Annotated in this window: 41 protein-coding genes and 2 pseudogenes (1 of these 43 only partly in view); 20 read left to right on the forward strand and 23 right to left on the reverse strand. The window is 69.7% G+C overall.

Annotation, left to right across the window (positions count from 1 at the left end; genetic code table 11):
* Positions 1–152, reverse strand: partial view of a DsbA family protein gene (locus AC1RIF_RS02795; RefSeq protein ID WP_492599842.1) — the start only. Its footprint begins 580 nt before the window's first position; 152 of the gene's 732 nt are visible here — the first part of the coding sequence; its start codon is at positions 150–152; its stop codon lies beyond the left edge, outside the window.
* A gap of 116 nt (positions 153–268) precedes the next feature.
* On the opposite strand from AC1RIF_RS02795, the gene AC1RIF_RS02800 reads away from it, so the two are divergent.
* The gene (locus AC1RIF_RS02800) at positions 269–790 is read left to right on the forward strand and encodes a hypothetical protein (RefSeq protein WP_492599843.1); all 522 of its coding nucleotides are present in this window, start codon (positions 269–271) and stop codon (positions 788–790) included.
* Between the two features lie 42 nt (positions 791–832).
* On the opposite strand, the gene AC1RIF_RS02805 is transcribed toward AC1RIF_RS02800, so the two are convergent.
* Together AC1RIF_RS02805 and AC1RIF_RS02810 are read right to left on the reverse strand one after the other, a co-directional pair.
* Positions 833–1,207 (reverse strand): BlaI/MecI/CopY family transcriptional regulator, encoded by a 375-nt coding sequence (locus AC1RIF_RS02805; protein ID WP_492600124.1) that lies wholly within the window; start codon positions 1,205–1,207, stop codon positions 833–835.
* Positions 1,207–1,869: a GntR family transcriptional regulator gene (locus AC1RIF_RS02810; RefSeq protein WP_492599844.1), complete on the reverse strand. Its 663-nt coding sequence runs from the start codon at positions 1,867–1,869 to the stop codon at positions 1,207–1,209. Before AC1RIF_RS02810 ends, AC1RIF_RS02805 begins: the two co-directional genes overlap by 1 nt.
* 112 nt (positions 1,870–1,981) lie before the next feature.
* On the opposite strand from AC1RIF_RS02810, the gene AC1RIF_RS02815 reads away from it, so the two are divergent.
* From AC1RIF_RS02815 to AC1RIF_RS02845, 7 genes are all read left to right on the forward strand, one after another.
* Entirely contained in the window at positions 1,982–2,821 is an 840-nt protein-coding gene (locus AC1RIF_RS02815; protein ID WP_492600125.1) for a fumarylacetoacetate hydrolase family protein, read from the forward strand.
* A gap of 72 nt (positions 2,822–2,893) precedes the next feature.
* Positions 2,894–3,349, forward strand: coding sequence for a MarR family winged helix-turn-helix transcriptional regulator (locus AC1RIF_RS02820; RefSeq protein ID WP_492599845.1), 456 nt, complete (start codon positions 2,894–2,896; stop codon positions 3,347–3,349).
* On the forward strand, positions 3,346–4,023 hold the full coding sequence (locus tag AC1RIF_RS02825) for a class I SAM-dependent methyltransferase (protein ID WP_492599846.1): 678 nt from the start codon (positions 3,346–3,348) through the stop codon (positions 4,021–4,023). Before AC1RIF_RS02820 ends, AC1RIF_RS02825 begins: the two co-directional genes overlap by 4 nt.
* Positions 4,020–4,718, forward strand: coding sequence for a response regulator transcription factor (locus tag AC1RIF_RS02830; RefSeq protein ID WP_492599847.1), 699 nt, complete (start codon positions 4,020–4,022; stop codon positions 4,716–4,718). The genes AC1RIF_RS02825 and AC1RIF_RS02830 overlap by 4 nt, the downstream gene beginning before the upstream one ends.
* Complete coding sequence (locus AC1RIF_RS02835) at positions 4,715–6,031, forward strand: sensor histidine kinase (protein WP_492599848.1); 1,317 nt, start codon at positions 4,715–4,717, stop codon at positions 6,029–6,031. Before AC1RIF_RS02830 ends, AC1RIF_RS02835 begins: the two co-directional genes overlap by 4 nt.
* Positions 6,021–8,414, forward strand: a complete 2,394-nt coding sequence (locus AC1RIF_RS02840; RefSeq protein ID WP_492599849.1) for a flippase-like domain-containing protein — start codon at positions 6,021–6,023, stop codon at positions 8,412–8,414. The genes AC1RIF_RS02835 and AC1RIF_RS02840 overlap by 11 nt, the downstream gene beginning before the upstream one ends.
* Before the next feature lie 154 nt (positions 8,415–8,568).
* Positions 8,569–9,651 carry an alpha/beta hydrolase gene (locus AC1RIF_RS02845; protein ID WP_492599850.1) on the forward strand — a complete coding sequence of 361 codons (1,083 nt, stop codon included), beginning with the start codon at positions 8,569–8,571 and terminating at the stop codon, positions 9,649–9,651.
* 767 nt (positions 9,652–10,418) lie between these two features.
* Here the strand turns inward: AC1RIF_RS02845 and AC1RIF_RS02850 are convergent.
* From AC1RIF_RS02850 to pdxH, 6 genes and pseudogenes are all read right to left on the reverse strand, one after another.
* Complete coding sequence (locus AC1RIF_RS02850) at positions 10,419–10,799, reverse strand: FKBP-type peptidyl-prolyl cis-trans isomerase (protein ID WP_492600126.1); 381 nt, start codon at positions 10,797–10,799, stop codon at positions 10,419–10,421.
* A pseudogene (locus AC1RIF_RS02855) lies at positions 10,788–11,144 on the reverse strand (FKBP-type peptidyl-prolyl cis-trans isomerase); the annotation flags it as partial. The gene AC1RIF_RS02850 and the pseudogene AC1RIF_RS02855, both read right to left, overlap by 12 nt.
* Before the next feature lie 37 nt (positions 11,145–11,181).
* A complete protein-coding gene (locus AC1RIF_RS02860) occupies positions 11,182–12,480 on the reverse strand; it encodes a citrate synthase (protein ID WP_492599851.1) in 1,299 nt (432 codons plus the stop codon).
* Positions 12,481–12,537: 57 nt separating this feature from the next.
* A complete protein-coding gene (locus AC1RIF_RS02865; RefSeq protein ID WP_492599852.1) occupies positions 12,538–13,458 on the reverse strand; it encodes a carbohydrate kinase family protein in 921 nt (306 codons plus the stop codon).
* Positions 13,451–14,731, reverse strand: coding sequence for an MFS transporter (locus AC1RIF_RS02870; protein WP_492600127.1), 1,281 nt, complete (start codon positions 14,729–14,731; stop codon positions 13,451–13,453). Before AC1RIF_RS02870 ends, AC1RIF_RS02865 begins: the two co-directional genes overlap by 8 nt.
* Entirely contained in the window at positions 14,731–15,381 is a 651-nt protein-coding gene (gene pdxH, locus AC1RIF_RS02875; RefSeq protein WP_492600128.1) for a pyridoxamine 5'-phosphate oxidase, read from the reverse strand. Before pdxH ends, AC1RIF_RS02870 begins: the two co-directional genes overlap by 1 nt.
* Positions 15,382–15,620: 239 nt before the next feature.
* Between pdxH and AC1RIF_RS02880 the strand changes: the two genes are divergently transcribed.
* The 4 genes from AC1RIF_RS02880 to AC1RIF_RS02895 all read left to right on the forward strand — a co-directional run bounded on the left by AC1RIF_RS02880 (position 15,621) and on the right by AC1RIF_RS02895 (position 19,886).
* On the forward strand, positions 15,621–16,748 hold the full coding sequence (locus AC1RIF_RS02880) for a citrate synthase 2 (protein WP_492599853.1): 1,128 nt from the start codon (positions 15,621–15,623) through the stop codon (positions 16,746–16,748).
* 44 nt (positions 16,749–16,792) lie between these two features.
* Entirely contained in the window at positions 16,793–17,911 is a 1,119-nt protein-coding gene (gene serC, locus AC1RIF_RS02885; RefSeq protein ID WP_492599854.1) for a phosphoserine transaminase, read from the forward strand.
* A 254-nt stretch (positions 17,912–18,165) separates the two neighbouring features.
* Complete coding sequence (gene sepH, locus AC1RIF_RS02890) at positions 18,166–19,044, forward strand: septation protein SepH (protein WP_492599855.1); 879 nt, start codon at positions 18,166–18,168, stop codon at positions 19,042–19,044.
* Between the two features lie 5 nt (positions 19,045–19,049).
* On the forward strand, positions 19,050–19,886 hold the full coding sequence (locus AC1RIF_RS02895; RefSeq protein WP_492599856.1) for a DUF6928 family protein: 837 nt from the start codon (positions 19,050–19,052) through the stop codon (positions 19,884–19,886).
* Between the two features lie 6 nt (positions 19,887–19,892).
* Here the strand turns inward: AC1RIF_RS02895 and AC1RIF_RS02900 are convergent, their stop codons facing one another.
* The 3 genes from AC1RIF_RS02900 to AC1RIF_RS02910 are packed head-to-tail and all read right to left on the reverse strand — an operon-like array spanning position 19,893 to position 21,605.
* Positions 19,893–20,165, reverse strand: coding sequence for a DUF2537 domain-containing protein (locus tag AC1RIF_RS02900; RefSeq protein ID WP_492599857.1), 273 nt, complete (start codon positions 20,163–20,165; stop codon positions 19,893–19,895).
* Positions 20,162–20,968, reverse strand: a complete 807-nt coding sequence (locus tag AC1RIF_RS02905) for a TrmH family RNA methyltransferase (RefSeq protein WP_492599858.1) — start codon at positions 20,966–20,968, stop codon at positions 20,162–20,164. The genes AC1RIF_RS02900 and AC1RIF_RS02905 overlap by 4 nt, the downstream gene beginning before the upstream one ends.
* Positions 20,969–20,999: 31 nt before the next feature.
* Positions 21,000–21,605: a TetR/AcrR family transcriptional regulator gene (locus tag AC1RIF_RS02910; RefSeq protein ID WP_492599859.1), complete on the reverse strand. Its 606-nt coding sequence runs from the start codon at positions 21,603–21,605 to the stop codon at positions 21,000–21,002.
* A 70-nt stretch (positions 21,606–21,675) separates the two neighbouring features.
* On the opposite strand from AC1RIF_RS02910, the gene AC1RIF_RS02915 reads away from it, so the two are divergent.
* Entirely contained in the window at positions 21,676–22,227 is a 552-nt protein-coding gene (locus tag AC1RIF_RS02915) for a hypothetical protein (protein ID WP_492599860.1), read from the forward strand.
* On the opposite strand, the gene AC1RIF_RS02920 is transcribed toward AC1RIF_RS02915, so the two are convergent.
* From AC1RIF_RS02920 to AC1RIF_RS02935, 4 genes and pseudogenes are all read right to left on the reverse strand, one after another.
* Positions 22,179–23,396, reverse strand: a complete 1,218-nt coding sequence (locus tag AC1RIF_RS02920; RefSeq protein ID WP_492600129.1) for an MFS transporter — start codon at positions 23,394–23,396, stop codon at positions 22,179–22,181. The genes AC1RIF_RS02915 and AC1RIF_RS02920 overlap by 49 nt on opposite strands.
* 124 nt (positions 23,397–23,520) lie before the next feature.
* On the reverse strand, positions 23,521–25,275 hold the full coding sequence (locus AC1RIF_RS02925) for a class I adenylate-forming enzyme family protein (protein ID WP_492599861.1): 1,755 nt from the start codon (positions 25,273–25,275) through the stop codon (positions 23,521–23,523).
* Between the two features lie 230 nt (positions 25,276–25,505).
* Positions 25,506–26,549 (reverse strand): annotated as a pseudogene (locus tag AC1RIF_RS02930) (thiolase family protein); the annotation flags it as partial.
* Entirely contained in the window at positions 26,519–26,647 is a 129-nt protein-coding gene (locus tag AC1RIF_RS02935; protein WP_492599862.1) for a hypothetical protein, read from the reverse strand. The gene AC1RIF_RS02935 and the pseudogene AC1RIF_RS02930, both read right to left, overlap by 31 nt.
* Before the next feature lie 55 nt (positions 26,648–26,702).
* Here AC1RIF_RS02935 and AC1RIF_RS02940 point away from each other — a divergent pair, with 55 nt between their 5' ends.
* Genes AC1RIF_RS02940 through AC1RIF_RS02950 form a run of 3 tightly spaced genes read left to right on the forward strand, consistent with a single transcriptional unit; the run spans position 26,703 to position 30,491 of the window.
* Entirely contained in the window at positions 26,703–27,926 is a 1,224-nt protein-coding gene (locus AC1RIF_RS02940) for an acetyl-CoA acetyltransferase (RefSeq protein WP_492599863.1), read from the forward strand.
* Between the two features lie 10 nt (positions 27,927–27,936).
* Positions 27,937–29,469: a carotenoid oxygenase family protein gene (locus AC1RIF_RS02945; protein WP_492599864.1), complete on the forward strand. Its 1,533-nt coding sequence runs from the start codon at positions 27,937–27,939 to the stop codon at positions 29,467–29,469.
* 8 nt (positions 29,470–29,477) lie between these two features.
* Entirely contained in the window at positions 29,478–30,491 is a 1,014-nt protein-coding gene (locus AC1RIF_RS02950) for a winged helix-turn-helix transcriptional regulator (RefSeq protein ID WP_492599865.1), read from the forward strand.
* Positions 30,492–30,543: 52 nt separating this feature from the next.
* Here AC1RIF_RS02950 and AC1RIF_RS02955 read toward each other — a convergent pair whose 3' ends face one another.
* Positions 30,544–30,975, reverse strand: coding sequence for an Rv0880 family HTH-type transcriptional regulator (locus AC1RIF_RS02955; protein ID WP_492599866.1), 432 nt, complete (start codon positions 30,973–30,975; stop codon positions 30,544–30,546).
* Positions 30,976–31,010: 35 nt separating this feature from the next.
* Complete coding sequence (locus AC1RIF_RS02960) at positions 31,011–32,501, reverse strand: NCS2 family permease (protein WP_492599867.1); 1,491 nt, start codon at positions 32,499–32,501, stop codon at positions 31,011–31,013.
* An 81-nt stretch (positions 32,502–32,582) separates the two neighbouring features.
* On the opposite strand from AC1RIF_RS02960, the gene AC1RIF_RS02965 reads away from it, so the two are divergent.
* Positions 32,583–32,831: a DUF2530 domain-containing protein gene (locus AC1RIF_RS02965; protein ID WP_492599868.1), complete on the forward strand. Its 249-nt coding sequence runs from the start codon at positions 32,583–32,585 to the stop codon at positions 32,829–32,831.
* A gap of 45 nt (positions 32,832–32,876) precedes the next feature.
* Here the strand turns inward: AC1RIF_RS02965 and AC1RIF_RS02970 are convergent, their stop codons facing one another.
* From AC1RIF_RS02970 to AC1RIF_RS02980, 3 genes are read right to left on the reverse strand one after another with little or no spacing between them, the layout of a single operon-like run.
* On the reverse strand, positions 32,877–33,431 hold the full coding sequence (locus AC1RIF_RS02970; protein ID WP_492599869.1) for a phosphatase PAP2 family protein: 555 nt from the start codon (positions 33,429–33,431) through the stop codon (positions 32,877–32,879).
* Positions 33,432–33,441: 10 nt separating this feature from the next.
* Positions 33,442–36,204: a sacsin N-terminal ATP-binding-like domain-containing protein gene (locus AC1RIF_RS02975; RefSeq protein ID WP_492600130.1), complete on the reverse strand. Its 2,763-nt coding sequence runs from the start codon at positions 36,202–36,204 to the stop codon at positions 33,442–33,444.
* Complete coding sequence (locus tag AC1RIF_RS02980) at positions 36,201–37,061, reverse strand: DUF3027 domain-containing protein (protein ID WP_492599870.1); 861 nt, start codon at positions 37,059–37,061, stop codon at positions 36,201–36,203. Before AC1RIF_RS02980 ends, AC1RIF_RS02975 begins: the two co-directional genes overlap by 4 nt.
* Before the next feature lie 51 nt (positions 37,062–37,112).
* Between AC1RIF_RS02980 and AC1RIF_RS02985 the strand changes: the two genes are divergently transcribed.
* The 3 genes from AC1RIF_RS02985 (at position 37,113) to AC1RIF_RS02995 (ending at position 40,309) form a co-directional block, all read left to right on the forward strand.
* Positions 37,113–37,934, forward strand: coding sequence for a glutaminyl-peptide cyclotransferase (locus AC1RIF_RS02985; RefSeq protein ID WP_492599871.1), 822 nt, complete (start codon positions 37,113–37,115; stop codon positions 37,932–37,934).
* Positions 37,935–38,035: 101 nt separating this feature from the next.
* Positions 38,036–39,781, forward strand: coding sequence for an MFS transporter (locus tag AC1RIF_RS02990; protein WP_492599872.1), 1,746 nt, complete (start codon positions 38,036–38,038; stop codon positions 39,779–39,781).
* A 27-nt stretch (positions 39,782–39,808) separates the two neighbouring features.
* A complete protein-coding gene (locus tag AC1RIF_RS02995) occupies positions 39,809–40,309 on the forward strand; it encodes a DUF2771 family protein (protein ID WP_492599873.1) in 501 nt (166 codons plus the stop codon).
* Between the two features lie 91 nt (positions 40,310–40,400).
* Here AC1RIF_RS02995 and AC1RIF_RS03000 read toward each other — a convergent pair whose 3' ends face one another.
* Together AC1RIF_RS03000 and AC1RIF_RS03005 are read right to left on the reverse strand one after the other, a co-directional pair.
* The gene (locus tag AC1RIF_RS03000; protein ID WP_492600131.1) at positions 40,401–40,814 is read right to left on the reverse strand and encodes a cold-shock protein; all 414 of its coding nucleotides are present in this window, start codon (positions 40,812–40,814) and stop codon (positions 40,401–40,403) included.
* A 221-nt stretch (positions 40,815–41,035) separates the two neighbouring features.
* Positions 41,036–41,817: YncE family protein (locus tag AC1RIF_RS03005; RefSeq protein ID WP_492599874.1), on the reverse strand; the 782-nt coding region annotated here is incomplete at its 5' end.

Raw genomic sequence — 41,817 nt, forward strand, 5'->3', positions numbered from 1 at the left:
TCGGTGGCTGCGACCGCCGCCGAGGACGGTTCATCCGAGGTGCGCATCCGTTCCAGCACGAGAACCCCGGCCAGTACGAGCGCGACGACACCGAGAGCGCCGAGCAGCCACACGTCCCGTCTGACCCCGAACAGCTTGCTCCGCGATGCCATCCGTCCTCCGTTCCTTCTCGCACACACGTCCCACAACTACTATCGTTGATAGTACATCGAACTACTACATCCCTTAGTAGTTACGAGGTTCCGTAGACGAAGGGGTGCCGAGCACCGTGACCGAAAACTCCAGCAGTGGAACGTATTTGCTGCGCGCACTCGCCGCAGGCGTCGTGACCGTCATTGTAGTGGGCGTTCCGACGGACATCATCGACACCCCGCTGTTCGGGCGCGAGGTGCCCGTGCGCTGGTGGGAGTACCCAGTCCTCGCCGCCACCGCGATCCTGACCGCGCTGTGGTTCGGCATCCGTCCGGGAACCCGGGCGGCCCGCCCGACCGGCGCGATGGCCGGCGTGGCGCTCGCGGTGTTCGCTGTGGGCTGCCCGGTCTGCAACAAGATCGTCCTGCTCGCGATCGGCACGAGCGGTGCCCTCGGGTTCTGGGCGCCGCTGCAGCCGGTCCTGGCGGTGGTCTCGCTCGCCCTGCTGACGACCGCTGTCGTGCTGCGACGGCGTCAGAGCCTGTGCGGGCCCGCGTGCACCGTCCCTGCCGAGCGGCCCGGCACAGGTCAGCCGCCGAGGAGCGCGCAGGAGGCCGCGAGCACCGGCAGCGCAGACAGCGTGAGCGCAAGCGGATAGTGCAGGACCCGGGCGCCACGGCACGACGCGTTCAGCCCCGAGTCACCCGACACCACCCGGCCGGCGTGCCCGTGTCCGCCGGGCGGCCCGGCGCAGGATTCTCGACTCGTCCTCGGAGGCCGAGTTCGCGAAGTGCAGCATGACCTGTTCGGCGTCACCACTGGAATCGAGCACCTGACGAACCAGATCGGCCGCGGTCTCCTCCCGACTGCGCGCGGCTCGGTACCGATAGGCCCGACCGATGCGCTGCCGGGACGCCATGCCCTTGGTGTGCAGGTTGTCGAGGACCGTCATGACGGTGGTGTACGCGAGCGGCCGCGGCGACTGCAGTCGGTCCATCACGTCCCGCACCCGCACCGATTCGTCCGCACTCCACAGCACGTCCATCACGGCGGTCTCGAGCTCGCCGAGTCCGATCACGACTGCACCCCGGCGATCAGCAGTGCGGTCGTCGACTCGATGTGCCGGCGCAGTTCGTCCACCGCCCGATCGACGTCCCGATCGACGGCGGCCTCGGCGATCCGTCCGTGCTCGGCGTCGACGTCGCGCTGCTCGGACTCCGCGCTGCGAACACTCCAGCAGCGGTACACCTCCGAGATGTCGCGCAGCGATTCGGCGATGCGCACCAGCCGGCCGTTGGGGCACGCACGCAGGAGTGCACCGTGGAAGTTGCCGTGCGCCGACAGCCACGCCTCGGCGACCCGTCCGTCCGCGTCGGCGGGCGCCGTCCGAGCCAGGGTGTGCCGCGCCGCGAGCACCGCCGACTCCCACTCGATGTCGCCGTGCGCGATCGACTGCCGCAGCGCTTCGGATTCGATGAACACGCGGGTCTCGGTGAGCTCCAACAGATCCGGAACGGAAACCGGCACCACCCGGAAGCCGAGCTGCGCCTCGGAGACCACGAGCCCCTGCTCGACGAGTCGGGGCAGGACTTCCCGAAGGACACCGGTGCTCGCGTCGTAGCGGTCCTGCAACCGCCCGAACGCGAGCTTCTCCCCCGGCGCGAGTACACCGCCGAGGATGTCGGCTCGCAACCGCGCGTGGATCTCGTCTGCGCGGGTTCCGCTCGCTCGTGCCATGCCGCAAGTACAGGACGATGCGGATCCGGAGTCAAGTTTCGAAATTATATTGCTTTTCCGATATTTCTCGGCTGTACTGTCCCCACCCGACCACAGACAGGACGTGACGACCGTGCGCATCGCCAACCTCTCCGGACGAGCAGTTCTCACCGACGGGCAGCGGGCTGTCGACATCCACACCGCCAGCGCGGGACGCTTCGGCCCCGACCTGCCCGGCATCTACACCGAGTGGTCGGCGTTCACCGCGTGGGCCGCCACCGCCGACACCGCCACCGGTGACCCGTTCGAGGCCCGCGACCTCGGCGCGCCCTCGCCGGCACCGAGCCAGGTGTTCGCGATCGGCCTCAACTACCGCGACCACGCGGCCGAGACCGGGATGGACGCACCGGACGCGCCGCCCACCTTCACCAAGTTCGCGAGCTGCCTCACCGGCCCCGAGACCGACCTGCGGCTGCCCACCGACACCGTCGACTGGGAGGTGGAGCTGGTGGTCGTCATCGGCAGCGAGGCGACCGACGTGGCCGCGGCCGACGCGTGGGCCCATGTCGCCGGACTCACCGTCGGACAGGACTTCTCGGAACGGACCTCCCAGATGGCCGGTCCGGCACCGCAGTTCTCGCTGGCCAAGTCGCATCCCGGCTTCGGGCCGACCGGCCCGTGGCTGGTCACCCCGGACGAGTTCGCCGACCCGGACGACCTCGCGATCGAGTGCGAGATCGACGGCGAGTCGGTCCAGTCGGGCCGCACCTCGCAGATGATGCTCCCGGTCGCCGAGTTGATCGCGCACCTGTCGGCGGTGTGCACGCTGCGTCCGGGCGACATCGTGTTCACCGGCACCCCGGCCGGCGTGGGTGTGGGGCGCAGCCCGCAGCGCTTCCTGGCCCCCGGCGACGTCGTCACCACCCGGATCGAGGACATCGGCACCCTGGTGCAGCGCTGCGTCGCCCGCTGACGGCGCCTCGCGGAAGCACGCGCGTCCACCGAGAATGGTGAACAGAGTTCACAATGAACTAGCATCACTTCTGTGACCGAGACACCCGCCCGCCACGACGCGATCGACCGCGCGTTCGTCCTGGCCGATCACCTGTCGACCTCGATGGAGGACGGCGCGAGGCAGTTCGGGCTCACCACGGCCCGCACCCGGGCACTCTTCTGCATCTTCGAGCACCCACCCATGACGCAGCGCGATCTCGCGACCGCACTGCGGTGCAGCACCCGACAGGTGACCGCTCTGGTCGACGCCCTCGAGGCCTCCGGCCACCTGACACGCGAGCCTCACCCGAGCGACCGACGAGCCCACATCGTCACACTCACCGGCGAGGGGTGCGCCGTGGCGGAACGGATCCGCGAACTGCGGCACCTCACCGCCGAGGCCCTGCTCGAAGGCATTCCCGCACGAGACCTCGACGCCTTCGTGTCCGTGGCCGACATCTTCATCAGTCGCACCTCCGCCACCACGCGGGACGGGAGCCCGAGATGATCCGCCGACGCCTCGACGCGGCCTACGCCGCCTGGTACGACAGGGCCAACGCCGGCTCCGAACGCGTCTGGCTGGGCCCCCTCCGTGCTCGCCTGCTCGGCGACCTGGACGGCGACGTTCTCGAGATCGGCGCCGGCACCGGGGCCTCGCTCCCGCACTACGGATCGGGCGCCACCGTCACCGCCGTCGAGCCGTCCCCGTACATGCGACGCACGCTGGCTCGGGTGGCTGCCGCCTCGCCTGCCACCGTGCGAGTGGTCGCGTGCGGCGCCGAAGAGCTGCCCGTCGACGACGACAGCGTCGACGCCGTGGTCTCCATCCTCGTGCTGTGTTCGGTTCGGGACGTCACAGGGACGCTCGCGGAGATCCGTCGTGTCCTGCGTCCCGGAGGACGGCTCGTGCTCGCCGAGCACGTGCGGGGAACCGGACTGCGGGCGGCGGCCCAGTCCGCGATCACCCCCGTCAACAGACACTTCGCAGGTGGCTGCCGATGGGATCGACGCACGCGGGCGTTGATCGAGGACGCCGGATTCGACACGTCCGACCTCCGCGAGGTCTCCGGCCCGAGCCGACTGTCCCCCACTGCGCCGGTGCTCGCGGGCACCGCCACACCGCACCCGGCAGCCCCGCTTCCAGGCACCCGTCCCGGTGTACCGGGCACAATGCTCACGTGACCGCACCCGCAACAGTCCTGGTCGTGGACGACGACCAGGATGTTCTCGCCTCGCTCGAACGCGGGCTGCGGCTGTCCGGATTCACCGTCCTCACCGCGGCCGACGGCGCGATCGCGCTGCGTGTGATCGCCGACGTCGAACCCGACGCCCTCGTGCTCGACATGAACATGCCCGTCCTCGACGGCACCGGGGTGGTCACGGCGCTGCGTGGGATGGGCAACGACATCCCGATCTGTGTCCTCAGCGCCCGCAGCTCGGTCGACGACCGCATCGCCGGTCTCGAATCCGGCGCCGACGACTACCTCGTCAAACCGTTCGTCCTGGCCGAACTCGTCGCCCGGATCCGTGCGATGCTGCGGCGCCGCGCGGTCGTCGCCGGCCCCGTCACCGAGCCGCCGCTGGTCGTCGGCGCACTGTCGATCGACCTCGCCGGCCGCCGGGTGTGGCTCGGCGACGACGAGGTCCTGTTGACCAAGCGGGAGTTCGAACTGCTGGAGGTGCTGGCCCGCAACGCGGGTGTCGTGCTCAGTCGGGAACGGCTGCTGGATCTGGTGTGGGGCTACGACTTCGTCGCCGACACCAACGTGGTCGACGTCTTCGTGGGCTACCTGCGGCGCAAGTTCGAAGCAGACGGCACTCCACGGCTGCTGCACACGGTGCGCGGCGTCGGATTCGTCCTGCGGGAGCCGTCGTGAGTCGCGCGCATTCGCTGCGGGCCCGGGTCGCGATGGCGACGGCGCTGGGGGCGATCATCATCGTCGCCGCCGTCGGCGTGTACCTCGCGCTCGCGATCGCCCGGAACAACCTGCAGCAACTGGACCGTCGGCTCGAGACCGCGTCGCGGGTCCTGGTCGTCAATGCTCCGGCCGCCGCGCCGTTCCTCAACATCCTCGGCGACGGCGGCGCGTTCTCGGTCACGATCCGTGCGGGCGACAAGGTCGTCTCGAGCACGTCGAGCCGGCTCCCCAAGCTCGATCCCGGATCGCACACTGTCGACGTCGGCGGCACCCCGTTCCGGGCCTTCACCGCTCCGCTCGGTCCCGAGTCCACGTCGCTGCTGTCGGTAGCCGTCCCGCTCGCCGAGGCGAAGGATCCGACCACCGAGCAACAGCAGCAGGTCGCGCTCGTCGGTGTGCTCGCGATCGTCGCCGCGGGCGGACTCGGCTGGATCTTCGGAGGGCGGGCGGTGCGGCCCCTGGTCGAACTGACCCATCGGGTGAGCCGACGCGACCGCGACCTCGCCACCGCCGCGTCCGGGGTCCGCGAGGCGGACGAACTGGCCGCGGCCGCCGGCGCGATGCTGCAGGACGTCTCCGATGCGCAGTCCCGCACCGCCGCGGCTCTCGAGACGGCACGCGACTTCGCGGCGGCCTCCGCGCACGAGCTTCGGACCCCACTCACCGCGATGCGGACCGACCTCGAGGTGCTCGACACCCTCGATCTCTCCGACGCCCAGCGCGCCGAGATCCTCGGTGACCTCATCCGCACGCAGGGCCGCGTCGAGGCGACCCTGACCGCGCTCGAGCGCCTCGCGTCGGGCGAGCTGTCCAGCGAGAAGGATCACGTCGACACCGACCTGACGGAGCTGTGCGACCTCGCCGCCGAGGACGCGCAACGTCAGCACCCCGGCGTCACGGTGACGGTGGATGCGCCACCCGGCCTGGTGCTGCGCGGCCTGCCCGCGGGCCTGCGGTTGGCACTCGACAACGCCATCGCCAACGCCGTCCGGCACGGCGGCGCGCGGCACGTGGCGATCGGCGCACGCCGCGACGACCTGGCCGCGCCGGGCACCGTCACCGTCACTGTCGACGACGACGGCACCGGCCTTCCCGAGGAGGAACGAACCGAGGTGTTCGAACGCTTCCGACGCGGTAGCGGCGCCGCGAAGGGCGGGTCCGGGCTGGGCCTGGCGTTGATCGCTCAGCAAGCCCACCTCCACGGGGGCCGGGCGCACTTCGAGGACAGCCCGCTCGGCGGCGCGCGACTGGTGGTGTCCCTTGCGAGTTGACGGGCGCGACATCCCGGTCTCCGGCAGCCTCCTGCAACCGTTGGTCCGGCGCACGAGCGACATCCTGCGAGTGGTCATCGCGATGATCCTGCTCGGCGCGGTCATCGCCGGCTCGGTGATCACCCGCAGCGAATGGGACGCGCTCGAGACGTCGGTGTCCGACATCGTCGGCATCCTGTCGCCGGGAGTCTCGGACACCGTCTATCTCCTGTACGGGGTCGCGATCCTCGCCCTTCCGTTCGCGATCCTGATCCAGCTGATCATCGGACGCCGCTGGAAGCTGCTGGCAGGCTACGCCGCCGCGGGGCTGATCGCGGGTGTCGCGCTGTCGATAACCGGGAGTGGGCTGGCCGCGCCGCAGTGGCACCTCGACGTCTCGGACCGGCTCAATACGTTCCTGTCCCAGTTCCTCGACGACCCCCGCTGGATCGCGATGCTCGCGGCGGTCCTGACGGTGTCCGGGCCGTGGCTGCCGAAGCGCTGGCGACGCCTGTGGTGGGCGCTGCTGCTGGCGTTCGCGCCGATCCACCTGATCGTCAGCTCCGTCGTGCCCGCCCGGTCGATGCTGGGGACGGCGGTCGGGTACCTGGTCGGCGCGGTCATCGTGCTCGTGGTCGGCACGCCGGCGCTGGAGGTGCCGCTCGATTCGGCCGTCGAGTCGCTGCAGCGGCTCGGCCACCGCATCACGGCGTTCCGGGTGATCGCCCCGGCCGGCAGCGGACCGCTGATCCTCGGCGCCTCGCGGGACGACGGGCAGCCGGAACTGATCGTCGAGCTGTACGGACAGAATCAGCGCAGCCGCGGCGCCATCCGCCAGGCCTCGCAGTGGCTGGCGCTGCGCAGCAGCGAGAGTCCGCCGGTGCACGCGTCGCTCGCGCGAGCCGTCCAGCACCGCGCCCTGATGGGCATCGCGGTCGCCGACGCGGGCCTCGCGGCGTCGAAGCCGATCGCGGTGGCCGCCCTGGACCGTGGCTGGCAGCTGTACGCACACCCGGTTTCGCACGGCTCCCCGATCGCGACGCTGGCCACCGATCACCCGCAGCCCCGCGACACTCTGCTCGAGATGCTGTGGCGATCGCTCGGCGAGCTCCACACCCACCAGATCACGCACGGCGACCTGCGGGCGAGCGAGATCCGGATCGACGACGGCCGGGCCCTGTTCGACGGGTTCTCCTACGCCGAGCTCGGACCGACCGAGGCAACGGTCCTCTCCGACACCGCGCAACTGCTGTTGACCACGGCCACGTTGTTCGGCGTGGAACCGGCGGTCCGGGCGGCGCTGGAGGCGCAGGGCCGCGAGCGGATCCTGGCCGCGTCCGGCCGACTCACCAAGTCGGCGATGCCGGCCCGGGTGCGCAAACACGTCCCGGACTCGTCGGCGATGCTGTCGGCCATCCGTGACGAGGTGGGCCGGCAGACCGACATCGAGAAGATCGCCCCCGAACAGGTCACCCGCTTCACCCGGAACCAGATCATCCAGCTGGTGCTGCTGATCGGCCTGGTCTACGTCGCGTATCCGTTCATCAGCCAGGTGCCGACCTTCCTCACCGAGCTGAAGACGGCGAACTGGTGGTGGGCGCTGGGCGGGCTGGCGGTGTCGGCCCTCACCTATGTCGGGGCGGCGGCGGCGTTGTGGGCGTGCGCCTCCGAACTGGTGCGCTACCGCCACCTGCTGATCATGCAGGTGGCGAACACGTTCGCAGCCACCACCACCCCGGCCGGCGTCGGCGGGCTCGCGCTGAGCGTGCGTTTCCTGCAGAAGGGTGGTCTGGGCACGGTCCGGGCCACGGCAGCGGTGGCGCTGCAACAGACCGTGCAGGTGGTCACCCACGTCGCGCTGCTGATCTTCTTCAGCGTGGCGGCGGGACGCGACGCCGACCTGTCGCACTTCGTCCCCAAGGGCACGACGCTGTACCTCATCGCGGGCATCGCGCTCGGCGCGATCGGCACGTTCATGTTCATCCCGAAGGCGCGACGCTGGCTCAACAACGAGGTCCGCCCACAGCTCACCGAGGTGCTGGGGTCCCTGGCGCAACTGGCCCGCAACCCGGGCCGCTTCCTGCTGATCGTGCTCGGCAGCGCGGGCACCACCCTCGGGGCCGCCCTCGCCCTGTGGGCCAGTGTCGAGGCGTTCGGCGGCGGCACCACGTTCGTCACCGTCACGATCGTCACGATGATCGGCGGCACCCTCGCCTCTGCCGCGCCGACGCCGGGCGGTGTCGGCGCCGTCGAGGCCGCACTCATCGGTGGCCTCACCGCGTTCGGGCTGCCCGTCGGGATCGCGGTACCGTCCGTACTGTTGTACCGCGTGCTGACGTGTTGGCTCCCGGTCTTCTGTGGCTGGCCGACTTTGCGTTGGTTGCAGAAAAACGACATGGTCTGATGGTTTGTGTCCGATAATTCTGGAACGTCTCGAGAACTTTCGGGCAACCCGTAGCAAATCGGCACGTAGACCCGATAGCGAAAGTGATATACACACGTCCAGAACCGTGGGAGCACAGCCGCGCTCCCCGGCCGACCACCGAAGGCGAGTAAGTATGCGTGTAACCAAGAAGTCCCGCCGGCTCAAAGCGTTGATCGGCGCCACGACGGCGACGGTCGCCGCACTTCCCGTGTTCCTCGGGGCCGGGGTGGCCACGGCCGCAGCACCGAACACCGACGCTGCCAAGGTCCAGGCGTCCGCGAAGGCCAACGGCGGGACCAAGCTGGTGTCCGCCACCCAGCTCGGCGGCAACAAGATGAAGCTGGTCGTCTACTCGGAGGCGATGGGACGGGACATCCCGCTCGACGTCATCCGCCCGAAGGATACGTCCAAGCCCGCTCCCACGCTGTACCTGCTCAACGGTGCCGGCGGCGGCGAGGACTCCGCGTCGTGGCAGAAGCAGGCCGACATCGGCACGTTCTTCAAGGACAAGCAGGTCAACGTCGTCACCCCGATGCAGGGCGCGTTCACCTACTACACCGACTGGCAGAAGGCGGACCCGTCTCTCCACGGCGTCAACAAGTGGGAAACCTTCCTGACGCAGGAACTGCCGCCGGTCATCGACGCGGCGCTCGGCACCACCGGTGTCAACACGCTCGCGGGCATCTCGACGTCGGGCACCTCGGTGTTCAACCTCGCGCTCAAGGACCCCCAGCTGTACAAGGCTGTCGGCGCGTACAGCGGCTGCGCGGACACCGCGACTCCGGTCGGCCAGACCTACATCCAGATCGTCATCGCGGCGCGCGGCGACGCCGAGGTCGAGAACATGTGGGGCCCGGTCGGCAGCCCGGACTGGATCGCCCACGATCCGATCATCAACATCGGCAAGCTCAAGGGCGGCCCCAAGCTGTACGTGTCCAACGCGTCCGGCCTGCCCGGCCCGCACGACACCCTCGACAGCCAGGGCATCAACGGCAACTTCGGGACGCTGGCCAACCAGGTCATCGTCGGCGGCATCATCGAGGCTGCAACCAACGAGTGCACCCACCGCCTCGCTCGGGCAGTCAACGAGAACGGCATGGGCGGCCAGGCGACGTTCGACTTCAAGCCGGCCGGCACCCACTCGTGGGGCTACTGGCGCGACGACCTGAACAACTCCTGGCCGATGCTGGCCGACGCCATGGGCACCCCGCGGTAGTCATCCGGCAGTAGCACCAGCTTCACCACGCTCCATCCAAGGCGCCCCGGCTTCGGCCGGGGCGCCTTTCTGCGCACCTGTCCGGTTTGTGACTTATCCCACACGATTCCCCGTCGAGACTTACTGAAACTTCGATTACCAGCAAGTTTCCGCGATGCGCGTAGCGCTCCCGAAAGCCCCGAATCCCGAGACCTAGACGTGCGTATTGAACGCTTGGTAGAAATCACATCGGCACCGAAAGTGTGTGCTGGAACACATCTTTGAACAAGGGACGTGACATGGGATCGCTCGAGAATCTGCTCAAGGCCAACGGTGCAGGCTTCGGCCTGCTCGACATGCTCAAGCTGCTGCCGCTGATGACCGCCCTTCAGGGCCTCGATTCCGCCAGCGCCTGATCTGCGCCACCGCAAAGTCCACCGAAGAGCTTTGGAGCACACGACATGACGTCTATCGAAAACCTGACCGCGCTGATCAACGCACTCACCAAGATGTTCAGCAACGCGCACACCGGGTCCGTCGAGGCCGGTAGCTTCACCGGCTCCGCCTAGTCCGTACGCCATCCAGACACACCAGGAGAAGACACACACATGGGCATCATGGGTTCCCTCGCCGACCTGTACGACGTCATCTACAAGTCGCTGCCGGTCCTGCTGGACGCCGTCACGGCACTCATCGGCGGCTCGCTGTAGCTCACGCCGACACCGGATAACACATCAGGCCCCGCACCGATCATCGGTGCGGGGCCTGAGTGCTGAAGCGCTACAGGGCTACTGGGTGCCCAGCAGGTCGATCACGAACACGAGCGTCTTGCCCGACAGCTGGTGACCGGCACCCGCCGGACCGTACGCCAGCTCCGGCGGGACCGTGAGCTTGCGGCGACCGCCGACCTTCATGCCGGGGATGCCTTCCTGCCAGCCCGGGATCAGCCGGCCCAGCGGGAACGCGACGGACTCGCCACGCAGGAACGACGAGTCGAACACCTCGTTGGTGTCGTATTCGACGCCGTGGTAGTGGACGTCGACGACGCCGCCGGGCTGAGCCTCGGCGCCGTCACCGATCTCGATGTCCTCGATGACCAGCTCGGCCGGGGCCGGGCCGGTGGCCGGCTCGATCTCCGGTGCCGGCGGCGGGACGACGACGTCGAGCAGGTCGATGACGAACACCAGCGTCTTGCCCGACAGCTGGTGACCGCCACCGGCCGGACCGTACGCGAGCTCAGGCGGGATCGTCAGCTGACGCCGACCGCCCACACGCATGCCCGGGATGCCCTCCTGCCATCCGGCGATGAGGCCGGCGAGCGGGAAGGTGATGGATTCGCCACGGCTCCACGAGGAGTCGAACTCCTCGCCGGAGTCGAACTCGACGCCGAGGTAGTGGACCTCGACCTTGGCTCCGGGGGTGGCCTCGGGGCCGTCGCCGACGACGATGTCCTTGATGACGAGTTCGGTGGGCGCGGGGCCCTCCTGGAAATCGATCTCGGGCTTGGTGCTCATGGTGTTTGTCCGATCAGTCGTAGTCGGGCAGGACGGGTCAGCGAGCCGACAGGTCCACGTAGCCGCGCTGGGTGTAACCGGTGTAGATCTGACGCGGGCGGCCGATCTTGGTGGCCGGATCCTCGTGCATCTCACGCCAGTGCGCGATCCAGCCGGGGAGGCGGCCGAGCGCGAACAGCACGGTGAACATGCGCGTCGGGAAGCCCATCGCGCGGTAGATCAGACCCGTGTAGAAATCGACGTTCGGGTACAACTTGCGCTCGACGAAGTAGTCGTCGGTGAGGGCCGTTTCCTCGAGGGTCATCGCGATCTCGAGCAGCTGGTCGTCGCCGCCGAGCTTGCTGAGGATCGAGTGCGCGGTGTCCTTGACGATCGCGGCGCGCGGGTCGTAGTTGCGGTAGACGCGGTGCCCGAAGCCCATGAGCTTCACGCCGTCTTCCTTGTTCTTGACCTTGCGCACGAACTCCTTGGCGTCGCCGCCGTTCGCCTTGATCTCGTCGAGCATCTCGAGCACGGCCTGGTTGGCGCCGCCGTGCAGCGGGCCCCACAGCGCGTTGATGCCGGCGGAGACGGACGTGAACAGGTTCGCGTCCGACGAGCCGACCATGCGGACCGTCGACGTGGAGCAGTTCTGCTCGTGGTCGGCGTGCAGGATCAGCAGCATGTCGAGGGCCTTGGCGATCTCCGGATCGACCTCGTACGGCTCGGCCGGGAAGCCGAACGTCATGCGCAGGAAGTTCTCGACCAGGCTCAGCGAGTTGTCCGGGTACAGGAACGGCTGGCCGACGGACTTCTTGTACGCGTACGCCGCGATGGTGGGCAGCTTTGCGAGAAGTCGGATCGTGGACAGCTCGACCTGCTCCGGATCCTCCGGATCCAGCGAGTCCTGGTAGTACGCGGACAGCGCGTTGACGGCGCTCGAGAGCACCGGCATGGGATGCGCGTTGCGCGGGAAGCCGTCGAAGAACCGCTTGAGGTCCTCGTGCAGCAGGGTGTGGCGACGGATCTTGTCCGTGAACACCTCGAGCTGGGCTTCGGTGGGCAGCTCCCCGTAGATCAGCAGGTAGCTGACCTCGATGAACGTCGAGCGCTGTGCCAGCTCCTCGATCGGGTATCCGCGGTAGCGCAGAATGCCCTGTTCACCGTCGATGTAGGTGATAGCCGAACTGGTGGACGCGGTGTTCACGAAGCCCGGGTCGAGCGTCGTGTAACCCGTGTTGGCAAGGAGCTTGCCCAGCTCGATGCCGTCATTGCCTTCAGTCGCCTTGGCGATAGACATTGTGTGCTCGCCACCGGGGTAGCTGAGTGTGGGCTTGTTGTCATTCTCAGCGGGCACGGAAGGATCCCTCTCAAACTCAGACCAGTGAGTAACTTCGTAACATTCAAGTAGAAACTAGCCGCCCGTGAGCTCCGATGCCCACGGAGGGTCCGCCCCGGGCCTGGAAACTGTGACCGCGGCAGCTCGCGCCGCGAACTCCAGGGCGTCCTGCCATTGTCCCCTGCCGAGGCCCCCAACTGAATCCGAATCCAGCGCCCGATGCTCGTCGAGCCAGTGCAGCAACGCGCCGTGAACCGTGTCACCTGCACCGATGGTGTCCGAGACGGAAACCCGGCAACCGGGAACCTCGATGTGGATCCGACGTGTGCGCACGCTCAGCCCGTCGGGGCCGTGGGTGGTGACGACGGCGGCGACCCCACGATCGAGCCACTGCGCGGGCGTCGTCCCGTCCACGCCCCGTCCCAGCCATTGGACGTCGTCGTCGGACACTTTCACGATGTCTGTCGACGGCAGCAGTTCCGTGAAACGGCGGCGGTAGTGGGCGGGGAACACGTCCGGCCGGATGTTGGGGTCGACGATCGTGAGCCGTCCCTCGTCGCGACTGCGGCGCAGCAGGTCGGCGTACACGCCGGCGCCGGGCTCGAACACGAGCGAGAGCGTGCCGAACGACACCGCCGCCACCGACGCAGGCAGCGGCCCGGGATCGGCGACGAGCCGATCGGCGGCGCCGTCGGCGTGAAACGTGTAGCCGGCACCACCGTCGGGGTCGACGGCGGCGACGGCGAGCGTCGTCGGTTCGGGTCCACGCTGCGTCGTCGAGACGTCGACGCCCGACGCGATCAGCGCCGCGATCAGCCGCTCCCCGAACGGGTCGGTGGAGATGCGGGAGCAGAAGGCGACGCGGCTGCCGAGACGGCCGAGCGCGGTCGCGACGTTGAACGGGCCGCCGCCGAGGTGCGCCGCGAACGTGGTCTCCCCCGTCGGCACGAGGTCGACGAGGGCCTCGCCGCACACGACGATGCGCGGCTCAGACATGTTCGGGCCTGCCCGATCGGCTGACGCGGTATCGGACGAACGCCGGGAACGCCAGCATCGAGACGACCACACCGATCACCACCAGAACGCCTCCGCCCGCCGACGCGACTGCGGTGCCGAACAGGAAGGCCGCGCCGCCGTGCAACACGTCACCGATCCGCGGCCCGCCCGCGACGACGACGGTGAACACGCCCTGCAGCCGGCCGCGCATGTCGTCGGTGGCGACCTGCTGCAGCATCGTCGAACGCAGGGCGGCGGACACCATGTCGACGGCACCGCCGAACGCGAGGAAGCCCAGCGCGAGCCACAACAGCACCGCGGAACTGCCCGGGGTCGCGATGCCGACGACGACGCCGAAGCCCACCATCGCCAGCCCCCACAGCACGATGCAGACGAGCACGGCGCGGCCCTGGTAGCGGATTCGCGGCAGCCAGCCGGAGAAGACGCCGCCCAGCACCGCGCCCGCCGACATCGCGGCGAACAACAGCCCGAGCGCGAGTCCGCCCCCGCTCGGGTCGCCGAACGTGTCCTCGGCGATCTGCGGGAACAGTGCCCGGGGCATGCCGAACACCATCGCGATGATGTCGACGACGAACGACGCCAGCAGCACCTTCTGGGTCGCGAGGTACGCGAAGCCCTCCCCCAGCACGCGTAGTCCGACGCGACGCGCCTCCCCGGTCGGGGGCAGGGCGGGCAGCTTGATCACGGCCCACAGCGTCGCGAGCAGCGCAATCGAGTCCAGCAGGTAGATCGTCGCGAAGCCCAGGTGCGGGATGAGCACGCCCGCGAGGAGCGGGCCCGCGATCGCACCGAACTGCATCACCGTCATGTTGAGCGAGTTCGCGGCGGGCAGGTCCTTCAGCGGCAGCAGCCGCGGGATGATCGCGCTGCGGGTCGGCGAGTTCACCGCGAAGAACACCTGTTGCAGCGAGAACAGGCACAGCAGCAGCCACACGTTGTCCACGCCCGACGCGGCCTGCAGCCACAACAGGATCGACGTGCCGATGAGCCCGAGCGTGGTGATGACGATCAGCTTGCGGCGGTCCATGACGTCGGCCAGTGCGCCGCCCCACAGCCCGAAGATGACCAGCGGGACCAGCCCGAACAAACCGGCCAGGCCGACGTACGCCGAGTTCTGCGTCATCGCGTAGATCTGCACCGGCACCGCGACCACGGTGAGCTGACCGCCGATGACCGTGACGATGCCGCTCGTCCACAGCCGGCGGTAGTCGGGGTTGCGCAGCGGTGTGGTGTCGGCGAGCGGTCCCCGCATCACGGCTGGAGACGTTCGACGATCCACGCACCGTCGACCAGACGGGTGCGGACCCGGTTGTGCATGCGATTGGGTCGCCCCTGCCAGAACTCCACCGACTCCGGTCGGATCCGGAATCCGCCCCAGTGCGCCGGAACCGGGATGTCGGCGTCGACGCCGAACCGCTCGCCCACGTGGACCAGCGCGGCCTCGAGTTGGGCCCGCGAACCGATCGGCCGCGACTGCTGCGACGCCCACGCCCCCAGCCGGGACCCTCGGGGACGACTGCTCCAGTACTCGGACGTCGTGCCCTCGCTGGTTCTCTCCACGGGGCCGCGGACGGTCAGCTGCCGGGCCAGCGGAATCCAGGTGAACGTCACCGACGCGTAGGGCGTGGCCGCGAGCTGACGGCCCTTGTCGGACTCGTAGTTGGTGAAGAACAGCACCCCGTCGGCGTCGAGGCCCTTGCACAGCACCGTTCGCGTGCAGGGATGTCCGGCCTCGTCGACGGTGCCGAGCACCATCGCGTTGGGTTCGGGCAGTGCGGCCTGGACGGCGTCCTCCACCCAGTGCCGCGCCAACGTGGGCCATCCGTCGTCGAGCCACGACGGTTCCAGATCGGGGTCGACGACGGGCCGCTCCGGCCCGATCTCGCCGTAGCTCACCCGCATCGCGGAGAGGTCGGACTTCCGGGAACCCCGGCGCTGGGAATCTGGTGACACAGCCTCAGACGCTACCCCCGGGTAGTCGCTGATCAGGTGACCGGTGACACCGGCTAAAGTTTGGGTACCAGGCCCGGCGGCGCATCCCGCACCTGACAGTTACCGCAGTAGTAGTCGAATGCTGATTCGGTCCAACGACAGTGCGACCCTCCTCAGGGACGCACTCGGATGAGGAGAGTCCAGGAGCAATGGCACCAAGCGCTGTAGTACCCGAGGATTTCGTCAGTGGACTCGAGGGCGTCGTCGCCTTCACCACCGACATCGCCGAGCCCGACAAGGACGGCGGCGCGCTGCGTTACCGCGGTGTCGACATCGAGGACCTGGTCGGCCGTCGGGTCACGTTCGGCAACGTGTGGGCGCTGCTGGTCGACGGTCGATTCGGCCCCGGACTGCCCCCCGCCGAGCCGTTCCCGCTGCCCATCCACACCGGTGACGTCCGTGTCGACGTGCAGGCCGGTCTGGCGATGCTCGCCCCGATCTGGGGCTACCAGCCGCTGCTCGACATCGACGACGAGACCGCCCGCGAGCAGGCCGCCCGCGCGTCCGTCATGGCGCTGTCCTACGTCGCGCAGTCTGCGCGCGGCATCTACCAGCCCGCCGTGCCGCAGAAGCTGATCGACGAATGCCCCACCGTCACAGCACGTTTCATGACGCGCTGGAAGGGCGACCCGGACCCTGCGCATATCGAGGCCATCGACGCCTACTGGGTGTCGGCCGCCGAGCACGGCATGAACGCCTCCACCTTCACCGCGCGCGTCATCGCGTCCACCGGCGCCGACGTCGCGGCCTCGCTGTCCGGCGCGATCGGCGCGATGTCCGGCCCGCTGCACGGCGGCGCCCCGGCCCGCGTGCTGCCGATGATCGAGGAGACCGAGCGCACCGGCGACGCCCGCGCACTGGTCAAGGGCATCCTGGATCGCAAGGAGAAGCTCATGGGCTTCGGGCACCGGGTGTACCGGGCCGAGGATCCCCGCGCCCGCGTGCTCCGCGCCACCGCCAAGCGTCTCGACGCCCCCCGCTTCGAGGCGGCCGCCGCCCTCGAGCAGGCCGCGCTCGCCGAACTGCGGGAGCGTCGGCCCGACCGCGCGATCGAGACCAACGTCGAGTTCTGGGCGGCGGTGATCCTCGATTTCGCCGAGGTTCCGGCGCACATGATGCCCGCGATGTTCACGTGCGGCCGCACCGCCGGCTGGTGCGCGCACATCATGGAGCAGAAGCGTCTGGGCAAGCTCGTCCGCCCGGCCGCGATCTACACCGGCCCCGAGCCCCGCACCCCCGACTCCGTCGAGGGCTGGGACCAGATCTCGCACAGCTAGACCAGTTGGACCGTCACCACAACCGAGAAGGACAACTCGCACCGATGAGCACACCGATCATCCCCGCCGACCTCAAGCCCGTAGACGGCCGCTTCGGTTGCGGACCGTCGAAGGTCCGCCCCGAACAGCTGCAGTCCCTGGTCGACGTCGGCGCCTCGGTGTTCGGCACCAGCCACCGGCAGAAGCCGGTCAAGGATGTCGTCGCCAGCGTGCGTTCCGGTCTGCGCGACCTGTTCTCCCTGCCCGAGGGCTACGAGGTCGTGCTCGGCAACGGCGGCTCCACCGCGTTCTGGGATGCGGCCGCGTTCGGTCTGATCCGTGAGCGTTCGCAGCACTTCACGTACGGCGAGTTCTCGTCGAAGTTCGCGTCGGTCGCGAAGAACAACCCGTTCATCGGTGACCCGATCGTCGTGTCGAGCGATCCGGGCTCCGCGCCGGCGATCGTGGCCGACGGTTCCGTCGACTTCATCGGCTGGGCGCACAACGAGACCTCGACGGGTGTCGCCGTGCCGGTGTCCCGCCCGGCGGGCTCGGAGAACGCGCTCATCGCGATCGACGCCACCTCGGGTGCCGGCGGTCTGCCGGTCGACGCCGCCGACGCCGACGTCTACTACTTCGCGCCGCAGAAGTGCTTCGCCGCCGACGGTGGCCTGTGGATCGCGCTGATGAGCCCGGCCGCGCTCGAGCGTATCGCCGAGATCAAGGATTCGGGTCGCTGGACCCCGGAGTTCCTGTCGCTGCCGATCGCGGTGGACAACTCCACCAAGGACCAGACGTACAACACCCCGGCGCTCGCGACGCTGCTCATGCTCGAGAACCAGGTCGCGTGGATGAACTCCAACGGTGGCCTGGACTGGACCACCGCGCGCACCAAGGATTCGTCGGAGCGCCTGTACTCGTGGGCCGAGGCATCCGAGTTCGCGACGCCGTTCGTCGCCGATCCGGCACTCCGCTCGCAGGTTGTCGGCACGATCGACTTCAACGACGACGTCGACGCGGCCGCGGTCGCGAAGATCCTGCGCGCCAACGGCATCGTCGACACCGAGCCGTACCGCAAGCTGGGCCGCAACCAGCTGCGCATCGGCATGTTCCCGGCGATCGATCCCGAGGACATCTCGCAGCTGACCAAGAGCATCGACTGGGTCGTCTCGCAGCTCGGCTGATCCCGTACTACCTCTGAAGGGAGGGGCGGTCACGCTTTGCGTGACCGCCCCTCCCTTTCGTCGTTCGCGCGCGTCTCCGCCCCGCCGCCCCGCGATTTGCGCACGTATCGGCCCCGGGGGCGCCCTCGAAACACCGATACGTGCGCAAATCGCGAGGAAATATATTCACACGCGTGTCTTTCCTGCACACGGGTCACAGATGAATTACAGTCGATTCCGGCGTGATCGCGAGTCGGCGCGATGAGGAGGACAGTGTGCGAGAGCTGCGAGTGATCGGTCTCGAACCTGGCGGCGCGCACGTGGTGTGTTCGGATCCAGACACCGGCGAAAAGTTCCGGCTCCCTGCCGATGACAAGCTCCGTGCGGCCTCCCGCGGAGACATTGCTCGACTCGGCCAGATTGAGATCGAAATGGACAGTCAGCTTCGCCCACGAGAGATCCAGGCCCGGATCCGCGCCGGCGCCTCCATCGAACAGGTCGCCGAGCAGGCGGGCATTCCGTACTCCAAGGTGGAACGCTACGCACATCCCGTCCTGCTCGAGCGCAGCCGCGCGGCCGAGATGGCGCAGGCCGGTCACCCGGTGCGCCCGGACGGCCCCGCCGTGGACACCCTGTCCGAGATCGTGGCACAGGCGTTCCGTGCCCGCGGTCACGACATCGATGCCGCCATTTGGGATGCGTGGAAGGACGAGGGCGGTCACTGGGTGGCCCAGCTGCAGTGGCAGGCCGGACGCAGCACCAACGCCGCGCACTGGCGCTACCAGCCCGACGCGCACGGCGGCACCATCAACTCGCTCGACGACGCAGCCGTCCAGCTCGTCGACCCGGACTTCGGTCGCCCGCTCCGCGGCCTGACCCCCGTGCCCAGCAACGGCATCTACGGCCCGGCGGACATGGAGCAGGACCACGACCACGACACCCCCGCCGAGGAGTCGTCGATCCTCCTCGCGGACAACGCCATCGACGAGGAGCCGGTGGAGTCGGTGGACGCACCCGAGCCTGTCGACGAGTCCGAGCACGACGAGCCGAAGACCGCACCCCAGCACACCCACGGCAAGGACAAGCGCGGTAAGCCCGCCCTGCCGTCCTGGGACGACGTTCTGCTGGGCGTTCGGAGCAACGGGCGCGGCTGACATCGGTGCTGGGGGTCAACGCATCCACCATCTGGTACGTCGACGCCGCCGAGCCCGCCTCGGTTCTGCGTGACGCGGAACCGGACCGGGACGCCGCCCGGGAACTCGTCGGGCAGTTGCATCCGGGGCTCGAGGTGTCGCATCTCTGCGACGAACCGTTCACGGACGCCACGAAACCTCAACCGGGCGAGGTGCTCGCCGGCTGGTACCCCGGGGTGGTCGTCGTCCGCACCGGCGAATCCCTGCCACCGGTCCCCTCGTCGCTGGTGGAGCACTGGATCGACCCGACGGGCTTCCGCCACACCTATCTCTGTTCGTCGAGTCCGGTGACGAGGGCCGGTTCGTGGGGTGCGTTCGCCTACTGGGATCGCGGGGAACTGAAGCGGTCGTTCAGCGCCACACCGGTTCACATCATCGAGGATCTCGGCCTCCCCCAGGTATGGGAGCGCCCGTTCTGGGCCGGAGAGCATCCGGTGCGTCCCTCCCTGGACGTGTTGCCCGATCCGCAGACCCTGCCCTTCAACCCCGGCGAGTTCGCGGAGGCCGCACCGCGGGCGTGGCTGGGCGACGATCTGGATCCGTCGTCGATCACGGTGTCCCGGTTCGCGGTGTACCCGTCCGGGCAGGTGCCGCAGTCGGTCCTCCGCATCGAGGAGGAACGCCGCGCCGAGGAAGTGCGCCGCGCCGAGGAGGAACGGGAGCAGGCCCGGCGGGACGAAGCGGCCCGGCAGGAGGAGCGGCAGGAGGAGCTCAGCGAGGCGGAGACCGGTGGCGACCGGGAATCGGCGCCGCCACCGAGGAAGCCGTCGTGGCTGTCCCGACTCTTCGGCCGTAGCCACTGACGTTCGTCAGAGGGCCCCGAAAAGCAGTGCGATCCAACCGGACAGCACTCCGGCCGCGGCACCGTAGACGGCCCAGCGCCAGACCGGCCGGTGTCGCCAGCGCCACACGGTGGGGGCGGCACCGCCGACGACCACCAGGTTGAAGCCGACCGCGAGCAGCACGTGGATGTGTGCCAGCGCCGACCCGAATGCCACCACTCCGACCAGCGCCACGATCGCCGCGAAGGCGCTGACCAGCAGTCCCGTTGCCCACGGGGTCGGGGCCGGGGAACTCGTCACGAGCCGGTCCGGATGCGTTCGTAGAACGCCATCGCGGCCGCGGTCGCCACGTTGAGCGAGTCGGTCCCGGGGGCCATCGGGATGCGGGCACGGACGTCGGTGGCGCGCATGGCATGTTCGGTCAGACCCGGACCCTCCGCGCCGAGCAGCACCGCGACCTTGTCGCCGGTCATCGCGTCCGCCAGCGGCACGGCGGACGGGTTGGGGGTGAGCGAGATCAGCTGGAAACCGTTGTCGCGCAGAATGTTCAGCCCGCGCGGCCATTCCGGGACGTCCGCGAACGGCACCCGCAGAGCGTGCCCCATCGACACCCGCACCGCGCGGCGGTACAGCGGGTCCGCGACGGCCGATCCGAACAGGATCGCGTCCACCCCGAGGCCGGCGGCATTGCGGAACATCGACCCGATGTTCTCGTGATCGTTGACGCCCTCGAGCACCGCGACGGTGCGGGCCCCGCGCAGCGCGTCCTCGACGTCCAGGGCGGGAGGGCGGTGTGCGGCGGCGAGCACGCCGCGGTTGAGGTGGAACCCCACGACCTCCGCCATGACGGCGGCGGTGGTCCGATAGAACGGCACGTCCACGCCGTCGAGGTCCTCGGACAGTTCGTCGAGGCGGCGGTCCACTCCCAGCAGTCCGATCGGCGCGAACCGGGACGCGAGCATCCGCTGCACCACCAGCACACCCTCGGCGATCACCAGCCCCTTGCCCCCGGGCAGGTCCGGCCGACGATCCGACGAGTTGAGGTCTCGGAAGTCGTCCAGCCGGGGATCGGCGGGATCTGCGATGTCGATGACGTGAACCACGGATCCATCGTGCCGTATGGGTGGTCGACGGCTAGCGGGCGCTCCCGCCCGTCGCGAACAGCGCGTCGAGGTGCGCGTCGAGGACGGCGTGGATCTGTTCCGGACCGATCCGGTGCGGGTGGTTGAGGCCGTGCGCCGCGAGGCCGTCGACCAGGGCGTGCAGCCGCATCGCCTCGACCTCGGCCGCGGACGCCGGGAGCAGCCCGGCCTCGGCGAGCGCCCGGGTGGTCCCCAGGAAGCCGTGGTACATCTCGAGATCGGAGCGGTCGCGCACCTCGGCGAGCGCGGGATCGGCCTGGGCGGCGACGGTGAACGCCTGCCACACCTCCATCTCGCCACGACGGTCGTCGTCGAGGGGGACGAACTGCTCGGCCAGAACGCGCACGTCGGCCCGCAGATCCCCGCTGAACTCGATCCCGGCGATGCGGTCGTAGACCCGTTTGGTGACGAGTTCCATTGCGAAGAGCAGCAGTTCCGACTGGGTGCCGAAGAAGTGCCGGAGCGATCCGGTGGACATGCCCGCCTCGTCGGCGACGGTCCGCACGCTGGCGGCACCGATGCCGTCGCGGCGGATCACCCGCAGCACGGCATCGGCGATCTCCTCGCGTCTGATCTCGGGGCTCGGTCTCTTCACCACGCCGCAAAACTAACACGACTGTGCTAGCTTTCGAATAACTAACACAGCCGTACTAGAAATGGGGTCGAGCATGATCGTCCAACTGATCGTCGCGTGCGAGATCCTCTTCTGGGTGTTCCTCGGCGCCGGACTCGTCGCGCGCTACCTGCTGCGCCGCCCCGCCCTGGGTGCCGCGCTGCTGGTCGGCGCGCCACTGGTCGACGTCGTGCTCCTCGTCGCCACCACGATCGACCTGCGCAGCGGCAGCACCGCGTCGTGGAGTCACGGCCTGGCGGCCGCCTACATCGGTTTCTCGGTGGCGTTCGGGCACAGCATCATCAGCTGGGCCGACGCCCGATTCGCGTACCGGTTCGCCGGCGGGCCCGCCCCGGTGAAGCCGCCGCGGCACGGCGCGGGCCGGGCGATCCGCGAGTGGCGGGAGTTCGGGAAGGCCGCGATCGCGTGCGGCATCGCGTACGGATTGCTGACCGCGGCGATCACGATGGTCGACGACCCGACCCGCACCGCGGCCCTGTCCGACTGGATCGACGCCCTCACCGTCGTGCTGGGGATCTGGGGCGTCATCGCCCTGAGCTACACGGTGTTCCCGGCACGGGCGAAGGCCGTCGAGCACCGGACGTAGAACGCGGCGGCCAGGCCCGCGACGAGGGACACCAACCCGCCCGCGACGAGCGGGGCGCGAGGGTCCACCGCGTCGGCCAGCCAACCCAGCAGCGGGCCGCCCAGCGGGGTGCCACCGAGGAACGCGAGCATGTACATCCCCATCACCCGACCCCGCATCTCGGACGGCACCGACATCTGCAGAATGCTCATCGCCGCCGTGGAGAACGTGAGGACGAGGGCACCGGTCGGCACGAGCAGGAGCGCGACCGCGAGGTACGACGGCACGAGGCCGACCGCCGTCTCGAGGACGCCGAATCCGACGGCGGCACCGAGACACCACCGCACCGTCGGGGTCGACAGTCTCCGGGCGGCGACCGTGGCACCGGCGAGCATGCCGATCGCGAGCATGGTCGACAGCAGGCCGAAGGCGTCGGCGCCTTTGTCGAAGGTGTTGCGGGCCAGGACCGCAAGCGTGAGCGAGAAGTTCAGCCCGAACGTGGAGACGACGAAGACTGTGAGGAGGACGACGGTGAGGTCGGCCCTGCCGCGCACGTATCGGAAGCCCTCACGCACCTGCCCTCCGGCTCGTGGCGCTGGGGTCGCCCGGGTGAGTTCGTCCACCCGCATCCACGCGAGCGAGGCGAACACCGCGACGAAGGACGCGGAGTTGACGAGGAAGACGGGCCCGGTGCCGATCAACGTGATCAGCACACCCGAGACCGCGGGTCCGACGATGCGGGCGGCGTTGAACATCATGGAGTTCAAGGCAATTGCGTTCGCCAGCCGGTCCGGTCCGACCATCTCGATCGTGAAGGACTGGCGGACCGGCGTTTCGAGCGCCGTCACGCATCCCAACGCGAACGACAGCACGTAGACGTGCCACAGTTGCACCACCCCACCGACGTCGAGCAGTCCGAGGATCAGCCCGAAGGCTCCCATCGCGACGAGCGAGGCCAGCAGGATGCGCCGCTTGTCGTAGCGGTCGGCGAGCACGCCGCCGTACATCGAGAGGAACAGCGTGGGCCCGAACTGCAGGGCCATCACGACGCCGACGGCGAAACCGTCACCGCCGGAGAGCGTCAGGACCAGCCAGTCCTGCGCCAGCCGCTGCATCCAGGTGCCCACCAGCGAGACGATCTGGCCGGTGGCGAAGTACCGGTAGTTGCGCGAGCGTAGGGCCGCGAACATGGACGGTGCGAGATCGGTCGACACGCAGTGATCGTTCCTCAGGTGCGATCGTCACGGTCGGACGGTCTCGCTGACCGGGTTCACGCGCGCACCGTTCCCCTCGGGTCGCGGTTCCGCGGGCGCCTCAGGTGCCCGGCTGCAGCCTCTCCCGCAGTTCGCGGCGCAGGATCTTGCCGACCGGGTTCCGGGGGATGCTCGCGACGATCTCGAGTCGCTCCGGCAGCTTGAACGAGGCGACCCGGTGAGAACGCAGATGCTCGACGAGATCGGAGAGACGGACGTCGGAGTTCTCGGCCGGCACCACCACGGCGCAGCACTTCTCCCCCAGGACCTCGTCGGGGTACCCGACGACCGCGACGTCACCGACGGCCGGGTGTTCGAAGAGCAGTCCTTCGATCTCGGCGGGGGCGATGTTCATGCCGCCACGGATGATGATCTCCTTGATCCGGTCGACGAACTCGAGGTATTCGCCGCCGGCACCGCCCAACTCGAACACGTCTCCGCTACAGAGGTATCCCTGGTCGTCGAACGGGCTCGCGGTCGCGGTGCCCTCGAGGTATCCACCGAACACCGTCGGGCCCTGGAGGCGCAGCTCGCCGCGCGCGCCGACCTCGTGGACGTCGGCACCCGAAACCGGGTCCACCAGTCGGACCGACGTCATCTTCGCGACCCGAGTCGCCCATTCCTTGCCCGGTGCACCGTAGTTCGGCAGGTGCCGGGCGCGCACCGTCGGATCCGGGATGTCGGACGGCGCGCCGAGCAGGCACACGCCCTCGTTCGATCCGAAGAAATTGAGGACCTCGATGCCGAACTCCTCCTGCCACCGCCGGACCACCGCGGGCGGCAGCGGGGCACCACCGGAGCCGACCCGCTGCAGGGACGTCAGATCGACCGAATCGCGGAGCTCGCCGCGCTGCAGCAGCATGGTGAGGATCGCCGGCGGCATCGCAGTGTGGGTGACGCGGTGCCGCTCGATCTGGGACAGGAACACCGGCAGATCGAGAGGCTGATGCTGAACGAGGTGACCGCCGCCGAGCAGCCAGGGCAGGAAGGCGCCGGCGAAGCCCGCCATGTTGACCATCGGGAACGGGTTCAGAATCACCGACGACGTGTCGGTCTCGAGTCCGTCCTGGGCGGCCTGCCCGCTCGCGAACCAGTCGGCATGACAGCGGGGCACGCCCTTCGGGGCGGCCTCGGTCCCGCTGGTCCAGCAGATCGTGATCCTGTCGCCGATCGTCACGTGCAGATCGTCGATGTAGCGCCGCGCGAGCGATCTTGCGGCTGCGGTCACCTCGGCGTCCATCGGCACCGCGCGCACGTCGACATCCGGCCCGAACGCGAACACCGTCTCCAGACCGAACCCCGTATCGACGAGCTCGAGCGCCTCGGTCGCGAGGTCGCGGTCCACGAGTCGTCCCACCGTCACGACGGCCACGGCCCCCGTCGCCCGGCAGATGTTCGACAGTTCGTGCTGCCGGTACGCGACCGGGGCCGGGCTCGCGACCGCCCCGAGCCGCCACAGGGCGAGGTAGGTCGCCACGAGCGACACCGTGTTCGGCAACAGCACCACGACGACGTCGCCCTGCCGGATCCCGTTCTCGTGCAGTCGTGTCGCGATGTCCTCCACCCGCTCCCCCATGCGGGTCCACGTCAGGGTCGACGGGACCGCGCCGGTGAGGTCGGGCAGGTTGACCGGATCGGACACCGCGTCCTCGTCGGGTCGAGCAGCGACCCAGTCGTCGAACGCATCGAGCAGGGTGGTGCTCCGCCACCACCCCTTCGCGACGTAGTCGCGGATCTTGTCCTCAGGATGACACAGCACGGCGCCGCTGCGACTACTCGACTCGGAAATGGCTGTGGCGGTGAACTCTCGGGGCATGTGTACCTTCCTCGGCTGAGCGGGGGACGGGTCTGGAATGTGGGATGTTCGGTCGTCATCGGAGGCGTCGCACGACCAGGGCGGACCCCAGTCCCAGCGCCGCCGGGATCGTGATCAGAGCGTGCTCGCCGTCGACGCGGTGCAACGCGTCCAACGCCGAGACCAGCAGATTGCCCCCCCGTCGCACCGAGCGGATGCCCGACGGCGAGCGCACCGCCGACGGGATTGACCCGCGCGGGATCGAGGTCCAGCTCCCGCGTCAGCAGCAGCGGACTCACTGCGAACGATTCGTTGGCCTCGACGACGTCCACGTCGCGCGCCCCGATTCCGGATCGGCGCAACGCATCTCGTGCAGCGTCGACGGGAGCGTCGAGCAGCGGCGAGCGGACGGCCCGGTGCGAGACGGCGACTATCTCGGCGATCGGTCGGCGACCGTGCAGATGCGCGGTATCGGGGCGACCGATCACGACCGCCGAGGCGCCGTCCGCGAGCTGCGGTGCCGTCGCGATGGAGTGCAATCCCTCGGTGGGCGGACGCATGTCGGGCAGTCGGCGTCGCACCAGATCCCATGCCGGGTCGTCCGCGAACAACGCGGGCAGGGCGGCGAACTGCGCCGCAGCCGCGTCGGGGCGGGCGCCCTCGTCGATCGACAGGATCACGTCGTCCTCGTCGCCGCCACGGACCGGCACCACCGCTGCCGACGACGGCGCCGACGACGCGCGCCGGTGTGATTCGGCGGCATAGGTGTCGAGTTGCTCGCGGGTGAATCCGTGCACCGCCGCGGTCGCGTCCGCGGAGACACCGATGGTGACGAAGCCGGTCCGCTCGCCGAGTTCCCGATCCGTCGCGATCGCGGGGTCGTCGGAGAGCATCGGCACCCTCGACATCGACTCGACGCCACCGGCGACCATCACGTCGCACTGGCCGGCGACGACCTTCGCCGCGGCGGTGCCGAGCGCCTCGAGCCCCGAGCAGCACAGACGGGTCACCACCGAACCGCCGACCGCGTCGGGCCAGCCCGCGTACTGAGCGGAGGCACGCGCCAGGTTCCCGGCCTGTTCCCCGGTGACGGTGCCGATGCCGACCACGACATCGTCGATCTGATCGGGGTCCAGGCCCCGGAGTTCCAGTGCGCGCAGGAGTTGCGCGAACAGGGCGTGTGGCGGGATCCCCGCCAGTGATCCGCCCCCGCGCCGGACCCGTCCACGCGGCAGCCGGACGGCGTCGAACACCCATGCCCGGCTCACGCGAGGCTCTCCTGTGCCGGGGCACACGCACGCGCCACGACGTCGAGCGTCCGCGCTCCGCCCGCGTCGGCGAATCCGGCGTGCACCATCCCCTCCACACGGAAAGATTGAGTGGTCTGCATCACTCTGTTAGTTGTAGTCTGGCACGCAACGAACCGCAAGACCCGAGGAGAACCAGGCATGGACGCAGACACGATCAGTGTCATCGGTGGTTACCAGACAGACTTCGCACGCAACCTGACGAAAGAGGGTCTCGATATCGCAGACCTGACCCGCGAGGTGGTGGAGGGGACGCTCGCGGATGCGGGGCTCACCCCCGCGGACATCGGCGTCGTGCACGTCGGCAACGCCTTCGGACAGCTCTTCACCGGCCAAGGTCACCTCGGCGCGATGCCGGCCTCGGTCGTGCCCGGATTGTGGGGTCCACCCGCAACCCGTCACGAGGGCGCCTGCGCGTCGGGGTCGTTGGCACTCCTCGCCGCGATGGCGGATCTCGAGTCGGGCAGGTACGACTGCGCACTGGTCGTCGGCGTCGAACTCGAAAAGACCGTTCCCGGCGACGTGGGTGCACAGCACATGGGCGCCGCTGCCTGGGCCGGACACGAGGGTTCCGACGCAAAATTCATGTGGCCCTACATGTTCGGGAAGATCGCCGACGAGTACGAGCGGCGCTTCGGCCTGGACGAACGCCACCTGTGGTCGATCGCGGAACTCGCCGCTCGCAACGCGGCCCGCAATCCGCTGGCCCAGACCCGCGGCTGGGACCGGACCGAGGCGTCGTTCACCGCCGATCTCGTGGCCAATCCTCCGGTAGAGGGCCGCCTGCGCAAGGCGGACTGCGGTCCGCTCACCGACGGGGGCGCCGGCGTGGTCCTGGTCCGCGCGGACCACCCCGTGCTCCGCAGCCGCGGGGCGGCCGCGAACCGGTCGCGCATCCTCGGCTGGGGCCACCGGACCGTCGGGCTGTCGCTGGAGGACAAGCTCTCCCGCAGCGCCGACGACGCCTACGTGGCTCCCCACGTGCGCGACACGATCCGGGATGCGTTCGGCCGTGCGGGGATCGATGGTGTCGATGCCCTCGATCTGATCGAGACCCACGACTGCTTCACCGTCAGCGAGTACCTGGCCATCGATCATTTCGGGATCACACCGCCCGGCGAGAGCTGGCGCGCCGTCGAGAACGGCGACCTCGAGATCGGCGGCCGGATCCCGGTGAACCCCAGCGGCGGCCTGCTCGGTGTCGGACACCCTGTGGGCGCCACGGGAATTCGCATGATGCTCGACTGCCACCGCCAGGTCACCGGCCGCGCCGGTGCCAACCAGGTGCCCGACGCGCATCGCGCCGCAATGTTGAACTTCGGCGGAAGCACCGCCACAACAGCCAGTTTCGTGATCGGACAGTAGGAGGAAGCACATGGAGATCGAGGTACTCGGGCGGGCCCTGACGACACTGCCGGCCGACGACGATCATCCCTACCGGACGGGGGCCTGGCGCCCCCAGCACGTGGAACGCAGCGCCGACGATCTCGAGGTGATCGGCGAGCTACCTATCGACCTCGACGGCGTCTACCTCCGTAACACCGAGAACCCGGCGCACCCCGCCCTCGAGGGCCGGTACCACCCGTTCGACGGTGACGGCATGATCCACGTCGTCGGTTTCCGTGACGGAAAAGCCTTCTACCGCAATCGTTTCGTAAAGACCGACGGATTCCTCGCGGAACAGGAGTCGGGCGGCCCACTGTGGGCGGGTATCGCCGAACGGCCGGAGAAGTCGATCCGCGAGGACGGCTGGGGCGCACGGGGTCGGATGAAGGATGCGTCGAGCACCGATGTCGTGGTCCACGGCGGCGTCGCCCAGACCAGTTTCTGGCAGTGCGGCGACCTCTACCGACTCGATCCCACGACCCTCGAGACGCTGGGAAAGGCCACGTGGCAGGGCGACTTCCCGTCGGACCTGGGAGTCTCGGCACATCCCAAGGTGGACGAGCGGACCGGGGAGTTGTTGTTCTTCAACTACGGCACCGACGCCCCGTACATGCACTACGGGGTGGTCGACGCCGAGGACCGTCTGGTGCACTACGTCGACATCGATCTGCCCGGCCCCCGACTGCCGCACGACATGGCCTTCACCGAGAACTACGCGATCCTCAACGACTGTCCTCTGTTCTGGATCCCGGAGGCACTGGCGGTGGGTAAGTACGTGTCCCGCTTCCACCCGGACATCCCGCTGCGACTGGGCGTGATCCCGCGCCGCGGAAGCTCCGATCAGATCAGGTGGTTCGAGGCCGATCCGACGTATGTCCTGCACTGGACCAACGCGTACGAGAGCGGCGACGAGATCATCCTCGAGGGCTTCCACCAGGAGCACCCGGAGCCAGAGGACACCGGCGAGGGCGGGCCCTACCAGAGGATGTTCCGCTTCCTCGCGCTCGACCGCATGGGTACGCACCTGCACCGGTGGCGACTGAACATGCGCACGGGAGCGGTTCGGGAGGAACGTCTTTCGGAGACGGTGACCGAGTTCGGCATGATCAACCCCGCGCACGCGGGTCGCAGCCACCGCTACACGTACGCGGCGACCGGGCTGCCGGGCTGGTTCCTGTTCGACGGCCTGGTCAAGCACGACACGCTCACCGGGCACGAGGAGCGCTTCTCGTTCGGGGAGGGCGTGTTCGGCAGCGAGACCGTCATGGCCCCGCGGATCGGGTCGGCCGCCGAGGACGACGGCTACCTCGTCACCATCACCTCGGACGTCGACCGGGATCTGTCCGAGTGTCTGGTGTTCGATGCCGCGCGCGTCGCCGACGGACCGGTGGCACGAATCCGCCTGCCCGAGCGGGTCTCGAGCGGCACGCATTCGACCTGGGCACCCGGGTCTGTGCTCCCCCGCTGGCGGACCGCGGAGGACCCGGCGGAGGCGGTGGGGCTGGATCGTCCCGGACTATAGTTCGTGGGATGTCCGACGAACATGCCTCCGGCGCGGAGCCGACCGCTCCGACTGCCGGACGCATGCTCGTCCCGGGCGGTGACAACGCGATCGCGGTCACGCTCGGCCTCCTCGGCGACGAGTGGAACCTGTGGATCCTGCGGCACGCCCTGCAGGGTGCACGGCGGTACCGCGACTGGATGTCGGTGGGCGGGATCTCACACGCGGTCCTGTCGGCCCGGCTCACGGCGCTCACGGAGGCGGGGCTGCTCGAGCGGGTCTGCTACCAGGACAGGCCCGCGAGATACGAGTATCGGCTCACCCACTGCGGCCAGTCGGTCTGGCCGATCCTGCTCTCGGTGTGGTCGTGGGAACTCCAGTGGGCACCGGACGAGGGCGTCCTGCCCCGGATGCGGCACTCCGTGTGTGGGCAGGAGTTCACGCCGGTGTTGCGCTGCGCCGCGTGCGCGTGTCCGGCCGGCGCCCGCGACGTCGTCGCCGAGATGGGACCGAGCGGCGGCTGGACGCGCAGCGTGCCCGCGGCGTCGAGTCGACGGCGGTCCAACGGCGCGGCGCGCCCGCCGCGGGTCCTGCCGCACACCATGGAGTTGCTCGGTAACCGGTGGTCGGCCGCGATGCTCGGAGCGGCGTTCTTCGGCGCGAAACGCTACAGCGAGTTCGCGGAGCGAATGCAGGCGTCACCCACGATCGTGGCCGACCGCCTGCGCACTTTCCTCGAACTCGGCGTCCTCGGCGAAGTGCCCAGCACCGAGCGGACGGACTGGATGACGTACCACCTCACCGAGAAGGGTCGCGCCTTCTTCCCGGTGGTGTTGTGCATGATCACATGGGGACAGCACTGGTTTCCCGCACCCGAGGGCGAGGCGATCGTCTTCACGCACACCGGGTGCGGGGATCCGTTCGTGCCACGGCTCGTGTGCGATCACTGCGAGGCGACACTGGAAGCACGAAGCGTCTCGGTGGAGCCCCGCGCCGATCAGCACCTCGACGAGAAACCGAGAGCCGCATCACCTTCGCGATGACACGAGCCCGATCAGGCTGTGTGTGAACGACTTCGGGCCGGGATCGGTCGCGTCAGTCGTTCTCGGAGACCAGGCCGGAGATGATCGTGACGGCGTTGCGGAGGGTTTCGAGCTGCTCGCCGTCCAGACCGGACAGCTTCTCGGTCATCCAGGCCTCGCGCGCCTGGGTCTCCCCCTCGATGAGGGCGTGGCCGGCGGCGGAGAGCGAGACGATGATCTGACGGCCGTCGGTGGGATGCGGTGTGCGATCGACCAGTCCGAGATCGGCGAGCGAGGCGATGACGCGGGTCATCGACGGCGGCTGGACCTTCTCACGAGCGGCCAACGCGCCCGGCGTCATCGATCCCTCGGCGGCGAGGGTGGCGAGCGCCGACAGCTGCGTCAGCGAGACCTGGGCCTCCGCACGCCGTCCCCGCAGATGGCGCGTGAGACGCACAACCGCTAGGGACAGGTCGCTGGCCAGGGCGCGAGTATCCGATGTCACAGAACCAAACAATACGGGAACTCGCGCCCCGCCAATCACGTAACGGCGTCAGTGATCGGGCCGACTGCGAAGTACGCGACGAACAGTGCCGCGACGAGCCACAGCAGCGGGTGCACCTTCTTGGCGTTGCCGCCGGCGGCCGCGAGGACCACGTAGGAGATGAAGCCGACGCCGATGCCGTTGGCGATGGAGTACGTGAACGGCATCGTGACGATCGTCAGGAACGCCGGGAGCGCGATCGAGAACTTACCGAAGTCGATGTCGCGCACTTGCCCGATCATCAACGCGCCCACCACGACGAGGGCCGGGGCGGCCGCCTCGATCGGGACCACCGAGTACAGCGGCGTGAGGAACATCGCGGCCAGGAACAGCACGCCGGTGACGACGTTGGCGAGACCGGTGCGGGCACCTTCGGCGATGCCGGACGCGGACTCGACGAACACCGTGTTGGACGACGCGGACGCGCCGCCGCCGACGATCGCGCCGGCGCCCTCGACGACGAGCGCCTTGCCGACGCCCGGAAGGTTGTCGTCCTTGTCGGTGAGCCCGGCTTCCTTGCCCAGGCCGGTCATGGTGCCCATCGCGTCGAAGAAGTTGGCGAGCACCAGGGTGAAGACCAGGAGGCTGGCGGCGAGGACACCGATGCGGGTGAACGCGCCGAAGATGCTGACGTCACCGACCAGGCTCAGGTCGGGCAGCTGCGCGACGACGTCGGGCAGCACGGGGACGCTGAGGTTCCAGCCCTTGGGGTCGACGCCCTTGGACGCGCCGACGTCGAAAACGGCCTCGATGATCGCGGCGAGCACGGTGGTGACGACGATGCCGATCAGCAGGCCGCCGCGGACCTTGCGGACCACGAGGATGCCCATGAGCAGGACACCGAAGACGAAGACGGCGGTCGGCCACGCGCCGATCGAGCCGTTGATGCCGAGGCCGACGGGGACGGAGGTGCCGGCGGCGTCGGGGATGCGGCGGACGAATCCGGCGTCGACCAGTCCGATGAACGCGATGAACATGCCGATGCCGGCGGCGATCGCGGCCTTGAGCTCGCGCGGGATGGCGTTGAAGACCGCCGTGCGGAAGCCGGTCGCGGCCAGCGCGACGATGATGATGCCGTCGATGACGACCAGGCCCATCGCCTCGGGCCACGTGACCTGCGGCGCGATCGACACGGCGAGCAGGCTGTTGATGCCCAGACCGGCGGCGATACCGAACGGATAGTTCGCGATGATGCCGAAGGCGATGCTCATCAGACCCGCGACCAGCGCGGTGACGGCGGCGACCTGGCTGACCGGCAGGATGTTGCCGAGGACGTCGGTCTTGGCGGCGGCGTCTTCGGCCGAGAAGCTACCGAGGATCAGCGGGTTGAGGACGACGATGTACGCCATGGCCACGAAGGTGACCAGGCCGCCGCGGACCTCGGTGCTGATGGTCGAGCCACGCTCAGTGATCTTGAAGTAGGTGTCGAGCAACCGCGAGGGTGCCGACGGCCGCGTGGGCTCGGTGGTCTTGTCGGTAACCGCCATGTCGTGTTTCGGTCCAATCGCCGGGAAGTGGGGTTTCGCACCTGGCAGATTAGGGCACCGACGCGCGGGTAACTTAATCGTGTGACCGAAATCCATAGCACGCCCACGCTGCTGACCCGGCTCTCCGACCCCCGTCCGGTGCTCGTGGTGGGCACGGCCGCCTGGGTGGTGGCGACGGTCGTCGTGCTGCTGGCGGGCGACCGCTGGCACGCCGCGCTTCCGGTCTGTTACGCCGGAACCGCCCTGGGCCTCCTGGGATTCGCGTTGTACCTCGTTCAGCGGCGGGCCGCCCGGCGCGGCAGCCGGGGCGCGCAGCGCGGCCTCGTCTGAGTCGCGGACGCCGTCACCGCGGCCCGCGTCGCCCGGTGAGGGAATTCACACGGCGTTCGTGCGTGTCAGACGGGCCTTGCGACGGCTGATCGCCCAGATCCACAGTGCGGCCCACGCCACACCGAACGTCCAGCCGGCGAGCACGTCGGTGAGCCAGTGCGCGCCCAGGTACACCCGGGACAGCCCGACCGCCAAGGTGTAGCACGCGAGCAGCGCCAGCAGCAGGATCCGTCCGACGCCGGGTGCGACGATCCGCACCACCACCGCGCCCAGCACGCAGGCGAGGATCGCGGACATCATCGCGTGCCCGGACGGGAACGAATAGCTTTCGAGCATCACGAGACGCTCCGGCAGCGGCGGCCGTTCGCGCCCGAACAAAAGTTTGAGCAGGCTCATCGCCGCCCAGCCGGAGAGCATCGCGCCGGCGACCATGACGGCCTCGGCGGTGTACCGACGCGCCAGCAGCGCGATCGTCACGACGGTGGAGATGACGAACGCCGCGAGCGTTCCCCCGCTGTTGGTGACGACCGTGACGGCGTCGGTGAGGCCGGGGGTGCGGATGTCGAGCATCCAGTCCAGCACCGACTGATCGAACGTCATCTCTCTCCCCTCACGGACGGCGACGGCAGTGGGTCCGGCCGTCCGCGTCCACCCACCACGCGACGGCGACGTCACCGTCGAGCGCTCCATCGAGCCGCACGACGAGGTCGTCGTGGACGACGACGGACCCGGTCGGCAGCGGCAACCCCAACACCGTGCACGCCAGCACGGCCCCCGGTTCGCGGTCCCACGTGCTGGTCTCGCCGTCGCCGAGCACCTGCGCGTGGACGGCGGCCGACGCGAGCGGCAGGTCCAGCAGGTCCGCGAGGGCGGCGGCGGTGTCCAGTGCACCGAGCACCAGGCGGTCCGGTGGCACGACGGCGCCGAGGTGGCCGCGGTCGAGCACCAGCGCGACGTCCGGGTCGGCGACGGTGCCGGCGAGACTGCGCACCCCGGCCGGCAGGCCCAGCTCGTCGAGGTCCAGCACGCCGCGGTCGGCGGCCGCGGCCAGCAACCGGTGGGTGCGGGTCACGACGTCCGGGGTGGGGGTGCGCTCGGGGTCGGCGAGACGGTCGAGCAGGATCCGGGCCAGCCCGGTGTCGTCGACCGTGGTGGGCGCCAGCGCCCCGGCCAGAGCGGGCGCGGCCGGGTGGTCGAGGACGTCGAGCAGTCCGGCGAACGTGTCGTCGTCGGGGGCGCGCAGCAGACCGAGGCGCCGCCCGTCGATCTCGGCGTGCGTGCGCAGCCACCACGCGGTGTAGCCGTCGCGGTCGGCGAGCGCCGCCGCGGTGGCGGGGTGCTCGGCGAGCAGGGTCAGCGCCTGCGACCACCGCGCGGGATCGACCAGGTCCAGGTCCCGCACCGCGACCAGCGTCTCGGGGTCGTCGGCGAGGGTGTCCCACCAGCGGGGCTCGTCGTCGAGGTCGTGTTCGGGTCCGGTGGGCAACTCGGCGCGCATCACCGAGAAGCCCCAGCCGACCCCGAGCGCGCGCAGCGGTTCCTCGCCCACCCGCTCGACCAGGGCCGCGTCGACGGTGCCGAACGGCGAATCCTCGTCGAGCACCTCGGCGAGCGGGGCGCCCGGCAGCAGCAGTTCGTCGGCGGGCACCAGTTCGCCGTCGGCGTCGGGCAGCGGCAGCTCACCCAGCCAGCCCGGTCGCGCGTCGGGTGCCGCGAGTCCGACCAGCGAGAGCACCGCGGTCGCCAATTCGGTTGCGGCGCTGGGGTCGTCGTAGTCGATGTCCTCGATGCGGGCGCGCAGTGCGGGATCAGACAGCAGGTCGCCGGCGGTGGCCCGCTCCGCGCCCAGTCGGCTCAGCAGCGGGTGCGCGGCGTCGGGATGCACCAGCCGCACCCAGTCCAGGGCCGCGATCGCCGCGTCCACGGCATGCCCCAGGTCGGCGCCCATCACGGTGGTGCGCGGACCGGTGACGGTGCGGCCGTCGGCGAGCGGAACCGGAACGGCGGCAAGCTCTTCCACTGCCAACGCGTCCACGACCAGCGGTTCGAGCGCATCGTAGACGGTGTGCCACCACGACGGTTCCCGGTGATGGCCGCCCAGCAGTTCGGCGATGCGGGCCAGGCCCACGCGGTGCACGTCCACCGCCGACAGGGCCGGTGCGTACCGCGGCCCCGACAGCTCCGGGTCCACCAGGTCGGGCACGACGTCGGCGAGCGCGTCGGCCAGTTCACCGGTCAGTCCGGGGATCACGGTGGCGCGGGTCGGCACGAGGTCGGCGGCGTCGGGGCGCTCCTCGGTGCGGGCCGCGGGCACCCACGGCTGGGTGCGCAGCTCACGCAGCAGTTCCTCGCGCAGGGTGGCGTCCACCTCGCTGCGCGCGAATCCGGGCTGCGGCACCAGGTCCGGGCGCTGCTCGCGCGGGAGCGCCGCCACGAACCGCGCGTAGCCGCGGGCCACCACGGCCAGCGGCGCGCCGGGCAGGACGCGTCGGCGGTCGGGTTGCATCGCGACGTCGGCGATCAGCAGCGCCGGCACCGACAGTTCCTCGTCGGATCGGGTGGGGGCGCGCAGCACGTCGGCGGTCACGGGACGCACCCGCCCGTCGACCACCGGGACCAGCCACCGCGCGGCCTCGGTCCGGTACTGCCACCACGTGCGGTCGCCGACGGCGATCTCGGTGAGCCCGGCGCGATCACCGTCGAGTGCGTGTTCGGTGCGGCGCAGCACCGTGTCGCCGACCTCGATCGTGTCGAGTGCGGGGAGTTCGAGCAGCAGGTCGACGGCCTCGGCGGCGAATCCGGCGAGCAGGGAGGCGGCGTCGATCTCGGGGCGCAGCCGCAGCACCACCTCGGTGTCGAATCCGGCCGGCGGTCGCTCGTCGGTGGCCCACACCAGGCGCAGTGCCGGGACACCCGCCGCGGGCGGGTCGAGCCCCTCCTCCGCGACGGCGGCGCGGGTGCGGGCGGCGGAGAACAGCAGCGAGCCGCTGGTGGACCGCAGTTCCACCTCGTCGCTCACGGCCCGGACCGCGGTGAATCCGACGCCGAATCGTCCCACCCCCGACGTGCTTTCGGTCTTTCCGGAGGCGCGGAGCGCGGCGAGCGCGTGCACGCCCTGGACGTCGAGGGGTGCGCCGGTGTTCGCGATCCGCAGGACGTCGTCGTCCAGTCGGACTCGCAGGGTGCCGGGGATCCCGGCGCGGGCGGCGGCGTCGGCCGCGTTCTGCGCCAGTTCGGTCAGCAGCCGGTCGCGGTAGCCGGCGCGGACGAGGTCGGCCTCGGCCGCGGCGTCCTCGCGCAGACGCGTCGGCGAGGTCCGCCACGCGAGGAGCGTGCCCTCCCGCAGCGCCGCGGTGCCGAACGGATCCGTCAGCTGGTCGATGCCGGGTCCAGCGGAGGCTCGGGATCGGTGGGCTCGTCGGCCGGTGCCTCGGTGGGCGCCTCGGCCCCGGCCTCGGGCGCGGTGGGACGCTCGATCTCGACGACCTCGACGGCGGCGTCGTCGTAGGCGTCGTAGCGCGGGGTGCCGGCGCCGGTCGGCAGGGTGGTGTCGGAATGCGCACCGCAGCCGTGCGCGGCGTGCACGACGTGCCCGTCGGCGGCCATCTCGTTCCCGCACACGCCGAACGCCGCGTGCAGCGAACCGGACAGCGGCAGATAGAAACCGCACAGATCGCACGTGGACGGCGCGGCCTTCGCCATGTCCGAGTCCGGGCCGAAGTCGCCGTCGTGCCACCGCTCGGCGCACTCCAGCCGACCCTCGCGGCTCATGACCTGCTTGCGGCCCAGCCCGATCTCGAGCGCGACGTCGTCCACCTCGGGGTCGCCGGTCGCGACGTACCCCGGCACCAGACGTTCGTCGCCGGCGGGTGGCGCCAGCAGATCGCCGGGCGACAGGTCGCCGGGGCGGACCCGCTGATCCCACGGCAGCCAGTCGGGGGCGACGAGCGCGTCGGGTCCCGGCAGCAACGCCAGTTCGCTGATCGTCACATGATCGGAGTCGGGGGCAGCGGCCACCACGACGGCCCACTGCCAGCCGCGGTAACCCGGCAGCTCGGCCTCGAACCGGTGGGTGGCGGCGCAGAAGTCTTCCCCGGTCACGCCCAGGTGCTTCCCCACACCACCCTCACCGAGTGCGACCAGTGCTGCTCGGGCAGGCTCGACGGCTTCGGCGAGGACGGGGCGCACGACGGCGCTCTCTGGAGACGACGTAACACTCACGATGTCCATCTTGCCGCACTAGGTCCTACCCGTGCTCGTGCGGGCTGTCATGCTGGTCCGGTGAATCGGCGTCGCACCCCGTATCCCGTCGTTGTCGGAGTGTCCGTCCTGGCCGTCGCACTGCTCGCCGGCTGCTCGACGACCACCGACGGCGGCACCCCGCCGGAGGGCGCGCCCGTCGCGCAGCCGCTGCGCGCGGAGATCGTCCGCGAGCTGCCGCACGACGCTGACGCGTTCACGCAGGGCCTGGAGATCTCCGACGGCACGCTGTACGAGAGCACCGGACGGGTGGGGCAGTCGTGGGTGCGGGCCACCGAGTTCGACACCGGCGCCGAACGGGCGCGCGCCGATCTGATGCGGCCGATGTTCGGGGAGGGCATCACCGTCGTCGGCGACACCGTCTGGCAGCTCACCTGGAAGGACGGTGTCGCGATCGCCCGCGACCGGGACACCCTCACCCAGCAGCGACAGGTCGGGTACGACGGCGAGGGGTGGGGGCTGTGCGCGCAGCCGGACCGGCTCGTGATGAGCAACGGCTCGGACGCCCTGACCTTCCGCGATCCCGCCACGTTCGCGCCGACGGGCGCGTTGGATGTCACCCTCGACGGCCGGTCGATCGATCGGCTCAACGAACTCGAATGCGGCAGCGACGGTTTCGTGTACGCGAATGTGTGGCAGACCGACACCATCCTGCAGATCGATCCCGCGACCGGCGTGGCGGTCGGCCGGATCGACGCCACCGCCCTGCGCGACGCCCTGCCCGCCGACGAGAGCGACGACATCGACGTCCTCAACGGCATCGCCCAGATTCCCGGCACCGACCGCTTCCTGGTGACCGGGAAGCTGTGGCCGCGGATGTTCGAGGTCCGTTTCGTCGCCTGAGCCCGGACGTGTCGGGCGCGTGACGCATCCGACACGTCCGAACTAGCTGGAACAGACCGCCCGTGTCGTGCAATGTCCGGGGACTAGGACAGAATTGGGGGGTGACCGGACCTCGCGAACCCCACGACGCCGACCGGCGTGGGCAGGACCCGCGTATCCCCGCGCCCCGGCGACACCCCGGCTACGACAACTATCCGCCCGCGCAGCGTGCCGCGGCCCGGCGCACCCCGCTGCCCCCGCTGCATCCCGTGGACCGGTCCGCGCCCACCGAACGCATCGCGCCGGGACCGAACGGGCCCGGCCGGACCGGGCCGGAGCAACCTCCGCAGCAACCTTCGGAGCCGCAGTCCACCAAGAGGTTCTCCAAGCCGGACGCGGAAGCGTTCGAGGACGACGCCGACGCCGGGGCGCCGAAGCCGAAACCGATGCCGCGGAAGCTGACGGTCACCCGGGTCGCCGCGATGCGCAGTCGCGAGCTGACCAACAAGTCCATCGCGACGTTCCGGCGGGCCGCGACCGCGGACGGCGCCGACAAGTCCGGGCTCACCGCGCTGACCTACGCGGTGATGGCGAACTTCGCGACGGACGCCGCGATCGCCGTGGCGCTGGCCAACACGCTGTTCTTCTCCGCCGCCACCGGCGAGGACAAGACCAAGGTCGCGCTGTACCTGTTGATCACGATCGCGCCGTTCGCGGTGATCGCCCCGCTGATCGGCCCGGCGCTCGACCGCCTGCAGCGGGGCCGACGGATCGCGCTGGCGTCGTCGTTCGCACTGCGGACGGTGCTCGCGTTGACCCTCGTCTTCAACTTCGACAGCTGGGCGCTCTACCCGTGCGCGCTGGGCATGATGGTGCTCAGTAAATCGTTCTCGGTCCTCAAGAGCGCCGTGACTCCACGCGTGCTGCCACCGGAGATCGATCTGGTGCGGGTCAATTCGCGGCTGACGGTGTTCGGCCTGCTCGGCGGCACCATCGGCGCGGGCGCGCTGGCCGGCGCGCTGGCCCTGGTCACCGGGTCCACGGCGGCGCCGCTGTGGCTGGCCGCGCTCATCACCGCGCTCGGCGCGTACCTGAGCATGCGGATCCCGGCGTGGGTGGAGGTCACCGAGGGCGAGGTGCCGGCCACGCTGACCTTCCACGGCGACGACTCCCCCACCGAGATGATCGACGTGTCCGCGATGGCGGGTGTCAAACCGGACAAGCGACGCCAACCGCTGGGCCGCGCGGTGGTCACCGGGCTGTGGGGCAACGGCACCATCCGGGTGCTCACCGGGTTCCTGACGCTGTACATCGCGTTCGTCGCGAAGGCCAGCACCGAACATGCGGCGCTGATGCAGGCCGCGATGCTGGGCCTGGTCGGCGCGGCCGCCGGCATCGGCAACTTCGCCGGCAATGCCGCCGGCGCCCGACTGGAGCTGGGACGGCCCGCGGTGATGGTGCTGCGGTGCACGATCGCGGTGACGGTCGTGGCGATCATCGCGGCGGTCACCGGGAACCTGCTCACCGCGGCGCTCGCGGCGCTCGTGGCGTCGGCGGCCAGCGCCCTGGCGAAGGTGTCGCTGGACGCGTCGCTGCAGCAAGACCTGCCCGAGGAGTCCATCGCCTCCGGTTTCGGCCGGTCCGAGACCGTGCTGCAGCTCAGCTGGGTCATCGGCGGCGCGATGGGCGTGCTGCTGCCCACGGAACTGTGGATCGGTTTCACGGTCGTGTCCGTGGTGCTTACGATCGGGCTGGTGCAGACCGTCCTCACGTACCGCGGCGCGTCGCTGCTCCCGGGACTGGGCGGCAAGCGACCGGAGCACGTGAACCAGGAGACCACCGTCGGCCACAGCCCTCGTGCCGACTGATCCACCGAACGAGAAACGGATTCCATGATGCAGGACCGGACGAAGAAGATTGTCGCGCTGATCGCGGCCCTAGTGGTGGTCGCGGCGGCCGGTCTTGCGGGGGTCGTCGCCTACCTCGTCGGTCAGTCGGAGGAGAAGCTGCCGACCATCACCGCCTACGCGAAGCAGGAGTCCGTCTCGGCCACGCCGGGCTTCTGCAACCAGATGCTCGAATGCGAGGGGCTCGAGATCGTCGAACTCCACGTGCCCGAGGGCTACCCGCTGCAGCTGTCGCTGCCGAAGGAGGTCGCGGACTCCGACTGGCGCCTGAACGTCCAGATCGGCAACCCGAAGACCGGGGAGATCTTCGAGGGCTACCGCGACTACACCCCCGGCGAGGCGTGGGCGGTGACGGTGCCCGGAAATCCCGGTGAGCAGCTGATCAGCGCCATCATCCAGCTGCCCGCGCAGGGCGGGTTGGCGCCGGTGTGGGCGCTGCAGACCATGCCGCTGCCCGGTGGCGGGGCGGTCGCCCCGGCCGCCTCCTGACCCCAGGAACCCGAAACGGGAGCCTTCCGATGATCCATCGGAAGGCTCCCGTTTTCGTCTGTCAGCGACCGCGTACCGCGGTGACCGGACCTCAGCTGTCGAGCTCGCGCGCGACGGCGCGCACCACCTCGGAGATCCGCTGCGCGGTCTTGCGGTCCGGGTACTTGCCCCGGCGCAGGTCCGGCTGGATCTTGGCCTCGAGCAGCGTGATCATGTCCTCGACCATGCCGTGCAGTTCGTCGGGCGAATGCTTGCGGGCCACGGCTTCCTTGCGCGCGCCACCGCCCTGACGCAGCGTCGGGGCCGGTTCGAGCAGCTGGACCTTCAACGCCTGCGGGCCGCGGCGGCCGGCGGCCATGTCGAACTCGACGCGCTGGCCGGCCTTGAGGCCCTCGACGCCGTCGGGCAGCGCTCCCGCGCGGACGTAGACGTCCTCCCCCTCCTCCTGGGACAGGAAGCCGAAACCCTTCTCGACGTCGTACCACTTCACCTTGCCGGTAGGCACCGTGTTCACCTGCTCATCTGCCTGCCGCACTCACCGTTGAGTACGCGCGTGTGTATCTATGCAAAACAACGCGCCCCACTCGGAGTGCGGGGCGCGTGAATGCCCGAGTGTACCCGTCTGGTTCGAGGCTGGGCATCATCGTTTCCCGCCGCGCGACGGTGTCGCGTTCAGTCGTGGCGACATACGCGCCACAGTTCGTGAGCGGTGATGGTGTCGGCGGGTCAGGATGTCCAACTCGAAGAACCGGCACTGCCGAGCGATCCGAACGATCCGGTCGCGGGCGGGGTGGTATCGGTGATGTCGAGAATGACTGGCAGAACGGCGTCAGCGCCGATGCCGTTCGACGCGGTGAGGGTGAACTCGAACCGGCCGGCGGCGGTGGGGGTCCCGGACAGCACCCCGCTGGGCGAAATGGTCAGTCCGGTGGGCAGGATGCCGGTGACGGTCACGGTCGGGGCGGGTTGTCCGGTGACGGTGAAGGCGTGGCTGTACGGCCGGTCGACGGTCCCGGTGGGCGCGGTGCCCGAGAGGGTGGGTGCCTGCTCGATCGCGATCACCGACACCGAATTGCTGCCCCAGTTGGTGACGTAGGCGCGGTCACCGTCCGGACTGATCGCCACCCCACGCGGAGCCTCGCCGACCCGCATGGGTGCACCAATGACGACGGGCGGGGTCTGCGTGGTGTCGATCACCGACACCGTATTGCTGCCCCAGTTGGTGACGTAGGCGCGGTCACCGCTGATCGCCACCCCGGACGGAGCTGAGCCGACCGGGATTGGTGCACCGGTCACGACGGGCGAGGTCTGGGTGGTGTCGATCACCGACACCGTGTCGCCGCCCCAGTTGGTGACGTAGGCGCGGTCACCGCTGAGGGCCACCCCGGACGGATTCGCGCCGACCGGGACGATCGCGGTGACGACGGGCAGGGTCTGCGTGGTGTCGATCACCGACACCGTATTGCTGCCCCAGTTGGTGACGTAGGCGCGGTCACCGCTGATCGCCC

It is taken from the genome of Prescottella sp. GW823-FHT02E09, assembly GCF_058797375.1.

What these genes read in the sequence shown, in the direction of transcription:
- AC1RIF_RS02925 (WP_492599861.1), bottom strand. Translation starts at nt 25,275, where the DNA reads ATGCCCCGAGAGTTCACCGCCACAGCCATTTCCGAGTCGAGTAGTCGC.
- AC1RIF_RS02940 (WP_492599863.1), top strand. Translation starts at nt 26,703, where the DNA reads ATGGACGCAGACACGATCAGTGTCATCGGTGGTTACCAGACAGACTTC.
- AC1RIF_RS02825 (WP_492599846.1), top strand. Translation starts at nt 3,346, where the DNA reads ATGATCCGCCGACGCCTCGACGCGGCCTACGCCGCCTGGTACGACAGG.
- AC1RIF_RS02945 (WP_492599864.1), top strand. Translation starts at nt 27,937, where the DNA reads ATGGAGATCGAGGTACTCGGGCGGGCCCTGACGACACTGCCGGCCGAC.
- AC1RIF_RS02810 (WP_492599844.1), bottom strand. Translation starts at nt 1,869, where the DNA reads ATGGCACGAGCGAGCGGAACCCGCGCAGACGAGATCCACGCGCGGTTG.
- AC1RIF_RS02870 (WP_492600127.1), bottom strand. Translation starts at nt 14,731, where the DNA reads ATGCGGGGACCGCTCGCCGACACCACACCGCTGCGCAACCCCGACTAC.
- AC1RIF_RS02970 (WP_492599869.1), bottom strand. Translation starts at nt 33,431, where the DNA reads ATGACGTTCGATCAGTCGGTGCTGGACTGGATGCTCGACATCCGCACC.
- AC1RIF_RS02980 (WP_492599870.1), bottom strand. Translation starts at nt 37,061, where the DNA reads ATGGACATCGTGAGTGTTACGTCGTCTCCAGAGAGCGCCGTCGTGCGC.
- AC1RIF_RS02880 (WP_492599853.1), top strand. Translation starts at nt 15,621, where the DNA reads ATGGCACCAAGCGCTGTAGTACCCGAGGATTTCGTCAGTGGACTCGAG.
- AC1RIF_RS02995 (WP_492599873.1), top strand. Translation starts at nt 39,809, where the DNA reads ATGCAGGACCGGACGAAGAAGATTGTCGCGCTGATCGCGGCCCTAGTG.
- serC (WP_492599854.1), top strand. Translation starts at nt 16,793, where the DNA reads ATGAGCACACCGATCATCCCCGCCGACCTCAAGCCCGTAGACGGCCGC.
- AC1RIF_RS02920 (WP_492600129.1), bottom strand. Translation starts at nt 23,396, where the DNA reads ATGTTCGCGGCCCTACGCTCGCGCAACTACCGGTACTTCGCCACCGGC.
- AC1RIF_RS02960 (WP_492599867.1), bottom strand. Translation starts at nt 32,501, where the DNA reads ATGGCGGTTACCGACAAGACCACCGAGCCCACGCGGCCGTCGGCACCC.
- AC1RIF_RS02915 (WP_492599860.1), top strand. Translation starts at nt 21,676, where the DNA reads ATGATCGTCCAACTGATCGTCGCGTGCGAGATCCTCTTCTGGGTGTTC.
- AC1RIF_RS02865 (WP_492599852.1), bottom strand. Translation starts at nt 13,458, where the DNA reads ATGTCTGAGCCGCGCATCGTCGTGTGCGGCGAGGCCCTCGTCGACCTC.
- AC1RIF_RS02845 (WP_492599850.1), top strand. Translation starts at nt 8,569, where the DNA reads ATGCGTGTAACCAAGAAGTCCCGCCGGCTCAAAGCGTTGATCGGCGCC.
- AC1RIF_RS02950 (WP_492599865.1), top strand. Translation starts at nt 29,478, where the DNA reads ATGTCCGACGAACATGCCTCCGGCGCGGAGCCGACCGCTCCGACTGCC.
- pdxH (WP_492600128.1), bottom strand. Translation starts at nt 15,381, where the DNA reads ATGCGGGTGAGCTACGGCGAGATCGGGCCGGAGCGGCCCGTCGTCGAC.